This is a genomic window from Streptomyces sp. NPDC034103, from assembly GCF_055575395.1.
In genome coordinates this window covers 223040-280710 of record NZ_JBVISS010000011.1, presented here as the reverse complement: position 1 = coordinate 280710, position 57671 = coordinate 223040, and the positions used below count along the sequence as shown (strand labels likewise).

Here is a 57671-nt window from a genome sequence, read left to right as displayed (position 1 = left end):
GGGCCTCATCACCGTCAAGGACTTCGTCAAGGCGGAGAAGTACCCGAGCGCCGCCAAGGACGCCGAGGGCCGGCTGCTCGTCGGTGCCGCGGTCGGCGTCGCCGGTGACGCCTACGAGCGGGCCCAGGCGCTGATCGAGGTCGGCGTCGACTTCATCGTCGTGGACACCGCGCACGGCCACTCCCGGCTGGTCGGCGACATGGTCGCCAAGATCAAGTCGAACTCCTCGGACGTCGACGTCATCGGCGGCAACATCGCCACCCGGGACGGCGCGCAGGCGCTCATCGACGCCGGTGTGGACGGCATCAAGGTCGGCGTCGGCCCCGGCTCGATCTGCACGACCCGAGTCGTCGCCGGCATCGGCGTCCCGCAGGTCACCGCGATCTACGAGGCCGCGCTGGCCGCCAAGGAGGCCGGCATCCCGGTCATCGGCGACGGTGGCCTGCAGTACTCCGGCGACATCGCCAAGGCCCTGGTCGCGGGCGCCGACACCGTGATGCTGGGCTCGCTGCTCGCGGGCTGCGAGGAGTCCCCGGGCGAGCTGCTGTTCATCAACGGCAAGCAGTTCAAGTCGTACCGCGGCATGGGCTCGCTGGGCGCCATGCAGACCCGTGGCGACCGCAAGTCCTTCTCCAAGGACCGCTACTTCCAGGAGGGCGTCGCCTCCGACGAGCAGCTGGTCCCCGAGGGCATCGAGGGCCAGGTGCCGTACCGCGGCCCGCTGTCCTCGGTCGTCCACCAGCTGGTCGGCGGTCTGCGCCAGTCGATGTTCTACGTCGGCGGCCGCACCGTGCCCGACCTCCAGGCCAACGGCCGGTTCGTACGGATCACCTCGGCGGGCCTCAAGGAGAGCCACCCGCACGACATCCAGATGACGGTCGAGGCGCCGAACTACAGCCGTAAGTAGTCACCAGGCTTCCCCAGGGGCGGTCCCGGAGCATCCGGGGCCGCCCCTGCCGTACCCGTCGGGGATACTGGGAGGCGCTGCAACGCATCAGGGAAAGGCCACACACGTGACTGAGATCGAGATCGGGCGCGGCAAGCGCGGCCGCCGGGCGTACGCCTTCGACGACATCGCCGTCGTCCCCAGCCGTCGTACGCGCGACCCGAAGGAGGTCTCGATCGCCTGGCAGATCGACGCCTACCGCTTCGAGCTGCCGTTCCTGGCCGCCCCCATGGACTCGGTCGTCTCCCCGGCCACCGCGATCCGCATCGGTGAGCTCGGCGGCCTCGGCGTGCTCAACCTCGAGGGCCTGTGGACGCGGTACGAGGACCCGCAGTCGCTGCTCGACGAGATCGTCGGCCTGGACTCCGAGACGGCCACCCGGCGCCTCCAGGAGATCTACTCCGCCCCCATCAAGGAGGAGCTGATCGGCGCGCGCATCAAGGAGGTGCGCGACTCGGGCGTGGTCACCGCGGCCGCGCTCTCCCCGCAGCGCACGGCGCAGTTCTCCAAGGCCGTCGTGGACGCGGGCGTGGACATCTTCGTCATCCGCGGCACGACGGTGTCGGCCGAGCACGTCTCCGGCTCGCACGAGCCGCTGAACCTGAAGCAGTTCATCTACGAGCTCGACGTCCCGGTGATCGTCGGCGGCTGCGCCACGTACACCGCGGCCCTGCACCTGATGCGGACCGGCGCGGCCGGTGTCCTCGTCGGCTTCGGCGGCGGCGCGGCGCACACCACGCGCAACGTGCTGGGCATCCAGGTCCCGATGGCGACCGCGGTCGCGGACGTGGCGGCGGCCCGCCGTGACTACATGGACGAGTCCGGCGGCCGGTACGTGCACGTCATCGCGGACGGCGGCGTGGGCTGGTCCGGCGACATCCCCAAGGCCATCGCCTGTGGCGCGGACGCCGTCATGATGGGCTCCCCGCTGGCCCGTGCCACGGACGCGCCCGGCAAGGGCCACCACTGGGGCATGGAGGCGGTGAACGAGGAGCTGCCGCGCGGCAAGAAGGTCGACCTCGGCACCGTCGGCACCGTCGAGGAGGTCCTGGCGGGCCCGTCGCACACCCCCGACGGCTCGATGAACCTCTTCGGCGCGCTGAGGCGGGCCATGGCCACGACCGGTTACAGCGAGCTGAAGGAGTTCCAGCGCGTCGAGGTGACGGTCGCGGACTCTCAGCACAAGCGGTAGGGGCTTACGGCGACTGCAGGGCCGGCCACCCGGGTGGGGTGGCCGGCCTTTTGCGTGCCTGGGCCTGTCGTGCGTCACCCAGGAGCCTGCCGCAGTAGCCGCTGCGGTGGGCTCCACCTGTAACCGTAAGGACCCGCGGCGCACCCCGCATGCCACGGCTCCGGGGCCCGTCGCGCTCGCGCGCCCCCCTTCACAACCGGTGCGCCGCCCCGGTGGGTGTCGCCCCCCGCGTGTCCAGCAGCAGCTGCGCCTTCACCGACAGGCCTTGCAGGTCGTACGTCCGGTGCTGCTGGAGCAGGATCGTCAGGTCCGCGTCGGCCGCCGCCTCGTAGAGGGAGTCCGCGCGGGGGACCGGGCGGTCCAGGACGTTCCAGGAGGGGACGTGGGGGTCGTGGTAGCTGACCGCGGCGCCCAGCTCCATCAGGCGGATCGCGATCTCCCGTGCGGGTGTGGCCTGTTGATCGGCGAGGTCGGCCTTGTAGGTGACGCCGAGGAGCAGCACGCGCGCGCCCCGCGCGGACTTGCCGTGCTCGTTGAGGAGCGTGGCGGCGCGCTGGACGACGTAACGCGGCATCTGGTTGTTGACCTGCTGGGCCAGTTCGACCATGCGGAGTGTGCGGCCGCCGGGGCCGCCGGTCAGGTCCTGCGGGACCGCGTGGCCGCCGACGCCGGGGCCGGGGCGGAAGGTCTGGAAGCCGAAGGGCTTGGTCTCCGCGCAGCGGACCACGTCCCACAGATCGACGCCCAGCTCGTGGCAGAGCACCGCCATCTCGTTGACGAGGGCGATGTTGACGTGGCGGAAGTTGGTCTCCAGGAGCTGGACCGTCTCCGCCTCCCGGGGGCCACGCGCGCGTACCACCTTGTCGGTGAGGCGCGAGTAGAACGCGGCGGCCGACTCGGTGCACGCGGGGGTGAGGCCGCCGAGCACCTTGGGGGTGTTGGCGGGGGTGAAGTCGCGGTTGCCGGGATCCACCCGGCTGGGGGAGTACGCGAGGTGGAAGTCGCGGCCCGCGCACAGGCGTGAGCCCTCCTCCAGGAGGGGGCGCAGGAAGTCCTCCGTGGTGCCCGGCGGGACCGGCGACTCCAGGATGACCGTGGTGTGCGGGCGCAGATGGTCGGCCAGGGTGCGGGCCGCGGCCTCCACCTGGGTCAGATCGAGTCCGCCGTCCGCCCCGCGCGGGGTGGGCGCGCAGATGACCGCGGTGCGCACCCGGCCGAGCTCGGCGGGGGAGGTGGCCGGCCGGAAGCCCCCCGAGAGCATCCGGCGCAGTTCGGCGGGGCTGAGCGAGCCGGCCTCGGGGCCGGTGCGGTAACCGAGCGTGGGGATGCCCGCGGCGACGGCGGCCTGGGCCAGGGGCAGTCCGTACGGACCGAGTCCGATGACGGCGAGATCTGCGGGCATGGCGTGGACCGTCCTTCCCAATAACCGAAGCGGGACAGGCGCACAAGCCCGGTGGACAGAACGGGCGAGCGCAATGTCAGACTAAGAGTAAATCTGACCGAAATACGAGATTGATTCCTTGTGTCTTCCCGCAGGGTGTCTTCCCGCCGGGTTCTCGAGCTCTGGCACAGGTGATGTGGAAGTTGTCCACAGGCTGGGGGTGACTGGTGGCTGAAGTCGGGCAAGCCGGTCAGAATTTGGGCATGGGGGATACGGACCGGGTCACTCCTCACGGGTGACCGGCGCGACCGACAGCGGGAGGCAGCGGTGAGGACAGCGACACTGGGGCCGGTGCAGCGAGCCGAGGCGCTCGCCACCATGGCCGAGCGAGAGCTGGACCTACTGGTGGTGGGCGCCGGTGTGGTCGGTGCCGGGACCGCCCTCGACGCGGTCACGCGCGGGCTGTCCGTCGGCCTGGTCGAGGCGCGCGACTGGGCGTCGGGCACCTCCAGCCGGTCGAGCAAGCTCATCCACGGCGGCCTGCGCTACCTGGAGATGCTCGACTTCGCCCTCGTCCGGGAGGCACTGAAGGAGCGCGGCCTGCTGCTGGAGCGGCTCGCCCCGCATCTGGTGAAGCCCGTGCCGTTCCTGTACCCCTTGCAGCACAAGGGCTGGGAGCGCCTGTACGCCGGGTCCGGCGTCGCGCTCTACGACAGCATGTCGATGGCCCGCGGGCACGGCCGGGGCCTGCCCATGCACCGGCATCTGAGCCGCCGTCACGCCCTGCGCGTCGCGCCCGCCTTGAAGAAGGACGCCCTGGTCGGCGCCCTTCAGTACTACGACGCCCAGATGGACGACGCCCGCTTCGTGGCCACCCTCGTGCGCACGTCGGCGGCGTACGGCGCGCAGGTCGCCAACCGCGCGCGGGTGACCGGGTTCCTGCGCGAGGGCGAACGGGTCGTCGGCGCCCGGGTGCAGGACGTCGAGGCGGGCGGGGAGTACGAGGTCCGCGCCAAGCAGATCGTCAACGCCACGGGCGTGTGGACCGACGACACCCAGGCCCTGGTGGGCGAGCGCGGGCAGTTCCACGTCCGCGCCTCCAAGGGCATCCACCTCGTGGTGCCCAAGGACCGCATCCACTCCTCGACCGGGCTGATCCTGCGCACCGAGAAGTCCGTGCTGTTCGTCATCCCCTGGGGCCGGCACTGGATCATCGGCACCACGGACACCGACTGGGACCTCGACAAGGCCCATCCCGCCGCGTCCAGCGCCGACATCGACTACCTGCTGGAGCATGTGAACTCCGTGCTCGCCGTCCCGCTGACCCGGGACGACGTCGAGGGCGTGTACGCCGGACTGCGGCCGCTGCTCGCCGGGGAGTCGGACGCCACCAGCAAGCTGTCGCGCGAGCACACCGTGGCGCATCCGGTGCCCGGTCTCGTGGTCGTGGCGGGCGGCAAGTACACGACGTACCGGGTGATGGCCAAGGACGCGGTCGACGAGGCGGTGCACGGGCTCGACATGCGGGTCGCCGAGTGCGTCACCGAGGACGTGCCGCTGCTGGGCGCCGAGGGGTACCAGGCGCTGTGGAACGCGCGAGCGCGGATCGCCGCCCGGACGGGCCTGCACGTGGTGCGGGTGGAGCATCTGCTGAACCGATTCGGTTCGTTGGCGGAGGAGGTCCTCGACCTCATCGCCGCGAACCCCTCGCTCGGGGAGCCGCTGCCCGCGGCGGAGGACTATCTGCGCGCGGAGATCGTGTACGCCGCCTCGCACGAGGGGGCGCGGCACCTGGACGACGTGCTGACCCGGCGGACGCGGATCTCCATCGAGACCTTCGACCGCGGGACGCGCAGTGCGCGGGAGGCCGCCGAGCTGATGGCGCCGGTGCTGGGCTGGGACAAGGACCACATCGAACGGGAGGTCGAGCACTACGAGAAGCGGGTGGAGGCGGAGCGGGAGTCGCAGCGCCAGCCGGACGACCTGACGGCGGACGCGGCTCGGTTGGGGGCGCCGGACATCGCGCCGTTGTAGGGGGCGTGCGGGGGTGCCTGTCGGCGGGCGCTGTTGGGTGGGTGCCGGGTGCCGGGTGCCGGGTGCGGGGTGTGGGCGAAGGGCCCGTGGCGTCGGGCGGGTGTCGGGGGTGCCGACCGGTGCGTGCTGGGGTCGATCGGGGCCTGGTGCCGGTGGGCCGATCGGGGCCTGATGCCGGTGGGCCGGTGAAGCTCACTCGAACGAGTGTCGTTGGGTGGGATCTTCGTTCGGAACCCGGTCGTTCTACGAGGTGCGGGGGCAGAACTCGGCGGCGAGCAGGGCCGGTTCGAGGTCGGGGTCTGCGATCGCGGTCGTGTTCACCCGGAAGGTGAGGACACGACGGCCGTCGACGGTGGCCGCGGTGCGCACGTAACTGCCGGCGATCCGGCCGTTGTGCCCCCACACCGTCGTGCCGCACGGCAGCTTCACCGGAAACAGCCCCATGCCGTACAGGCCGTGTGCGGTGCGGGTGTCGCGCATCTCGCGCAGCCGGCGCGGGGGCAGCAGTTCACCGCCGAGCAGCGCCGCGTAGAAGCGGTCCAGGTCGGCGAGCGTGGTCACCAACTCGCCGGCGGCCCCGGCGACCCGCGGATCCAGAGCGGTGACATCGGATCCGTCGGTGTCGTAGGCGCGGCCGTGCGGGGCGGGGAGGGAGGTGCGGGAGCCAGGGAAGGAGGTGCCCGTCAGACCGAGTGGGGCGATGATGCGGCGCTGGGCCTCGGTCGCGTACGAGTGGCCGGTGACCTCGGCGACGACCATGCCGAGCAGGACGTAGTTGGTGTTCGAGTAGGTGTAGCGGCCGAGGCCGGCAGAAGGGTGGGTGAGCGCGGTACGCACGGCTTGACGAGGGGAGAGGGGGACCGCGCCCCGGGTGTAGGTGGTGAAGTCGACCAGGCCGCTGGTGTGGGTGAGCAGGGCGCGCAGGGTGATCGCGCGGCCGTCGTTCCCGGCGTCCCGCACCAGGCCGGGCAGATGCCGCTCCACGGTGTCGGACAGGGACAGCCGGTGCTCCTCGGCCAGTTGGAGGACGACGGTCGCGATGAAGGTCTTTGTGATGCTGCCGGCGCGGAAGTGATCGGCGCGTGCGATGCCGTGTCCGGCCCCGGCGTAACGGGAGTCGGTCCCCTCACGGGCCAGTAGCGCGGCGGCGGGTGCCTCGCCCTCGGTGACCAGCAGCGGGAGGAGCCCGTCCGTAGGGGGCGTCACGGGAGCGGAGGAGGCGGTCGGGGCGAGGGCGAGCAGCGCCAGGCACACCAGCAGGGCGAGCAGCGTCCGGAGCGGCGGCATCGGGGTCCCTTCGGTGGGGCGGGCCTGGTGGGTGGTCCATCGTGCGGGGCGGGGCTGGCGGGGGCGGTGGGGCGGGTGGGGCGGTTGTGTGGGCCGGCAGGGCGGTAGTTCGGGGGCTGGCAGGGCAGTTGTGAGGGGTGCCCTTTTGCAGCGGGCGGTGCCGGCAGGTGGGGCGAGCGCCTTTCGGGGCGGTCCCTCACGTGGGGCGAGCTCATCGTGAGGGGCGAGCTCATCGTGTGGGCCAGCGCCGTGTGGCGTGTTCGTGCGGTGCGGGCCGTGTGGTGCGGGTCGTGCGGGTCGTGCGGTGCGTGGCGTGTGCGGTGCGTGGCGTGTGCGGTGCGTGCGGGGCATGGCTTGTGCGGGGCGCGTGGCTTGTGGCCGTGTTCCTCGTGGGGGTGGGGCTTCGTGCGGGTGGGTCGTCGTGCGGGTGGGTCGTCGTGCGGGGTGGTCCGTCGTGCGGCCCATCATGCCGTGGGGCGGAATCTGGGGCTCCGGGGGGCTTTCGGTGGGTGCGGAGGGTGGGGTGGGGTGGGTGGTCGTCACCGTGGTGTGAGGGGTCGTGGCGCGGTGTGGTCATGGTGGCGCGGGTGAGCGGGTCTCGGGGCGGGCCGCTGGTCCACAGGGGCACCCTGGGCGTCGGGCACTTGTCGGGTGAGGGACAATGAAGGCTCTGTCAGGGCGGGTTGTATGAGGGGACGCATGTCGGAGGCGGAGCGGGCGGGGGCATCCCGTCAGGGCAAGAGCGAGCGTCTCCTCGCCGGGCGGTACCGGTTGGGGGCAGTGCTCGGCCGCGGCGGCATGGGCACGGTATGGCGCGCCGAGGACGAGACCCTGGGTCGGATCGTCGCGGTGAAGGAACTGCGGTTCCCCTCCAGCATCGACGAGGAGGAGAAGCGCCGGCTGATCACGCGTACGTTGCGTGAGGCCAAGGCGATCGCGCGGATCCGCAACAACAGCGCGGTGACGGTCTTCGACGTGGTCGACGAGGACGACCGGCCGTGGATCGTGATGGAGCTCGTCGAGGGCAAGTCGCTCGCCGAGGTCATCCGGGAGGACGGCCTGCTGGAGCCGAAGCGCGCGGCGGAGGTCGGGCTCGCGGTGCTCGACGTGCTGCGCTCGGCGCACCGCGAGGGCATCCTGCACCGGGACGTGAAGCCGTCCAACGTGCTGATCTCCGAGGACGGCCGGGTCGTGCTCACCGACTTCGGCATCGCCCAGGTCGAGGGCGACCCGTCGATCACCTCCACCGGCATGCTGGTCGGCGCCCCCTCCTACATCTCCCCGGAGCGGGCCCGCGGTCACAAGCCGGGACCGGCCGCGGACCTGTGGTCGCTGGGCGGGCTGTTGTACGCGTCGGTCGAGGGTCTGCCGCCCTACGACAAGGGCTCGGCGATCGCGACGCTGACCGCGGTGATGACCGAACCGCTGGAGGAGCCCAAGAACGCGGGCCCGCTGCGGGACGTCATCTACGGGCTGCTCACCAAGGACCCCGACAAGCGGCTCGACGACGCCGGTGCGCGCAAGATGCTCAACGCGGTCATCCACGCGCCCGAGCCGAAGGCGGACGAGCCGGATCCGGCGCCGGACGCGACGAAGGTCGTGCCCTTGCCTCCGCAGCCCGACCGGGGCGCGGGGGAGGGCGGGGAGCGGCTGCGCGGGGCGCTGCGTTCCGTGCGGAAGGCGGCCGTGGCCGCGGGGGCGGCGGGTACGGCGGCCGCGTCCCGGGCCAAGTCCGGCAGCGGTACGGCGAGTTCACCGGCGGCGCCGGCCTCGGGGGCGGCCGGGAACGCGGCGGCTTCGGGCCCCGCGGGCGGCGCGACGGCTTCCGGGCCGGGCGCGTCCGGGCCGGTGACGTCGGGTTCCGGCAGTGTGGGTGCGCCCGGTGCGGGTGCCGGCAGCGGTTCGGGGACGGCGTCGGGGGCCGACGCGGCCAGCGGTGGCCGGAGTTCCGGGTGGCCCGTGATGACGCCGCCGGCGGATCTGCCGCCGCGGCCGGTACCGAGGGCGCCGCTCACCGATGTGGTGCCCAGGCGGACGCTGGTGATCATCGCGGTGGTCGTGGTGCTCGCCCTGGTCGCGGTCGTGCTGGCTGTCGCGTTCAGCGGCGACGACGACCCTTCCGGCAACGCTGCGGGCAGCGGCGCCAAGTCCTCCGCGAGTGTGAGCGCGAGCGCCTCCCCCAAGGAGGACCCGGGCGGTGGCACCCAGCCGGACGGCAAGGCGACCGAGTCCGCGGGCTCCGGGTCGGCGACCGGGAAAACGCCGAGCAACAGCCCGTCCGCGACCCGGAGCAGCGAGGCCGGCGGCTCCTCCGACGGGGGCGGCGGCACGGCGAAGTCGACGTACAAGGGCGGTCAGGGCTACTCGATCGGGCTGCCCGCGGGGTGGAAGTTCCAGACGTCGGCCTCCGCGGGGGATCGTTTCACCGGCCCCGATGGGCAGAAGCTGCTGGTGGCCTGGACGTCCACGCCGAAGGGCGACCCGGTGGCGGACTGGAAGAGCCAGGAGCGGTACATGGTGCGCTCCCAGTACGACCGGGTGCGCATAGCCAAGGTGGACTACCGCGGCTGGTTGGCGGCCGACTGGGAGTTCACCTATGTCGAGGGCGGGACGAAGTACCGGACGATCGACCGGGGCTTCGTCGTCAACGACCATCTCGGATATGCGCTGATGTACACGGCGAAAGCCGCCAATTGGGGCAGCGAGTCGCGTAAGGACACCTGGCAGACCCTCACGAAGACGTTCGAACCGAAATCGTGAAGTGACCGCGCGGTGACCCGTTCCGCGTTTGGGGAGTGAGATGTCGCATCCTCTCTTTGCGGGTTGCCTCCGGCACGTATCGTGAGTGGTTGCGGACGGTACGCATCCAGGTCTGGGCGGAACGGCACGCGAGGCGAACGGAATTGACCGATCCGGAGGGGCCGGGGGAGGCAACGTGGACGACTATGCGGGACGGGTACTCGCCGACCGCTACCGCCTGCCGCTGCCGCCCTCCGACGAGTACGAACTGACCGAGAGCCGGGCCTTCGACACCTACAGCGGGCAGGAAGTCCTCGTCCGGCAGGTGCCGTTGCCCGAGGTTGTCGAGGCCGAGGTGCTCGACGCGGAGGGACTGCCCGACGGTTTCACCGCAAGGGACCCGCGGGAGCGGGGAGTTCGGCGGCCGGCCTCGCGGACGAGCACGCGGCGGCCCACCGAACCGGCGGTGCGACGGGCCGTGGAGGCCGCGCAGGCCGCCGCCCGGATACCCGACCATCCCCGGCTCGACCAGGTCTTCGACGTGTTCGCCGAGGGCGGGTCGCTGTGGGTCGTCAGCGAGCTGGTGGCCGCGCGGCCGCTGGCGGCGCTGCTCGCGGAGAAGCCGCTGACGCCGTACCGGGCGGCCGAGGTCGCCGCCGACGTCCTCATGGCCCTGCGGGTGCTGCACGCCCACGGCTGGGTCCACCGCAACATCACCGCCCGCACGGTCCTGGTCTGCGACGACGGCCGCATCATGCTGACCGGCCTCGCGGTCGGGGCGGCGGAGGAGGCGCTGTGCGGATACGACCCGGTACCGGCCGAGGACGGCGACGAGGGGTTCGGAGACCGTCGCGGGACGGGTGACGCGGGAAGTCTCGGCGGACCTGGAAGCGTCAACGGACCCGGGAGCGTCGGCGGAGGCGTCAGCGGACCACGTGGTGTCGGCGGGCCCGGAAGCGCGGGTGGGCCCGGAGGTGAGGGGCGCCCCGGAGGCGAGGGCCGTCCCGGAGGCGTCGGTGCGGAGGCCGGGGGCGTCGATCCCGAGGCCGCGCGGCGGGCCGCCATCGAGGCGCGGGAGGCCGGTGGGCTGCCGGGACTCGGCGAGGACGCCACGAACGGCGCCGGCACGTCGGCCGCGGTCGCGCGCGGGGCCGTGGAGACCGGCGGTGACGTCCGGGCCGCGCGGGCGGGGGCGATCGCCGCCTATCGCGCGGGCGCCCGGGCCGCGGCCCGGGTCCAGGAGGCCCAGCAGCACGGCCGGGCGGCCCTGCCGGGAGCCCGGCCGACACCCGAGGCCGACCCCGCGGGCAGGGCCGAGGGCAGGACCGCGGGCCCGACCTCGCCGTACGGCTCGGGCAGCGGTGTGCGGCAGGGACCGTACGCCCTGGGCAACGGGGGCGAGTCGCCGCCGGGTTCCGCGCCCCTGAGCGGTGCGGTGCAGCCCGGTCGTGGTGAGCGGCACGCCTCGGTGCCGCCGGGACAGATCGCCGAGCCCTACGGCGTACGGGCCGGTGCGGGGCGCCCGCCGGGCGGGCAGGACCGTACGGCCGCGCTGCCGCCCGTCCCCGGCCCCGCGCCCACGCCCGGCCGTTGGGACGAGCTCGCCGCCGCGGCCCCCGCTCCCCGTGGTCCCGCCACCGCGCTCGCCGCCGAGCGGGCGCGGCAGGCCAGGATGGCCGTGGTCGGGCCGGTCACCGAGCGATGGGCGCCGGAGCAGGCCGGGCCGGTGCACGAGAACTGGCAGCTGGCCGCGCCGATCGGGCCCGCCACCGACCTGTGGGGGCTCGGGGCGCTGCTCTTCAGGGCCGTGCAGGGGCACGCGCCGTACCCGGAGGAGTCGACGGCCGAGCTGGTGCAGATGGTGTGCGCCGAGCCGCCCGCCTTCGCCGAGGAGTGCGGTCCGCTGCGTCCGGTCGTGGAGTCGCTGCTGCGTCAGGACCCCACCGAGCGGCTGGACTTCGAGGAACTGCGGGGCTGGCTGCGCTCGCTGGTGCGGTCCGCGCCGGAGCCCGAGGCCGGCGCCCACGTCATCGCCGCCCCGCCGATCGACTCCAGCCGGCTGCCCGTCGTACGGCGGCGGGGCGAGCTGGTGCGCCGACGGCGTGCCGGGCTGCCCGCGACCAGCGCGCACGGACGGCACAAGCGGGCCAAGCAGGAGGCGACGGGGTCACCGCGCCGGCTCGGTCGTACGTTGCTGCTGCTGGTGCTGTTCCTGATGGCCGGGGCGATCGCGTACGCGATGCTTTTCATGCCCAAGTCCGGTGAGTCGACGAACGGTTCGGGAGACACCGACCGGACCGGCACCGCCGGTGAGGTCAGTGAGGCACCCGCGAGCAGCGAGCCGCGGCCCGACCAGACCTCGCCGAAGCCCGAGCCGAAGCCGAAGGACAGCTCCTCGGGTTCCACCGACACCCAGACCTCCGGCCCCGAGGTCGCCGACGGCTTCTCGTTGCGTTCGGACTCCGCCGGGTTCCGGGTGGCCGTCGCGAGCGGCTGGGAGCACACCCCGGAGAACGGCCGCGGCCAGGTCGTGTACTCGCACGGCGACTTCGACCTGATCGTCGTGGCCGGGAGGGACAGCGCGGACGAGTACGGCGAGGACCCGATGGCGTACCAGCGGGAGGACGAGCGCGAGCTCCAGCCGTACCGCGACTCCAGCTGGGCCAGCGCCTCGGGGCTGAAGACGATCCAGGTGGGCGGGCGGACCATGGCCGAGGGGCAGTTCACCTGGACCGACGACGCCGGGCGGGAGCTGTTCGTGCGCAACCTCGCGATGCTCGTCGCCGGCAAGTACCACGTGGTGCAGGTCCGCGGGCCCGAGGCCGAACGGGACGAGGTGACGCGGCTGTTCGAGCAGGCGGCGGCGACCTACACGGTCACCGGCTGACCCACGGCCTCGGTACGGGCGGGTCACGGCCGGGGACGACCGGTCACGGCTCGGTACGGACGGGTGATGGGGCGGTCCGACGGGTGGCGGGTCGGTTCGGTTCCCGGAGGCGAGAACTGTCACAACAGCGAAACCTTGGCACCCCCGTGGTTCCCAGCGTCCCGGCCGGTCCCTAATCTGACCTTGTCAAGACCATTGCGGGGCAACGTGAATCAGATGCAGGGCCTGCTCCTCGCGGGCCGCTACCGGCTGGCCGACACCCTCGGCAGCGGCGGCATGGGGCGGGTGTGGCGTGCGCATGATGAGGTGCTGCACCGGGCCGTCGCCATCAAAGAGCTGACCGCCGCGCTCTACGTCTCCGAGAGCGACCAGGAGCGGCTGCTCCACCGCACTCGTGCCGAGGCCCGCGCGGCCGCCCGGATCAACCACTCCGCCGTCGTCACCGTGCACGACGTCCTCGACCACGACGGGCGTCCGTGGATCGTGATGGAGCTGGTCGAGGGCCGCTCGCTGGCCGACGCCGTCAAGGCGCAGGGGCGCGTCGAGCCCACCGAGGCCGCCCGGATCGGGCTGTGGGTGCTGCGCGCCCTGCGCGCCGCGCACTCCGCCGGCGTCCTGCACCGCGACGTGAAGCCCGGCAACGTCCTGATCTCCCACGACGGCCGGGTCCTGCTCACCGACTTCGGCATCGCCCAGATCGAGGGCGACACGACGATCACCCGCACCGGAGAGGTCGTCGGCTCCGTCGACTACCTCGCCCCCGAGCGGGTCCGCGGCCACGACCCGGGCCCGGCCTCCGACCTGTGGGCGCTCGGCGCGACGCTGTACACGGCGGTCGAGGGCCGTTCGCCGTTCCGCCGCACCTCACCGATCGGCACCATGCAGGCGGTCGTCGAGGAGGAACCCGCCGAGCCCGCCCACGCGGGTGTGCTGGGGCCCGTCCTCGCCGCGCTGCTGCGCAAGGATCCGGCCGAGCGGCCGAGCGCGGCGGAGGCTGAGCGGATGCTGGCCGAGGCGGCGGAGGGGCGGCTGCCTACCCCGCTGCGGCCGTACGCCCCGACAGGGCAGCCGGGAGCGACGGGACAGTTCGGGCAACCGGGGCAGCCGGGGCAGCCGGGGCAACCGGGGTACGACACCGTGGGCACCGGCACAGGGACCCGCGCGCAGACGGCCGCCGCCACGCCGTATCCGCCGGGGACGGCCGTGCCCGGGCCCGCGCCCGCTTCGCCGAAGCGGCATCGCCTGCGTACGTTCGCCCTGGTCGTCGCCCTCGCGGCGATCGTCGGCGGGGGCGCGGCGGCGGCGTGGCAGCAGTTCGGCACGGGCAGCCCTGCCGTCGCCGCCTCGCAGTCCCCGAGCGCCACGCCCACCGAGCGGGGCAACGGCAACCAGGCGCCCGCGGGTTGGGAGAAGCGTGTCGACCCCTTCGGCTTCACCATCTATCTGCCCAAGGGCTGGCAGCGGCGGGTCTCCATCGACGCGGACGGCCTGCAACAGGTCGACTACTCGCCCGACAAGGGCAAGCACCTCGTGCGCGTCGCCGTCGACACGGCGCCGGACTTCGACAGCTCCGACAAGCACATGCGCGACCTGGAGAGGCAGATCTCCCCGTCCCTGGTGGCCTACGAGCGGCTGAGCATGAAGCAGGAGCTCTACCGCGACCTGCCGAGCACCCGCTGGGAGTACACCTGGACGGCGCTGGCGAAGGACGGGCCGCACTTCACCGCGGGCCCGTACCGGGCGATCGACGTCGGCTACATGGCGCGGGACGGCATCGAGTACGCCATCTACTCCGCCTCGCCGGTCGAGGACTGGGCCACCACGCGTGCGCAGTTCAACCGGATCCTGCAGAGCTGGCAGCCGAAAACCCGCTGACAACTTGGCCGGTCAGTGCCCCGGAAGGGGTCCGTCCGGCGCGGCATCATGGGGCGCATGGGGACCCCGGGGGACAACTTCCGTGTCATAGCGGGTCGTTACCGCCTGGAGGTGCGGATCGGGCGGGGCGGTATGGGGGTCGTGTGGCAGGCGACCGACCTGTTGCTGGGGCGGCGGGTGGCGGTCAAGGAACTGCCCCTCGACGAGCCGCTGTCCGAGGCCGGGGACCGGCGGCGGCGTGACCGCGTGCTGCGTGAGGCGCGGGCGGTCTCGCAGTTGCGGCATCCGCACATCGTCGTCGTCCATGACGTCGTGGAGCACGACGAACGGCCCTACCTGGTGCTGGAGTTGATCGACGGCAGCTCCCTCGCCGACCGGATCGCCGAGCACGGGCCGGTGGTGCCCGCCGAGGCCGCGCGGATCGGTGTGGACCTGCTCGGCGCGTTGCGGGCCGCGCACGCCGCCGGGGTCCTGCACCGCGACGTCAAGCCCGCGAACGTCCTGCTGGAGACCGGCACCGGCCGGGTCGTCCTCAGCGACTTCGGCGTCGCCCAGGTCGCGGGCACCCCCACGCTCACCGAACTGGACTCCTTCGTCGGCTCGCCCGAGTACACCGCGCCGGAGCGGGTGTCCGGGCTGCCGACCGGACCGGCCTCCGACCTGTGGTCCCTGGGCGTGCTGCTGTGCACGGCGGTGAGCGGCGAATCGCCGTTCCGCCGCGACTCGTTGAGCGGCGTCCTGCACGCCGTCCTCGCCGCGGAGATACGCCCGCCCGCGCAGGCCGCGCCGATCCTGCCCGTCGTACGGGGGCTGCTGGAACGCGATCCGGAGCGGCGGCTGGACGGGGAGCGGGCGGAGTGGATGCTGCGGGTGTTCCTGGAGACGGGCCGGATGCCGGACCGGGAGCCGCGGCGCTCCAGGCGAGGGGTGCTCGTCGCCGTGCTGCTGGTCGCCGCGATGGCCGGGGCGGGGGTGTCGGGGGCGGCGCTGATCATGCATCAGGAGGGGGGTGGGGGGACTCCGTCACCGCCACCGCCGTCCGTCAGCGGCTCGGTGAGCGGGTCGGCAAGCGGCTCGACCGGCGCCCCCACCAGTGCCTCGACCGGAGCTTCGACCGGCGCCCCCACCCACGCCTCGACCGGAGCTTCGACCGGCGCCCCCACCCACGCCTCGACCGGCGCCCCCACCAGTGTCTCCACCAGCGCCTCGACCGGCGCTTCGGTGAGCGCCTCGATGAGCACAAGGTCCCCGGTGACGCCCACTCCGACCCCCACCGGGCGCCCAAACGGGAGATAAGCGACCTCCTCGGTCACGGGTCTGTGACCGCGGCGCCTTCTGGGTGGATCCGGACGCGCCTGGCGCGATAGGAACGGACCCATGAGCAGCAACGGGGGAGCCCCTTATGGGTCCGACGAGCCCACCAGTTTTGGACTGCAACCGCCGAACCCGCCCGCGGCCGTGCCGCACCCTGACAACCCGTACGCGGCACCCACCCAGGTCGTGCCGCACCAGGCGGCGCCCGCGCAGGACCCGGGCACGGGTCGTCTGATCGCGGGTCGTTACCGGCTGCTGGCCAAGCTCGGACACGGCGGCATGGGCACGGTGTGGCGTGCCAAGGACGAGACGGTGGACCGGGAGGTCGCCGTCAAGGAGCCCCGCGTACCGGACCACCTTCCCGAACGTGAACGTGCCAACGCCTTCGAGCGCATGCGTCGCGAGGCCCGGGCCGCGGCCCGGCTGGATCATCCCTCCGTCGTCAACGTCCACGACGTCGCGGTCGTCGACGGCCAGCCCTGGATCGTCATGGAGCTGGTGCACGGCCGTTCGCTCGGCGACGCCCTGCAAGAGGGCACCCTCGGGGCGCGCGACGCGGCCAGGATCGGTCTGGAGGTGCTCGGCGCGCTGGAGGCCGCGCACGCGGCGGGCATCCTGCACCGGGACGTCAAGCCGGACAACGTGCTGCTCGGCCGCCACGACCGGGTCGTCCTCACCGACTTCGGGATCGCCCAGATCGAGGGCGAGACCAGTCTGACCGACACCGGCGGCTTCGTCGGCTCGCCCGAATACATCGCGCCCGAGCGGGTGCTGGGGCAGCGCCCCGGCCCGGCGTCGGACCTGTGGTCGCTGGGCGTGGTGCTCTACGCGGCGACCGAGGGCGTCTCGCCGTTCCGCCGCAGCAACACCCCGGCCACGCTCCAGTCGGTCCTCAACGCCGCGCCCGCCGCACCGGCCTCCGCCTCCGGTCCGCTGGCCGAGGTCATCACCGGTCTGCTGCACAAGGACCCCGTGAGCCGCCCGAACGCGGCCCAGGTGCGTGCCCTGCTGGAGGCGGCCGCCCACCCGCCGATGCCGGTGCCGACACAGGTCGTGCACCGTGAGGAGGGCGCCCCGAAGGGCGGCGTACGGCTGGGCCGCAAGACCCTGCTCGGCATCGGTGCCGCCGTCGTCGCGGCCGCGGTGGCGGCGTACCTGGTGATCGCCGACCCGTTCGCGGGCCCGCTCCCGGACGGCTGGACGACGAAGAAGGTGGAGGACGTCGCCGCGTCACTGGCGGTGCCCGGCCACTACAAGGAGCGGGTGCCCGACCGGGAGACGGACGAGGGGCACTGGGTCACGTACACCGACCCCAGCGGCGCCGTCTGGATCGGGCTGCGGCTCGACAGGAAGGCCGAGGACCCGGGCAACACCATCGCCAGTTCGGCCGCCGCGGAGATGTACGAGGACAACAAGACGTTCGAGGAGAGCGGCAAGTACGACTACGACATGCCGGAGAACCCGACGACGAAGACCGAGGACGAGACGACCTACCAGGGCAAGCCGGCCGCCAGGAACACGATCGTCTACGACACCGACGACACCGAGAACCCCCTCCCGCGCGAGATGCAGATCTTCTACTACAAGACCTCCAAGGGGGACATGTACAAGCTCACCGTCAGCTATCCGGGCGAGGGCGACTTCACGCACCGAGGGCAGGAGGTCGCCGAGACGGCGATCGCGAACCTGGACGTCGATGTCCTCTGACCCGCGTCGACAAGCGAGGCTCCCGCACGGTACTGATGGGACATGAGCAACGACGGGGACGGCGCCGGCCCCAAAGGACGGCTGATAGGCGGCCGTTACCGGCTGACCGAGCGCATCGGGTCGGGCGGCATGGGCACCGTCTGGCGGGCGCACGACGAACGCGTGGACCGCGAAGTCGCCGTGAAGCAGCCGCGGTTGCCCGGCGACCCGGAGGACGAGGTCCATCAGCGGGCCTCGCACCGGCTCTACCGCGAGGCCCGTGCCGCGGCCCGGGTCGACCATCCCGCCGCGGTCTCCATCCACGACGTGGTCGTCGAGGACGGACTTCCCTGGATCGTCATGGAGTTGGTGCGCGGGGAGTCCCTGCACGAGCTGCTCCGGCGCGGTCCCGTGGCCCCCGCCGAGACCGCCCGGATCGGTCTCGCCGTCCTCGGCGCGCTGCGCGCCGCGCACGCCGTGGGGATCGTGCACCGCGATGTGAAGCCCGCCAACGTGCTGCTCGGCCCCCATGGCCGGGTCGTCCTCACCGACTTCGGCATCGCCCATGTCCAGGGCGAGGAATCCCTCACCGTCAGCGGCGAGTTCGTCGGCTCCATCGAGTTCGTCGCCCCCGAGCGGATGTCGGGACGCGGCGCAGGGCCGGCCTCCGACCTGTGGTCCCTGGGCGTGCTGCTGTACGCCGCCGTGGAGGGCGAACCGCCCTTCCGCCGTACGACGTTGGAGTCCACCCTCGCCGCGATCCTCTCCTTCGACCCGCCCGAGCCCCGACGGGCCGGCCCGCTCACCCCCCTGATCACCGGGCTGCTGGGGAAGGACCCCGACCTGCGTCCGGGTGCCGAGGAGGCCGCAAAGGTCCTGGAGGCGGCGGCGGAGGGGTGGCCGGTGCCCCCGCTGTCCGAGACACCGGCCCCGCAGACCCCCGACCGCCTCAGCGAGTGGGGGGAGGACTCCGGCACCGTACGCCTGCGGGACAGCGGGCCCGCGCCCGTGCCGGAGGCGCACACCACCGTCGTACCGACGTCGAAGGCGAAGCCCCACCTCCTGCGCCGGCCGCTGCCCGCCGCCGTGCTCGGGGTCGTCCTCGCCAGCGGTGCGTGGCTCGGTGCGTCGTACGCCCTCGCCGAGCCCGAGGCGACCGGGGTCGCCACACCACAGGTGGCCTCGGTCCCCGCCGTCTCCGCCACGGACATCGCCGACGAGTCCTGGGACACGCACGAGGAGAAGGCCCTGAAGGCCACGCTGGCCGCCCCGAGCCGGTACCGGGAGACCCACCGGCAGGGCAGCGCCACCGACCAGCCGCGGATGGTGAGTTACGGAGACGGCGGCATCGATCTGCGTCTGAGCCTGTGGGACCGGACCGCCGCCACCCCCCTGGGCCGGGCGTACCAGCAGAAGAAGGCCTGGGCGACACACGAGGAGGCCGACACCCAGCTCACGCAGACCAGCCTCGGGGGTGACTACGCCGTCCAGGCCGACACCGCCTACGACGACAAGGGAGCCGCCCCGGCCCGGGTCATGCAGCTGTTCGTCAGGACCGACGACGGCCGTCTCTACGAGCTCCGGGTCGACATGCCGAAGGGGACGGCCGCGGAGAAGGAGGGCATGGGCCTGTTCAAGGCGGCGCGTGACCGGCTTGTGATCGGAAAAGAGTGAGCGGTGGGTGATCGTCCCCGCACAACGCGCTGATCAGCGGCTTTTGCGCCAGTGATCGCTGGCAGCGTGTGAGTACTCGGTGAATCACTATTACCGACGGGTACCCAAAGTCCCCGCCCCGGCATACTCTGCGCGTCATGACGGACACGAAGGCTTCGGAGCAGGCCACCAACCCCCTCGCCCCCGCGCCGGAGGGCGCGCGTACCGCCGCCGACGTGGTCACCCCGGAGCTGGTCGCCCAGCTCACCAAGGGTGTGGTCGGCTCCGGTCGTACCGCCAACCACACGCCGTTCACCGGCGAGAAGCTGGCCGACCTGCCCGAGTCGACGCCCGAGGACGTCGAGAAGGCCTTCCAGGCGGCCCGCAAGGCGCAGGCGGTGTGGGAGCGCACACCCGTACGGCAGCGCGCCGCCGTCCTGCTCCGCTTCCACGACCTCGTCCTCGAACGCCAGGCCGAGGTCCTCGACCTGATCCAGCTGGAGACCGGCAAGGCCCGCCTGCACGCGCACGAGGAGGTGCAGGCCGTCGCGGTCGCCGCCCGCCACTACGGCCGCAAGGCCCCCTCCTATCTGCGGCCCAAGCGGCACGCGGGCGCCATGCCGACCCTCACCAAGGTGACCGAACTGCGCCACCCGCGCGGTGTCGTCGGCCAGATCGCCCCCTGGAACTACCCGCTCGAGCTGTCCGTCGGCGACGCGCTGCCCGCCTTCGTCGCGGGCAACGCCGTGGTGATGAAGCCGGACACCGAGACCTGCCTCACTGCCCTGTGGGCGCGTGACCTGCTCGTGGAGGCCGGCCTGCCCGCCGACGTCTTTCAGGTCGTCCTCGGTGAAGGTCCCGTCGTCGGCCCCGAGGTCGTCCGGCACGCCGACTACGTCTCCTTCACCGGCTCCACCCGCACCGGCCGCGAGGTCGCCCAGGGCGCCGCCGCCCGCCTGGTCGGGGTGTCCCTCGAACTCGGCGGCAAGAACGCCATGCTGGTCCTGGAGGACGCCGACATCGAGAAGGCGGCCGCCGGCGCCGTTCGCGCCTGCTTCTCCTCCGCCGGTCAACTCTGCATCTCCATCGAGCGGTTGTACGTCCACGAGTCGATCGCCGACGCCTTCCTGGAGCGCTTCGCCGCCCGCACCAAGGCCATGCGGCTCGGCACGTCCCTCGCCTACGGCGCCGACATGGGCTCCCTGGTCGGCGAACGCCAGCTGGAGACCGTCACCCGGCACGTGGAGGAGGCCGTCGCCAAGGGCGCCACGGTCGTCGCCGGCGGTGTCGCGCGCCCGGACATCGGCCCGTACTTCTTCGAGCCCACCATCCTCGACGGCGTCACCGAGCCCATGGCGATCTGCACCGAGGAGACCTTCGGCCCGGTCGTCTCCCTGTACCGCTTCACGACCGACGACGAGGCCGTCGCGCAGGCCAACTCCACCGCGTACGGCCTCAATTCCTCGGTCTGGACGAAGGACGGCAAGCGCGGCCGCGAGATCGCCGCCCGGCTGCGCACCGGCACGGTCAACATCAACGAGGGTTACGCGCCCGCCTACGGCAGCGTCCAGTCCCCGATGGGCGGCATGAAGGACTCGGGCCTCGGCCGCCGGCACGGCTCCGAGGGCATCCTCAAGTACACCGAGGCCCAGACCGTCGCCCAGCAGCGGCTGCTGCCGATGGCGCCGTCGCTGGGGATGAGCGACGAGGCGTACGCCCAGTTCATGAGCCGCAGCCTGCGGCTGATGAAGGCGTTCCGGTTCCGGTAGGGAGAGCGCACGTGCCACAGGACGACTACGACTACGACGTCATCGTCGTGGGTTCCGGATTCGGCGGCTCGGTCAGCGCCCTTCGCCTCACGGAGAAGGGCTATCGCGTGGGTGTCCTGGAGGCGGGCCGCCGCTTCACCAGGCAGACCCTCCCGAAGAACTCCTGGGACATCAAGAACTACCTCTGGGCCCCCAGGCTCGGCATGTACGGCCTCCAGCGCATCCATCTGCTGGGCAACGTCATGGTCCTGGCGGGCGCGGGCGTGGGCGGCGGTTCGCTCAACTACGCCAACACCCTCTACGTACCGCCGACCCCGTTCTTCCAGGACCCGCAGTGGCGTGACATCACCGACTGGGAGGAGGAGTTGAAGCCGTACTACGACCAGGCCCAGCGCATGCTCGGCGTACGGCTCAACCCGACGATGACCCCGTCCGACGTCCATCTGAAGGCCGCCGCCCAGCGGATGGGCGTGGGCGACACCTTCCACATGGCGCCGGTCGGCGTGTTCTTCGGCGACGGCAAGGACGCCGACGGGACGACGAGGGCGAAGCCCGGCGAGACGGCCGGCGACCCCTACTTCGGTGGCGCCGGCCCCGCCCGCACGGCGTGCAGCGAGTGCGGCGAGTGCATGACCGGCTGCCGGCACGGCGCGAAGAACACCCTCAACGAGAACTACCTCTACCTCGCCGAGAAGGCGGGCGCGGTCGTGCACCCCCTGACGACGGTCGTGTCGGTCACCGACGACTCGCAGGGCGGGTACGCGGTCACCACCCTCCCCACGGACCAGCGGCGCAAGGCCAAGGGCCGGATCTTCCGTGCCCGTCGTGTCGTCCTCGCCGCCGGCACCTACGGCACCCAGACCCTGCTGCACCGGATGAAGGCCGGCGGCCAACTGCCGTACCTCTCCGGCCGGCTGGGCGAGCTGACCCGCACCAACTCCGAGGCGCTGGTCGGCGCGCAGACCGACAACCGGCGCTATCGCAAGGCAACGGGGGAGAAGCGGGTCGACTTCACGCGCGGGGTCGCCATCACGTCCTCCATCCACCCGGACCCCAACACCCATATCGAGCCGGTCCGTTACGGCAGGGGCTCCAACTCGATGGGCAGCCTGTCCATCCTCCAGGTCCCCTACGCCGAGGGCTCCTCACGCGTCCTCGGCTGGATGGCGAACGCGGCCCGGCACCCGGTGCAGGTCCTGCGGTCCCTGTCCAACCGGCGCTGGTCGGAGCGGACCATCATCGGCCTGGTGATGCAGTCGCTGGACAACTCCCTGACGACGTACCTGAAACCGGACGGCGTCGGCAAGGGCCTGCTCACCGCCCGGCAGGGCCACGGCAGCCCCAACCCCAAGCAGATCAGGGCCGCTTCGGAGGGCGCCGCCGCGATCGCGGCCGAGATCAACGGCTTCGCGGGCTCCAACGTCGGCGAGTTGATGGGCACCCCGCTCACCGCGCACTTCCTCGGCGGCTGCCCCATCGGCGCCGGCGCCGAGGACGGCGTGATCGACCCGTACCACCGCCTCTACGGCCACCCCGGCATCTCGGTCGTCGACGGCGCCGCGGTCTCGGCGAACCTCGGGGTGAACCCGTCCCTGACCATCACCGCGCAGGCCGAGCGGGCGATGTCGTTCTGGCCCAACAAGGGCGAGTCCGACCCGCGTCCGGCGCAGGGAGCGGCGTACGAGCGCCTGAAGCCGGTCGAGCCGCAGGCACCGGTGGTCCCGGCGGAGGCGTTCGGCGCGCTGCGGCTGCCGTTCCTCGGGATACCGGCCGTACCGCCGAAGAAGTAGCGCCCACCCGCAGGAGCGCGAAGTAGCGCACACAAGAAAGAAGGACCTGCGTCCCCCTCCGAACGCAGGTCCTTCTCTCTGATCAGCGGCAAGCTCCGGTGCTGGGCCTCAGCCCTGCGCACCGACCTTGCGGCGGCGCATCGCGAACACGGCACCGGCGCCGGCGACGATCGCGACACCGCCGACGAGACCGATGGTCGGCAGCGCCGAGCTGGAGCCGGTGTCGGCGAGGTTGCCCGTCGGCAGCTCGGAGACGTCACCCTGCGGCTTCTTCACCGAGTCCTTGGGGCCGTTGTCGCTCGGGCCCGCGTCGCCCGGGTTCGGGTTGGGCGTACCGGCCTTCAGGACCGTGAAGTCGTACTGGGCCCAGCCCTCGGCGATGCAGTCCTGGCCGTCGACGTTGTCCAGGTAGGCGCCGGAGCCGAAGGAGTAGGCGTCGCCGGCCGGGGCCTTGGCGTCGATGCTGACGCGCAGGGCGACCGACTTGCTCTTGCCGGCCTTCAGCGCGTCGGCATAGAAGAAGTAGTCACCGGCGTAGGTCTCGTCGCCGATGCGGTCCCAGGAACCCGTCTCGGGGTTCTTGAACTCCAGGTCGACGTAGGGGCTGAGGAACTTCGACTCGTCGAGCTCGTAGTTCTCGACCTCGGCGTAGAACGCGACGCCGTCGACCGTGGTGCCGGAGTCGTTGGTGACGGTCAGCTTGAAGTTGTGGAAGCCGTCACCCGCGACGATCTTGCCCGGCAGGCCCTTGATGTCCGCGGACACCTTGGGGTCCGCGTACTCCTTGTCGAGCTCCTCGCAGTACGGGACCTCCGGGTCGGTCGGCTCCTCGCTCGGCTCGGCGGAGTCGGTGGGCTCGGGCTCCTCCGGCTCGGTGGCCGTGGCGGTGGCCGTCGCGGTGTCGGTCGCCGTGGCGGTGGCCGTCGCCGTGTCGGTCGGGAGCGCGGTGTCCGTGGGCAGCGCGGTGTCGGTCGGCAGCGCGGTGTCCGTCGGGGTCGGCTCGGCCGTGTCGGTCGGCGTGCTGGTGACCGTGTCGGTGGGCGCCGGAGTCGTCTCGTCCGCGAACGCGACAGGCGCGGACAGCAGCGCGAGAGGGGCTATGACAGCCGTCGCGGCCGCTGCGGCCATGGCACGGCGAAGCTTCATGAAAGACCTCAGGAAGTCCGGTGTGCTGCTGCGCAGCACGCGAGTGGGGCGGGTTCCGCCCCGCGTGTGGGGCGCGGGTGTGGCCCTTGGTTCGCCTGGTTTGATTCGTGAAGCCTGTGAATGGTTGCCCCTGCATTCACACAAAACTTATGTGGCCTGAGTCACACCTCGATTTCGCTTGTGAAAGAGCTTTCTCTGCCCATAGAACTGCCGTCGTGTCTGACAAGCCCTCCGAGGACTCCTCCTCGTCACCCGACGCCCCCGACGACATCTGGGCCCAGTTCGCCCGCGCCAACGAGAAGGACGCCCCGAAGGAACCCTCCGCGCGCGCCCGCATGGTGACGGAGCGGCTCCGGCAGCAGGAGGCCCGGGGTGACGCGCCCGAGGGCTGGCGCACGGGGCCACCGGTGCTGGAGAGGAAGCGCGGCCGGGCTGTCTGGAAGATCCTCGGTGTACTCCTCGCCATAGCCGTGGCCGTCGTGGCGCTCAAGCCGTCCCTGATACCGGGCGACCCCTTCGGCAGTGGCGGCTCCGGCTCCGCCGCCGGGTCGCCGCTCCCCGACGAGACCGCGGCCCCGACCGCCCCGCCCGCCACCGCGGCACCCGCGACCCCCACCCTGGACGACCCCTTCGCCGGGTCCCCGGCCAAGCGCTGGGCCGACGGGCGGGCCGGCATCCTCGCGCCGAAGGCAAAGGCGGTCGGTGGCCGGTCCGAGGCGGAGGTCGCCGAGGCCCTGCGGATGACCCGTGAACTGCTGATCGACGCGAACCTGGACCCGGCGACCCTGCGCGGCGGGCGCCCCGAGAAGGCGCTGGCCGTCCTCGACCCGAAGCAGCCGGACGTCCTCTCCGGGCTGACGGCCGGTCTGAGCGAGCCGACCGAGAAGCACGACCCGCTGGCGATGTTCACCCGCTTCGACCCGGACGAGGTCCGAACCGTCGGCGACGTCGTGAAGACCCGCGGCCGGATCACCTTCGAGGCGGGCCGGGGCCGGGCCGTCGCCGTCCACGCCGACTACACCTTCGTCTACCCGGTGGTCCGCACCGACGGCTCGACCGAGGTGACCCGCACCATCGTCCGCCGCGTCCTCGACCTCGAACTGTCCGACCCGGCCACGTACGACGTCACCCCCGGAAAGCTCAGCGTCGTGCGGTACGACCGGGACGCCGGCAACTCGGCCTGCGACGTCCACGACGGCTGGTTCCACCCGCGGTTCCCCTCGGAGACCGACCCGAGCGCGCCCCCGTCCGGCCCGACCAGCGACCCGTACGACCGCAGCAAGGACATCCGCGGGGACCAGGACTGCGGGACGGTCACCCGCGTCTGACCGCGACCGGCCGGCACCCTGGGCGCGCGGCGAAGGGCCCCGCGGGACGGATCCGCGGGGCCCTTCTTTCGCCGGCACCGGCGTCAGGGCAGCGCCGGTGCCTCTGGGGAGCGGCGCCGGGGGTCGCGCCGCCTGCCTCGCATGCCCCGGGTCGGCGCCCCGGCGCGACCGGGGAGCACGGCCGGTCCCGACCTCTGGCAGTGCGGGAGGACAAAGGCAATGTGGTGGTCGACGAGGGGACTTGGGCTGTTAGGCATCGTGCTGGACGGGCCCGGCCACCGCAACCGTTTCGCCCAGCCTGGTACGTGTTCCTGTACTTTGCCCGATAGCTGTTGTGCATTTTCCGTCGGCCGGCCCCGGGCGTCCCCGGAGCCGACCGTTCTCTTGGGTGACCGGGCTAGCTGTCCCCTGCCGTCCGGTCACTTGTCTGGAGCGAGGTCCCACGACGCACGGCGATCCGTACGTCTCATCGCTCCAGCGAGCCACGCGTGGTTCTTTCGGGCCCGCCCCTGGCTGGCGCGGACACCCCACCAACGAAGCGGTTCCCGTCCCGGTCACGCGCCGTACGGGTGAGACGGGGACCGAACTCAGATGCGACCCCGGCACAGTTCGAGCAACGTCATCGCGACGGACGTGCCCGGCCTGCCCAGCGCGTCGCTGTAGTGGCCGAGGACCTGCATCTCGCGGGAGAGGTTCACCCGCCGGCCGCCGGAGGTGATCCGGGCCTCCTGGACGACGGCGGACACGGCCATCCGTTCCTGGATCAGACCGATGATCCGGTCGTCGAGCGCGTCGATGCGCTCACGGGCGCCGGCGATCACCTCGGCGGCCTCGGGGGTGCGGGCGCCGGTCACGTCGATGGCGGTCATGGAGGGCTCCTTCGTCGGATCTTGTGTCGGGCGGAGGCGCCCCGGAGCGGCAAGATCCGGAAGGAGACGACAGACGCCCCGGACCTTGTCGGCCCGGGGCGCCTGGGAAGTCGCTTGTCAGTAGCTCAAGCAGCACGACCATGGCAGCCGGCGGGCCGGGTGCCATAGGTAAACAGGAAGGTCGGGTGCGTGAGCATGGCAGCAGTATGCCGCGCCTCCCGGGGACGTCCAACCCGGTTCGCATCCTGAGACGAGGGCCGCGCGGGATCGCCCCGGGTACGGCACCGCCGGGCCCGGTAGACTCGGCAACACACACCCCTCGCTCACCGCCGGAAGGCAACCCGTGTCATCAGCGAACCCCGCCGCCGCTCCCGACACCGTCCTGGTCGTCGACTTCGGCGCGCAGTACGCCCAGCTCATCGCCCGTCGCGTCCGCGAGGCGCGGGTCTACAGCGAGATCGTGCCGAGCACCATGCCGGTCGCGGAGATGCTCGCCAAGAACCCGGCGGCGATCATCCTCTCCGGCGGCCCGTCGTCGGTGTACGCGGAGGGCGCCCCGCGCCTGGACCGCGAGATCTTCGAGGCCGGCGTCCCCGTCTTCGGCATGTGCTACGGCTTCCAGCTCATGGCCACCACCCTCGGCGGCACCGTCGACAACACCGGCGCCCGCGAGTACGGCCGTACGCCCCTGCACGTCTCGAAGTCCGGCTCGACCCTCTTCGAGGGCACCCCGGACGAGCAGTCGGTGTGGATGTCCCACGGCGACGCCTGCTCCGCCGCCCCCGAGGGCTTCACCGTGACCGCGTCCACGGACGTCGTCCCGGTCGCCGCCTTCGAGAACGACGACAAGAAGCTCTACGGCGTCCAGTACCACCCCGAGGTCATGCACTCCACGCACGGCCAGCTGGTCCTGGAGCACTTCCTGTACCGGGGCGCCGGTCTGAAGCCGGACTGGACCACGGGCAACGTGATCGAGGAGCAGGTCGCCGCGATCCGCGAGCAGGTCGGCGACAAGCGGGCCATCTGCGGTCTGTCCGGCGGCGTCGACTCGGCGGTGGCCGCGGCCCTCGTCGCGCGCGCCATCGGCGACCAGCTGACCTGCGTGTACGTCGACCACGGTCTGATGCGCAAGGGCGAGACCGAGCAGGTCGAGAAGGACTTCGTCGCCGCGACCGGCGTCAAGCTGGTCGTCGTCGACGCCGAGGAGCGCTTCCTCACCGCGCTCAAGGGTGTCTCGGACCCCGAGGAGAAGCGGAAGATCATCGGCCGGGAGTTCATCCGGGTCTTCGAGCAGGCCCAGGCCGAGATCATCGCGGACGAGGGCCCGGCGGTGGAGTTCCTCGTCCAGGGCACCCTCTACCCGGACGTGGTCGAGTCCGGTGGCGGCACCGGCACCGCCAACATCAAGTCCCACCACAACGTGGGCGGCCTGCCGGAGGACCTCGAGTTCCAGCTGATCGAGCCGCTGCGCAAGCTGTTCAAGGACGAGGTCCGGATGGTCGGCCAGGAGCTGGGCCTGCCGGAGGAGATCGTCCAGCGCCAGCCGTTCCCGGGCCCCGGCCTCGGCATCCGGATCGTCGGTGAGGTCACCAAGGAGCGGCTCGACCTCCTGCGCGACGCCGACGCCATCGCCCGCGAGGAGCTCACCGCGGCCGGCCTCGACCGGGACATCTGGCAGTGCCCGGTGGTCCTCCTCGCGGACGTCCGCAGCGTCGGCGTCCAGGGCGACGGCCGCACCTACGGCCACCCGATCGTGCTGCGCCCGGTGTCCTCCGAGGACGCCATGACCGCCGACTGGTCGCGCCTGCCGTACGAGGTGCTCGCGAAGATCTCGACGCGGATCACCAACGAGGTGGCTGACGTCAACCGCGTGGTCCTCGACGTGACGTCGAAGCCGCCGGGCACCATCGAGTGGGAGTAGGCCTGGTCCGAGGCTCCGCGGCTCAGGTGCGCTTGATCACGCGCACCGGCTCACCGGGCTTCCAGACCTGGACGACCAGGTACGTGTCGTCCTCGACGTAGGTCCGCACGACCTCCGTCAGCTCGGTGCGGAAGAGGTGGAACGGCTCCGGCGGTTTCACCTCTTCGACGTATCCGGCCTTCGTCGCGGCGTCATGGACCTCGATCGCCCGCCCGCTGATCCGCACATCGCCGCCGCCCAGCCCCTGTCCCTCCCCGGGGTTCGCCTGGAGGGCGAAACGGGGGTCCCGGGCCAGGTCGAGCGCCTTGAGGGAGCCCGGCATCATGCCGAGCCACAGCTCGCCGTTCAGGAAGCGGACCTCCAGGCCGCTCGTGCGGGGGGAGCCGTCCTTGCGGAGCGTCGCGAGGACATGGTGCCTGAAGGCACCGAAGCGCTCCTCCACGCGCTGGGCGAGCTCGGGCTCGGCGTCGGTGAAGGTCGACCAGTTCGCTGTCATACGACGAGTGTGGCGCCGATACCCGACAGCCGCTGTCCGCTATTGCGCGGGGTTCGGCACCGGACGCACATACCGCTCCCGGCCCGCGTCGTCCCGCACCTGCGCGCACCCGGCCGCCGTCAGCTGTGCGGCGAGCTTCGCGCGGCGGACCGTGTTGACGCGCAGGGCGCCGAGCAGGAACGCCGGCGTCAGCACGGCGAGCGGGAGCAGCACGGCGTACACGCCGGTCAGCAGCGCCAGCAGCAGGAACAGGACACCGGAACCCCAGCCGATGGTCAGCAACTGCCTGCGGTTGCCGGCCTCCAGCAAGGCGTCGTACTTGATGATCGCCACGATCAGATCGACGTCCGCCTGGGCCTCGGGCACCGGAGTGAGCGAGTTCAGATACATACCCGGCACCGGCCCGCCCGCGCCCACCTGCGGGAACGCGGCGATGTTCGCCGCGGCGCGCTGCTGGGCCCAGGGCTCGGGGGAGCGGACGAGGTGGACGTGCAGGAACTTGTGGCGGCCGACGAGGCGGACACCGGCGTAGCGGAAGCCGAAGCACTCGGCGACGTACACGAGCGCGCCGAAGGTCTTGTGCTCGGCGAAGGGATGGACCAGCTCGACATGGTCCTGGGTCGCGAGCTGCCGCATGAGGGAGCTGAGGTGACGTTCGGCGATGCTCAAGGAGGACTCCGGGATGGCTGAAAACAGGTGCTGAACTTCTCGTTCCGCATCACAGACCCCTGAGCGCCTGGGACGGTTGTGCACGGCATCGTTACCTCACACGCCTGTTTTCCCGCGCTGACCGACGGTAACTTCCGCCCCGTAGAGCAACCCCAGTGCTGGAGGACAGATGCACGGGACGTATGGGCCCAAGCCGCCGACACCCCTGCCCACCGACCGCCTCCAGTTCGCCATGCCGCCGATGCACGAATCGGTCGAGGACGAACGCCGGCACCGCAGGGAGCGGCTCGCCGGGGCGCTGCGGATCTTCGGGCGGATGGGCTTCGAGGACGGCGTGTCCGGGCACATCACCGCACGGGACCCGGAGTTCAGCGACTGTTTCTGGGTCAACCCGTTCGGTATCCCCTTCAAGCACGTGACGGTCAGCGACCTGGTCCTCGCCAACGCCGAGGGACAGGTGATCGAGGGCCGCTATCACGTCAACCAGGCCGCCTTCACCGTCCACGCCCAGGTCCACGCCGCCCGGCCCGACGTCGTCGCCGTCGCCCACTGCCACTCGGTGCACGGCCGCGCGCTCGCCGCGCTCGGCGACCTCCTGGACCCGATCACCCAGGAGAGCTGCGCCTTCTACGAGGACCACGCCCTCTACGACGCCTACACCGGGGTGGCCGTCGACGCCGCCGAAGGACGCCGGATCGCCGCCGCCCTCGACTGCCGCAAGGCCCTCATCCTGCGCAACCACGGCCTGCTGACCGTCGGGGACTCGGTCGACGCCGCCGCCTGGTGGTTCCTCTCCATGGAACGCTCCTCGCAGGTCCAGCTGACCGCCCGGGCAGCGGGACGACCGGTGCTGATCGAGCACAAGGCCGCCGTGGCCACGCGGGAACAGGCGGGCGGGGACCTGGTGGCGTGGATCAACTACCAGCCGTTGTGGCAGGACATCAGCCGCAGCGAGCCGGATCTGCTGAGTTAGCAAGCCGCGCCAGCCATCAGAAGCCGCGCAGTACCGCCGCCTTGGTCCTCGCGAACTCCTCGTCCGTGAGCACGCCGTCGCGATGCAGCTCGCCCAACTCGCGCAACCTGCGCAGGAGTACGTCGTGATGGTCCGGCCGGTCGGCCTGCGGGGTCCGCGTGGCCTGGGGCGGGACGGCCGCCGGAAGGTGGCGCGGGAACTCCTCCCGGTCGTTCCCGGTACGGGTCGAGGGGTGGGGGAGACGGGCGGTGACCGCGGTGGCGACCAGCGCCGTGAGCAGGTCGCGGCGGGCGCTGCCCCACAGGTCGAGGGCGTAGGGGTCCTTCTCCGGCGGCAGCTTGGAGAACACCGTCTCGCCGGTCACGAACCGCAGGAAGCCGTCCTCGTAACCGGAGTTGGGCAGCCACTCGACACCCACCAGGTCGCCCACCGCGATGATCCGCGGCCCGGTCGCCCGCTTGACCCGCTCCGAGGTGTCCGACCAGTCGATACGGACCGTCAGACCGTCGAAGGAGACCGTCCCGTCGGAGGACCGCACCGAGACCGGGACCGGCGGACCGGCCAGCAGATACGCCTGCGTCGGCTCCTTGGGGATCCCGTCCAGCAGCAGCGCCCGGCGGATCTCCTCCGCCATGTACTCGGCCACCCCGGACCGGTCTACGTCCACCAGCAGCCGATACGGATCCGCCGCGTCCGGCAACCGCCCGCCCGTCGCCTGGAGCAACGGGTCCGCGCCCTCGCGCAGCCGCATCCGCAACCGCCCCCGCTTGCGTTCGGGTTCGTAGACGACGCTCGAGACGGCCTCCAGAGGCACCGCGATCTCGCCGTACGTCTGCCGGAACAGCGGCACGGAACGATGGAGTCCCGGCGTGATCCTGACCGTCGTGCCGTCGAAGGCCCAGGTCCCGTCGCGCTGGATGATCTCGGCCATAGGGAAATTCTCGCAGCCGGGTCAACACGGCGGCCCGGGCTTCACCCGCCCTGACCAGACCTGCCGGACCGGCGCCCAGTGGCGTAGGGCACAATTCGCTGTCATCGCACGGGAGTTGCCGGGCGGCCGCCGAGGGCTCGGCAGGGGCCGCGACACATGGAGATCGCGGGGAAGGCGGGCGTCGGAGGTGGCGGTGCAGGAGGCGAGACAGAGCGCGGAGACAGGCGCGCACGGAGGCGGCTGCACCTGCGGGGACTGCCCGCACGGAGCGCGGGAAGGCCATCGGCGGGCCGTCGCCGCATTCCTCCTGAAGCGGGACGAGTTCGCCGCCGGACAGGGCCTCCCGGCCGCCGTGGCCCACTCCGCCTCCGCCTCCCGCCAGTGGGTCTCGGAGGAGCTGACCCAGTCCGCGGAGGTCGTCGCCGCACGCGGCCGCGCCGAGGGCGAGGCGTGGCTGGCCCGCCTGTGGCGCCGTACCGCGTACACCGTGTGGGCCGGCGTGGTCCTGCTGCTGCTCGTCCAGGCGCTGACGGCCATCGGCGCGGGCTGGAGCACCGCCCGCACGGCCGGACTGCTGGCCGGGCTGGTAACAGCGGGCGCGCTGACGGCCGCCTCCTGGTTCCACCGGGCCCGCGGCGGCGCGCTCGCGCCCGTGATCGGCGAGGACAACCGGCTCTCCACCTCGCGCGCGGTCGCCGTGTCCTGGGTGCTGTTCGTCGCCTACGCCGTGCTGGTCCTGGCCGGCCGCCTCGCCGCCACCTCCTCGCCCAAGGAACGCGACGCGCTGATCTCCGGGCTCGACCTCGCGCGCGGCGCCGGCGCGGTGACCGTCCTCGCCGTGGTGTGCGCGATCGCGGTCCTCGTACGGCGCGTGGTCGGCCTGCGCGTCCTGGGCCAACGGCTCCAGAAGGTACGCGCCGACCGGCCGCGCGCCGCGGACCTGCTGACGGACGACGCCGGCCGGGGCACCTTCGCCGACATCCAGTACGTCGTCATCAGCGCCGTCGCCCTGCTGTTCGCCGCGGTCCGGCTGGCCCGCCGCCCCGACCAGCTCCCCGATCTGCCCTGGGGCCTGGCCGTCGTGGTCCTGGTCTCCGCGGCGACCTACGTCGCCGGGAAGTACGCCGAGGGCGGCCGGCCGGTCATCCTCTCCGTCGTCCGCGCCCGTGAGGCGGGCGACCTCGACGGCCCCATCCGCACCGGCGACGACATCGAGATCCGCGGCGCCGGTTTCGTGCCCCCGGGCGCCCAGGGCGCCGACCGCCTCTCCCGCATGACGGTCCGCGTCGGCACCGTCCACGTCCACGTCCCGCTCGTCCCGGTCCCCGGAGGCTTCAGCAACCCGACGGACGCCGTCCTGACCGTGCCGGTCCCGGCCGACGTGGAACCGGGGCGGGTGGAGGTGCAGGTGATCACGGCCGCCGGGGTGGAGACGAACCGGTACGCGATCGATGTGACGGACTGAGGGGGCGTGAGGAACCCGGAGCCCGACCGGCTCACCGACGAACAGCTCGCCGCCGTCGCCAAGGCACTCGGGCACCCCGTACGCCAGATCCGGGCCTACATCTGACCCCGCGCCCGGGCCGGGAAAACGGTCGCGCCGGCATTGAGCGGCCCTTCCCACTCGTGCGTATCGTCTTTCGAGGGGCCACGGCACGCTGGGTTGAGAGGCGGCTCGAAGTGATGACGCACAGCTTCCGTACGGACACGCACACCCCCTACTACGACGGCGACCGGAGCCGACGGGACACCGCCGGCCGGTACGCCCTGCTTCCCCTGCGACTCTTCCTCGGCGTCACCTTCATCTACGCCGGCCTGGACAAGATCACCGACAGCGCCTTCATGAAGTCCTCCGGCGCGGGCTCCATCGGCGAGCAGATGCGCAACGTCCGGGACTCCGCGGCGATCCCCGACCTGATCGACATGGCCCTGAAGAGCCCGGTCGGCTTCGGTTACGCCATCGCCTTCGGTGAACTCGCCGTCGGCATCGGCACCCTCCTCGGCCTCCTCGCCCGCCTGGCCGCGCTCGGCGGAGCGCTGATCTCCCTGAGCCTGTGGCTGACGATGAGCTGGGCGTCGGACCCGTACTACTACGGAAACGACCTTGTCTACCTCATGGCCTGGCTCCCCCTGGTCCTGGCGGGCGCGCCCTACCTCTCGGTGGACGCGGCGCTGAAAGCCCGGCGGCGAGAACGAGCGGCGGGGTATTAGGCGTCGACGCGTCTGACCCGCCGGGCGGCTGGTCCGGGGGACGCCTGGTCCGGCGGGACGCCTGGTCCGGGTGGATGCTTGGTCCGCTCGATACGACGGCACCGCCGCCATCCACCTTGCCGGACTCCACATCGCCGCCGTCATCAGCTGGTCGGCGAGGTGATCCGAAACATGCGCTCCAGTGCTGTCGGTGGCCGTTGATAACGTGCTCCGTCCAGTCGTGGAGTTCATGAAGGGGCGGGGTACGTGCGGAATGTGACATGCCATCAGGTCGGCGAGCAGCGGTTGGCCGAGGCGCTCGACGACATCGACGGGCGGGCCTTCACACAGTGGCACTGGCTGCGGTACGGCAGCATCTCGCCGGCGCTGATCCGGGACATGGCGGACCAACTGCTCGACCATGTCGCCGCGCGAGCGGTGACGGAGCCGGGACTCGACGCTGCGGCAGGCATGGTCGCCGTCACCGCCGCGGAGTGTGTGCACGGAGTGCTGAGCATCATGTGCTTCCCGGGCGGGGACCAGGAACTCCGATTCCCCCTCCTCGGGCGGCGGATCAGCACGGACCCGGACGACGACGAGTTCGGGGACGGGCCCATCACCTTCCAGGACGTCGTCAAGGAGGCGCCCACCGCGCGGACCTGGCTCGACATGTTCGAGATGTGTGTCGTCAGCGGGCACGTGTGGGACTGGGAGCGGGTCACCGGGCTGCTGCTGCGCGGTGACTACGCGCCCGCCATCCGTGACGGCGTGCCCCACAACAGGTACACCGCCGTCTCCGACCCCGCCGACCTCGCCGCCATGGACGCCCTGTGCCTCTATCTCACCGAGGCGGCCGGGCATCTGCCCCGTGACTGGCCCACGGTTCCGCTGCGCAAGCCGGACGCCGGGGAGCGCACGGAGGCCGCCCGGCGGCTCGTCGAGGTCGGCGACGCGTTGAGCGCGGACCAGCGGCTGCTCCGCGTACTCCTGGACGACGACCAGCGCGCCTTCGAGGACGCCCTCGTCGCCCGGCTGGCCGCGTACCGGGAGAGCGTCGAGGCCGATGCCGGTGATCCCGCGCCCCGGTCCCTCCTCCCCCTCGGCCCCCTCGCCCTGGCCTGCCTCGCCGTCCAGGTCCACGGGTGGGAACTCGGTGTCCGCTCCGGGTATCTGCCGTACGGCCTGCTGGGCTCGCCGGACGCACTGCGCCGGGCGGCGGAGGGGCAACGGAACGCTTTGGGCTGCTGGGCCGCCAAGTAGGCCAGGCCACCCGGGGCGCCGGAGTGCGTCTGGCCCGACGACCAGGCCATCGGCGGGGAGATGGACTCGTCCCCAGGGTCGGCCCTGGTGGGTGCCGGGCCCGGGTATGACCTCGCGTGGTCGCGTGGTCGCGTGATCGCGTGATCGCGTGATCGCCTGAGGTTCGCCGTGTGAGGTTGGCCGGGTGAGCAGGGTGTGTGGGCCGCTCCCTGGCGGTGGCTCGCTGGAGATGGTCGCGAGCCTCCGGTCCGGCTTGGCCCAGGAGGGCTGAACCGGGCGGTCGCGAGCCGTGCGGCTCCGCTTGCCCCATTAGGGCCGAGCCGCTCCCTCGACCCGTGCCGACCGTCTGGCTCAGCTCGGTATCTCCGTCTCGCCCCCCGCTGCCGTGCCCGGAGCAGGCGGAGTGCGTCGGCGGATGGCCCGGGTCAGCAGGCCTGCGGTGGCCGCCAGGAAGAGGCCGCCCGTGACCAGGGGGATGACCGCGAACCACGGTGTCTCCCAGGCGTCCCCCGCGTCGCCGGCGTAGAGGATGCCGGTCAGGGCGAGGAAGAGGCCGGCGAGCAGTTTGCCGGGGCGGAACTCATGACGTAGCACGGCTCACCTCCGCCTGGCCGACGCCGACCTGGAGGTCGAGGTCGAAGGTGCCGGAGGACTTGGTGCCCTTGGGCGGTGTCAGGGTGACCTCCTTGTACTTGCCCGGTGCCACGTCCACGTCCTCCTGGTTGTCGCCCGGGAGCTGGATGTCGCCCACCCCGACGTCGATGGTGACCTTCACCGTCGCGTCGCGCGGCACGACCACCTTGAGCTTGCCCACACCCACCTCGGCCCTCGCGCTCACCGTCTGTCCCCGGGTGACCGCCAGCTTGGTCAGGTCCAGGGTCCCTACGCCGGTGCCGAGGTCGTACTTGTGCCGCACGTCAGCCACCGCGACCGGCCGCCAGGTCTCCTCGACCCAGTGCGTGCCGATGTCCTTGGGCAGCGCGGCCGAGCCGGCGAGCAGCCCTGCCGTGAGCACCGCCAGGAAGATCGACCCCGCTCCCGTGCGCCCGAGGAACGAGCTGAGCGCTATGCCGAGGCCGATGACCATGAGGGCACAGGCCAGGCCGGTCTGGAGGCTGGTGCCGAGCGGGTGCCCGTCCCACGTGAGGCTGGTGCCGAGACCGCCCGCGAGCAGGGCGAACAGGAACACCCAGCCGCCGATCCAGCGGGGGCCGCGGTTCCTGGGCGGCTGGGGGTGCGTGACGCGGGTGGGGACGCGGCCCTCACCGTACGTGCCGCGGGCGATGTTGACGGCCGCCATGACGTCCCGGTCGCGGGAGTCGCGGGGGCCCCACAGATAGCCGGTGCCACCCTCGTGCGTGCCGTCCTTGACGATGGGGTCGCGCCACCAGGACGGGTATCCGGCGGCGACGGGCGGCGCCTTGGCCTCCGGCGGGGCGTCCGCGGCGGCCTGTGCGGCCAGTGGGTCGGTGTCGGGGGCGCCGCGTCGGCGCGACCAGTACCCGGCGCCGGCCAGCAGGAGGGAGAGGACGACGGCGAAGGTGAGGACCCCGCCGTTGTTCAGCAGGGTCAGGAACACCCCGCAGCCGACCAGCGCGAACAACACGGCTGTCAGGGCCTGGCCGTCGACGCGGCCGGTCAGCAGCTTGCGGACCTCGTTCTCCTCCTCGTCGTCGTAGGGCACGAACAGCCAGGCGAAGCCGTAGAAGATGAGGCCGATGCCGCCGGTCGCGGAGAGCACGGCGAGCGTGATGCGGAAGATCACCGGGTCCATGTCGTACTGCCGCCCGAGCCCCGCGCACACCCCGGCGAGCACCTTGAACCGCCGGTCCCGCCGGAACCTCTCGGGAGGCGCGGAGGCTCCGGCCGGAACGGGTTCCTCGGCATCCGCGTCGGCCCGGGCGCCGGGGGCAGCGCCGGACGGGGTGCCGGGGGCAGCGTCGGCCGGGGTGCCGGGGGCAGCGTCGGCCGGGGTGCCGGGGGCAGCGCCGGACGGGGTGCCAGGGGTGCCAGGGGTGGCGGAGGTGTCTGGGGTGCCGGGTGCCGTGGCGGTCCAGTCGCCCGTCCCCGTTCCCGTCCCCGTTCCCGCTCCCGTCCCCGTTTCCGCCCGTGCGCCCGTCCCTGCGCCCGCCCGCGCATCCGCCCGCTCGTGCGCGCGCGGTTCCTCACCTGCGTCGGCCGCAGTGGGCACGGCGGACGAGGCACCCTCGTCGGGCGCCGGGTCCGCGGCGTGCTGGTGATCTGTCATGTGTCCATGGTGACGGGCGAGCCGCTCCGATGGGAGTCGGAACGACCCTGGCCGGACCCTGATATCGCCCCTGAGCCGGCGCCGGGGAAGCGTTCGACGGCCCGACGTTTCTGCACATGTCGAAGATCAGGGGCGTCTAGGGGACGGACCCTGATGCCCCGGCATCCGCGCCGTGTGACCATCGATGGCATGCCGGAAGCCGCAGCAGCGCCACTCGTCGAACCGCGGCCGCCGCGCAAGCTCTACCGCAGCAGTGACGGACGCTGGCTCGGTGGTGTGGCGCGGGGGCTCGCCGGGCATCTCGGGCTGCCTGTGATCTGGGTGCGGCTCGTCTTCGTGGGCCTGTTCATGGCGGACGGGCTCGGGGCCCTGCTGTATGCCGCGTTCTGGTTCTTCGTGCCGCTCGGGATCGGCGGGGTCGGGGTGGGTGGGGAGAAGCCGCCCTCCCTCGTCACCGCCGAGACCTCGCCGGACGGCCGCCGCAGACTCGTCGCGCGCAGGCCCGACAAGGGGCAGATGGTCGCCCTGCTGCTGATGGTCGTCGTGGCCATGGTCTTCGTGGGCAACGTCAATCTGGACGCCGGTGCCAAGGCCTACCTCTGGCCCGCCGTGCTCGTCGGCGCCGGTGTGGCCCTGGTCTGGCGGCAGGCCGACAACGCCCGCCGGGCCCGTTGGGTCGAGGTCGGCCGCCGCAAGCGCACCCTCAGCCTGTTGCGCGCCGCGGGTGGTGTCCTGCTGGTCACGGCCGGGGTCTCCGGCATCTTCGTCCTTCAGGGTTCCGCGGCCCACCTCGGCTCGGTCCTCCAGGCGGCCCTGGCGGTCCTGGTCGGCATAACGCTCCTCGCCGGCCCTTATCTCGTGCGCATGACCCAGGACCTCTCCGAGGAGCGCCTGATGCGTATCCGCGCCCAGGAGCGCGCCGAGGTCGCCGCCCATGTGCACGACTCCGTGCTGCACACCCTGACCCTGATACAGCGCAACGCGGAGAACGCGAGCGAGGTGCGGCGCCTGGCCCGGGCCCAGGAGCGCGACCTGCGGACCTGGCTCTACAAACCGGAGGGCACCGGCAAGGACGAGGCCGACGAACCCACCACCCTCGCCGAGGCGGTGCGGCGCAACGCCGCGGAGGTGGAGGACAAGCACGGCGTGCCCATAGAGGTCGTCATAGTCGGTGACTGCCCGCTCGACGAGAGGATCGGTCCGCAGATGCAGGCCGCGCGCGAGGCGATGGTGAACGCCGCCAAGTACGGTGGCGAGGGCGGCGCGGTTCAGGTCTTCGCCGAAGTCGAGGGGCGGACGGTCTTCGTGTCGGTCCGGGACCGCGGGCCCGGCTTCGACCTCGACTCGATACCCGCCGACCGCATGGGTGTCAGAGAATCGATCATCGGCCGCATGGAGCGCAACGGCGGCACGGCCCGGTTGCGGGCGGTGCCGGACGGCGGCACGGAGGTCGAGCTGGAGATGGAGAGGGCGGAGAAGACGTCATGAGCGACGAGGCGAACGATACGGCGGAGGCCACCACCGGCAGCGCGGGCGGGCGCAGGGTGCGCGTGGTCCTCGTCGACGACCACCGGATGTTCCGTACGGGCGTCCAGGCCGAGATCGGCCGGACCGAGGAGACCGGCGTCGAGGTCGTCGGCGAGGCGGCGGACGTCGACCAGGCGGTCACGGTCATCACCGCGACCCGGCCCGAGGTGGTCCTTCTCGACGTCCACCTCCCGGGCGGCGGTGGCGTCGAAGTCCTGCGCCGCTGCGCTCCGTTGATGGCCGACGCCGAGCAGCCGGTCCGTTTCCTCGCCCTGTCCGTCTCGGACGCGGCGGAGGATGTGATCGGCGTGATCCGGGGCGGTGCGCGGGGATACGTCACCAAGACGATCACCGGTAAGGATCTGGTCGACTCCGTCTTCCGGGTCCAGGACGGGGACGCGGTGTTCTCGCCGAGGCTGGCCGGCTTCGTGCTGGACGCGTTCGCCTCGACGGACGCCCCGCCGGTGGATGAGGACCTCGACCGGCTCACCCAGCGCGAGCGGGAGGTGCTGCGGCTGATCGCCCGTGGCTATGCCTACAAGGAGATCGCCAAGCAGCTGTTCATCTCGGTGAAGACGGTCGAGTCCCATGTCTCGGCGGTGCTGCGGAAGTTGCAGCTGTCGAACCGTCATGAGCTGACCCGGTGGGCCACGGCGCGACGGCTGGTGTGAGGCGCACGGGCCCGGTCGCCGAGGAGGCCGTTCACGCTCGCTGAGGGGACAGAGTGATCTCGTGGCGGCAGAACGGAACCGTCCCCTCCCTGCCAGGGGTCTCGGGTGAACGGCCTTACCGCTGCGTCGCGCCGGGTCACACCACCCGGGTCGCCCCCGCGAACGGCATCTCGTCGAGCGGCGCGACCCGTACCGGTGCCGAGGGGTTCGGGGCGTGGACCATCTGGCCGTTGCCGACGTAGATGCCGACGTGGCTGATGGCGGAGTAGAAGAACACCAGATCGCCCGGCTGGAGTTCGGAGCGGGAGACGCGGCGGCCGGCGTCGATCTGGGCGTAGGTGGTGCGGGGCAGGGAGATGCCGGCGGAGCGGTAGGCGGCCTGGATGAGGCCGGAGCAGTCGAAGGCGTCGGGTCCGGTGGCGCCCCAGACGTAGGGGCTGCCGAGCTTGGAGTAGGCGTACGAGACGGCGGCCGCGGCGCGGGAGTTGGGGGCCTGGACACCACCGGTCGCGTGTCCGGCCGCGGTCAGTCCGTCCCGTGTTCCGGTCCCCGCGCGGGACGCGTGCCGTACGTCGGTCGCCCGGTCCTCCTCCGGCAGCTGGGACAGCAGTTGCCGCGCCGCGTCCAGTTTCCCGGTGATCGTCTTCTTGTGCCGCTTCAGCTCCGCCTGCCGTGACTTGAGCGAAGCCAGCTCGACATGAGCGGCGCCGCGCAGTTGCTCGATCTCCCGCAGCTGTCTGCGCACGCTGGTGACGGAGGCCGCCTGTCGGGTGCCGGCCCGCTCGACGAACTCGGCGCCGTCGAGGTAGCGGTCGGGGTCGGCGGAGAGCGCCAGTTGCAGCGCGGGGTCGAGGCCGCCGTCGCGGTACTGTGCCGCCGCCATCGAACCCAGCGCGTCCCGCTCCGAGTTGAGCTTGTCCGTCTTGCGTGCCGCCTCGTCCCGCAGCGACTTCAGCCGCGTCTCGGCCGCGTCCGCCTTCTCCTTCGCGCCGTTGTACTTCTCGGTGGCGACCTCCGCCTCCTGATACAGCTTGTCCACCTTCGCCTTGACCTGCGCCGGTGTCAGGTTCGGCTCGGCGTGTCCGGTCCCGTCGAAACCGGTCGCGGTCGCCGCGCCCGCGAGGGCGATCGTCGCCGCGGTACGGGCCGTGGTGCCGCCGGCCGAGCGCTGCCTGGGCTTGCGGTGCGCTGCCACGTGGACTTGCACGTCCTTTCGTACGACCGCCTGGTTCGGGCGGGACCGCCCCGGACGTGCTGTGGGCCGTACGGGCGCCAGGGGAAGCGGACGCACGGCCCGCCCGGGGCGGTTCACGCGTCCGGCGGCGGCCCGCACAGGGGGAGCGGGCCGCCGCCGGATTTTCTCGGCGGTGGTGTCCGACTGCCGCCCCTGGCCCGGGCGGCGGTGGGGAGCCGGTCACCTGGGGAAGGACGCTAAACCTCACTGTGTCGCCGGGGTAACGGGATGCGCGGAAGTGGTCCGAGGGGATCGCCAGGTGACCGCATGCGACCGTGATTCCGTTCTCGGGCCGTCGACTTCACGCAGGGTGATGACCGAAGTGCGGATTCCGGAACGGATGGGGGTGCCGGGGTGCTATGGGGCGCATATATGCAAGATCGTGACGGAAACGACAGGGCGGTGTAGGGCGGCTCAAGCGCCTCTGACTAGGCTCCGGCCCCATGGACGTACTCATCCATCTCTTCGTGGGCCTGCACATCATCGGCATCGCCTCGCTGCTCGGCGGCTTCCTCACCCAGATGAAGGCCATGGGTCAGGGCACCGCCCGCTTCGTTCCGGCGATGCTGCACGGCGCGCTCACCATGCTGGTCACCGGGGTGATCCTGGTCGGCCTCAACCAGGCGGACGACCAGTCCGTCAACAACGTGAAGATCGGCATCAAGCTGGCCCTGCTGGTGGTGATCCTCGGCCTCGTCTATGTGAAGCGGGACGACGAGAAGGTGGAGAAGGGGCTGTTCGGGCTGGTGGGCGCGCTGACCATCGCGGACATCTTCATCGCGGTGCTCTGGACGTGAGTCTGGCGGTGCTCTGGACCTGAGTCTCGTGCTCTGGGCTTTCGTACTCGCGGTGCCCTGGACCTGAGTCTCGTGCTCTGGGCCTTCGTACTCGCGGTGCCCTGGACCTCAGGATGCCGGTCGCCATCACGGCCGCTCCGGCGGCAGGCGGCCGCTGGGCCCACCAGACGCGGAGGGGGGAGCGCGGGAGGTGAGCGGCGGGACCGGACATGGGGGCGATGCTAAGGAGCGCGGGAGGAGGCGAGGGCGGGGCACGCGCGCGTGCGCGGAGAAGTGCGCGCGGGCGCCGGGCAGGACTGGGGCGCGCGCCGCACGCAGAGGGTGCGGGCAGGGACCGCCCTCGGGGAAGCCCGGCCAGGAGGGCGGAGCAGCGGCGGGGATCTGAGTAGTTGCGCTCATGACACTCGGCCTCCGCCCCGCGAGACTCTGCCCATGTCCTTCGGAAGACCAGCCACAGCTGCCCCGGCCGCCACAGCCGCCGTAGTCGCCGCCCTCATCGCGCTCACGGTGACGGCGTGCGGAAGCCAGAAGGGTGGTGTGGGGGCGGAGTCGAGCCCCGGCGCGCGCTCGGGCAGCGCCTCGCCCTCCTATCCGCCCCCGCCCCGGTGCGCCCAGGCCGCGAAGACGCCCGTGGCGGTGCCCTCGTCGCCGAGCCCCCGTGCCGACACCGCCACGCCGGAGGAGAACATCGATCAGCCCCCGAACTACGCCGACAACCACGCGTACCGCATGCGGACCTCCCTCAGCGCGGAGCAGCAGGCCAGCGGGCAGGCGTCGGCGGAACTCATCCTCGCGGAGCTGGCGAAGGTCAGGAAGGAGGGCGGTTCGGGGGAGTACGGGAGCTTCAGTGATGAGCGCGTCGAGACCGCGCTGGCGCGCCTCGGCTGCGGCGAGGAGCACGGGGTCTCCGTGGGGAACGGCTACTACGCCGTCTACACGGGCGTCGTGTGCGTGTCGGGGCGGGTGACGAAGGACGAGCTGACCGGCGAGGTGCACGGCGTCTACGCCGAGCCGCAGCCCGGCGAGGGGCCCTGTGTCGAGAACCGGGGAGGTCACTGACGCCAGGGCCGCGCCGCGCGTCAGGCCGGCCGCACCACGCTTGTGGATCGCCGGCCGTGCCGCGCGTCAGGCCGGCCGCACCACGCTGTGGATCGCCGACTCACCGTCGTAGAAGAGGGACTCCTCGCGTACGTACGCCCCCGGCTTCGGCGCGTGGATCATCTTGCCGTTGCCGATGTAGATGCCGACGTGGGTGACATCGTCGTAGAAGAAGACGAGGTCGCCGGGCCGGGCGTTGGAGAGGGAGACCGTGGTGCCGGCGTTCACCTGGTCGTAGGTGGTGCGCGGCAGGGAGATGCCGGCGGCGTTCCAGGCGGCCTGGGTGAGGCCGGAGCAGTCGTAGGAGTCGGGGCCGGTGGCGCCCCAGACGTACGGCTTGCCGATCTGTGAGCGGGCGTAGGCGAGCGCCTTCTCGGCCTTGGTGGCGTACGAGGAGTCTGTGGTCTGCGAGGGGTCCGTGGTCTGCGAGGGGGAGGAGGACGACGAGCCGCTCGCCACCCCCTGGGCCGCGGCCTCCTCCTTCGCCGCCTTCTGCTCCGCCGCCTGCTGCTTCGCCAGCTCCGCGGCCTTGCGGGCGGCCTCCTCCCGCTTCTCCTTCTCGATCGCCGCGAGCCGCGCCTTCTCCTCGGCGGTCAGCCGCGACAGCAGCTCGCGCGCGTCGGAGAGCTTCTTCTGGACGGTCGCCTTGGCGGTCTTGAGGTCGCTCTGTGTGTCGGTGAGCGTCTCGAGGCTCTGGGTGGCCTCCTGACGCTTCTTCATCGTCGCGGCCTGCTCGGTGACGTAGTCGTCGACCGCGCCCTTCTGGCGGGACGTCATACGGCCCATCAGCTGCGTCTGGTCGAAGTAGTCCTGCGGGGAGTCCGCGAGCAGGAAGGTCGCCGTGTCGGGCGCGGAGGCGCCGGTGCGGTACTGGGCCGCGGCGAAGGTGCCGAGTTCCTCGCGGGCCTCGTTGAGCTTCTGGGTGCGCTTGGCGACGTCGTCGAGGAGGGTGTCGACCTCCTTGCGCTGCTTGGCGGTCTTCTCCTTGGTCGCGTTGTACTTCTCGGTCGCCGACTCCGCCTGGCGGTAGAGGTCGTCGACCTTCTTCTCGACCTCCTCGATGCTCGGCTTGTCGTCGGTCGAGGGGGCGGCGGTGGCCGTCTGGGAGAGCAGTGCCACGGAGGTGAGGGCGGCCGTGGCGAGAGCGGGGGTGCGTATGCCTCCCGCGGCGGACGACTTGCGGTGCGACGCCAAGGTCGGCGACTCCTTCCATGCTCCGCCTACCGAGTTAGCTGTCGGGTTCGGGCGGGTGCTTCGGAAGGTGTGCCCTACGGCCGTCCCCGGAGGGGAGTGGGGCCGATTCACCCCGGATCGGTGTGGGTCCCCGGCTCCGGCTGCCTGGAGAGGCGTACCGGACTCGGCGGAGGCCGCGCGGCCCGGCGACGTTCGCCGGTGGGGGTCGTACGGCCTGCCCGGCACGGTAGCCAACTCGCGTGGCCCCTGTGAAGGTTGATGGTCGATATGCCCGATACATTTTCGTGACCTTGGGGCGGGGCGCGGCAGGGCGCGGGCAATGCGGGCCGATCTGGCGGGGCTTGTTCGCATTTCTGGCGGAGTGGCCGTGCCCGGCCGCCGGCTTCCCGCCGCGCCGCGGTCGCCCGGGCGGCGTGACCGGCGCCTGTGCCCGCTCACGGCGAGCTGTGGGGCGTGCGCCGCCCCTGTCTTCCCCTGTCTTCGGGTCTTCCCCTGCCTTCGGGTCCGACGGCAAGATCTGCTGTCTTCGGGTCCGACGGCAAGATCTGCTGTCTTCGGGTCCGACGGCAAGATCTGCGCCTCGGCCTGCCTGGTCGCGAGCCGTGGCCGGACGGTCACGGAGGGCGAGGGGGCCTCGGGGCGGTCAGGTCCTGTGCGCGGGCCCGCGGGCTGTCTTTCCCGCGACTTCTCGGGGTGGCGGCGGGGTGTCAGTGGGGAGCCCTAGACTCGGAGAGCGATGAGCAGCCTCTTTGATGACAGCTTCCTGGCGGACCTCCAGGCCCCTAAGGGCCGCGAGGAGGAGCACCCGCCGCCGCCCGAGGACGAGCACGGACCGGAACCCGTTCCGGACGATCTGTTCGGCGGGAAGTTCGACGTGCCACCGGACCGGGACGGCTACTACCGCGACGGCGCCGCCCGCCCGGTCCTGGACGCGGCAGCCCTCGTCGAGGGGCTCAACGAGAACCAGCGCGCCGCCGTCGAGCACTCCGGCACCCCGCTGCTCATCGTGGCCGGCGCCGGCTCCGGCAAGACCCGTGTGCTCACGCACCGCATCGCGTATCTGCTGGCCGAGCGGGACGTCCACCCGGGCCAGATCCTCGCGATCACCTTCACCAACAAGGCCGCGGGCGAGATGAAGGAGCGGGTGGAGCAGCTCGTCGGCCCGCGCGCGAACGCGATGTGGGTGATGACCTTCCACAGCGCGTGCGTGCGCATCCTGCGGCGGGAGAGCAAGAAGCTCGGCTTCACGTCGTCGTTCTCGATCTACGACGCCGCCGACAGCAAGCGGCTGATGGCCCTGGTCTGCCGCGACCTGGACCTCGACCCCAAGCGGTTCCCGCCCAAGTCCTTCAGCGCCAAGATCAGCAACCTCAAGAACGAGCTGATCGACGAGGAGGACTTCGCCGCCCAGGCCACCGACGGCTTCGAGAAGACCCTCGCCCAGGCCTACGCCCTGTACCAGTCGCGGCTGCGCGAGGCCAACGCCCTCGACTTCGACGACCTGATCATGACGACGGTCAACCTGCTGCGCGCCTTCCCGGACGTCGCCGAGCACTACCGCCGCCGCTTCCGGCACGTCCTGGTCGACGAGTACCAGGACACCAACCACGCTCAGTACGCGCTGGTCAGGGAACTGGTCGGCACCTCCGAGCACCCCGTCGACGTACCGCCCGCCGAGTTCGACCTGCCGCCCGCCGAGCTGTGTGTCGTCGGTGACGCCGACCAGTCGATCTACGCCTTCCGCGGCGCGACGATCCGCAACATCCTCCAGTTCGAGGAGGACTACCCGCAGGCGACCACGATCCTGCTGGAGCAGAACTACCGCTCCACCCAGACGATCCTGTCCGCCGCCAACGCGGTCATCGAGCGCAACGAGTCCCGCCGCCCCAAGAACCTGTGGACCAACGCGGGCTCGGGCGCCCGCATCACCGGCTATGTCGCCGACACCGAGCATGACGAGGCGCAGTTCGTCGCCGACGAGATAGACCGACTGACGGACGCGGGCGAAGCGAAGGCCGGCGACGTCGCCGTCTTCTACCGGACCAACGCCCAGTCCCGGGTCTTCGAAGAGATCTTCATCCGCGTCGGCCTGCCCTACAAGGTCGTCGGCGGCGTCCGCTTCTACGAGCGCAAGGAGGTCCGGGACGTCCTGGCCTACCTGCGTGTGCTGGCCAACCCCGAGGACTCGGTGCCGCTGCGCCGGATCCTCAACGTCCCCAAGCGCGGCATCGGCGAGCGCGCCGAGGCGATGATCGACGCCCTGTCCCAGCGCGAGAAGATCAGCTTCCCGCAGGCGCTGAAGCGGGTCGACGAGGCGTACGGCATGGCCGCGCGGTCGACGAACGCCGTGAAGCGGTTCAACGTGCTGATGGAGGAGCTCCGTACCATCGTCGAGTCCGGCGCGGGCCCCGCGACCGTCCTGGAGGCGGTGCTCGAACGCACCGGCTACCTCGCCGAGTTGCAGGCCTCCACCGACCCGCAGGACGAGACCCGGATCGAGAACCTCCAGGAACTCGCCGCCGTGGCCCTGGAGTTCGAGCAGGAGACGGGCGAGGGCGAGGAGTCCGCCTCGCTCTCCGAGTTCCTGGAGCGGGTCGCACTCGTCGCCGACTCCGACCAGATCCCCGACGAGGACGAGGACGGCTCCGGCGTCATCACCCTCATGACCCTGCACACCGCCAAGGGTCTGGAGTTCCCGGTCGTCTTCCTGACCGGCATGGAGGACGGCGTCTTCCCGCACATGCGCTCCCTCGGCCAGACCAAGGAGCTGGAGGAGGAGCGGCGGCTGGCGTACGTCGGCATCACGCGCGCGCGGGAGCGGCTGTACCTGACGCGCTCCTCGCTGCGCAGTGCGTGGGGGCAGCCGTCGTACAACCCGCCCTCGCGCTTCCTGTCGGAGATCCCGGAGCAGCACCTGGAGTGGAAGCGCACCGGCGCCGTCTCGGCCCCGGCGGGCCCGACCTCCGGGATCGCCGCCTCGCTGTCGTCCTCCCGGTCCCGCTCCTCGGCGTCGGGCGCCTCCGGCTTCGCGACCCGCCGGGCCTCGGAGAAGCCGGTGGTCTCGCTGACGGTCGGCGACCGGGTCACGCACGACCAGTTCGGGCTCGGCACCGTGACGGCGGTGAAGGGCACGGGCGCGAACGCGGAGGCGACGATCGACTTCGGCGAGGCCAAGCCGAAGCGGCTGCTGCTGCGCTACGCGCCGGTGGAGAAGCTGTAGCGGGCTTGGCCAGGGGCCGTCGCATGACTGAGCCCCCGCCGCTGTGAAGCGCGGGGGCTCGCAAGGCGGTTGAGGCCTACGTCGGGTCGAGCCCGTGGCTGCGCAGCCACGGCAGCGGGTCGATCGCCGAGCCGCCCGCCGGACGCACCTCGAAGTGCAGATGCGGGCCGGTGGAGTTGCCGGAGTTCCCGGAGTACGCGATCGGGTCGCCGGCCTTCACGGTCGTACCGGAGGCGACGCGGTAGGTGGAGAGGTGGCAGTACCACGTCTCCGTGCCGTCCTTCGCGGTCACGATCATCATGTTGCCGTAGGCGCTGTTCCACTGCGTGCGCACCGTGCCGTCGGTCGCGGCCATCACGGTGGCGCCGTACGACACGGGGAAGTCGATGCCGGTGTGCACGGACATCCAGTTCACGCCGGCCTGGCCGTAGTAGGCGCTGAGGCCGTGCTGCGCGACCGGGAGGGCGAACTTGGGGCGCAGCCGCTCCTTGCGGGCCGCCTCCTCCGCCGCCTTCTTCTTCTCCGCCACCTGCTGGGCCTTGAGGTCGATGCGCTCCTGCGTACGGCTGGCCCGGTCGGCGAAGTCGTCGGCGCCCGCGGAGAGGCTCTCGAGCTGGGTGTCCAGCGTGTTGTTCGCGGCGGACGGCTGGACGGACTTGGTCGCCACGTCGGCCGCCGCCGCGGAGGTCTTCTGGTCGTCGCTCAGGCCACCGACGGAGGCGGCGGCGATCCCCGTCACGCCCATGACACACGCGGACGGCACGGCGATCTTCATCAGCGCGGAGCGCTTGGGGGGCGTACGGCGGCGGGAACGGCCGGCGTTGCGGGCGGCCATGCGCGAGCCCGGCACCGGGGCGGGGTCCTCCTGGCCGTCGAGGAGCGGGGCGTCGTCCTCGGTGAAGGCGTCCTCGGTGAAGGCGTCGTCGGCGAAGGTGTCCTCGGAGAGGGCCGGCAGCTCGCCGGTGGCGCTCAACTCGGTGTCGTGCGAGGCGGGTTCGTCGTAGTCGACCTGCTCGAACACCGCTGTCGACTGGTGGTCGACGGCCTCCTCGTGGACCGGCGCGGCGCCGTCGGAGTTCCACTGCGTGGCGTCGTAGGTGCCGGTGTCGAAGGTCTGCGTGCCCCATTCCCAGTGCTGGGTCTGGTCGGCGGCGTTGCCGCACTGGTCGGGCTGGAGCCAGGCGTTGGCGTCCCAGTGGCCGCTGACGTCTGCCGCACCGGCCTGCGGCGGGATCGCGGAGAGCTGCTGGTGCTCGCCGGTCCAGTTCGTCGTGTCGTACGCGCCGGTGTCATGGGCGGCGTGGTGCTGGGCCGCGTAGGCGTCGTAGTTGAGGGTCTGGTGGTTGCCCGTGGACCACTGACCGGCGTCGTACGACCCGGTGTTCTCGCCGGGGAGACTGCCGAAGAGGGGGTCCGTCTCGAAGTGCGTGGTGGTGTGGGCGCCCGTGTCGTAGCCGTAGTCGGCGAAGTCTCCGTACTGGGCTTCCTGGGCGCCGGGGGACGCGTAGTGCGTCGAGGCATCGGAAGCGGGGGTCGGGGTGGTCATGGTCCCCGACGGGTACGGGTCGTTCACCAACTTCTCTTTCGCCTCGACAACAGGGGCTGCCAGAGCAGTGCGGTGACTGTACCCGGCGGTACGCGGGCGCGACAATATTCGGCAGGTTTCAGCACTTCAGGAAACGGGCATCCGGGCGTGTTTCGGGGGACTGCGGGCGCGACCTTGGCTTTGTGTTCGAAGATTGTTCGATGTTGGACGGCTGTGGATCGCCTGTGACGTGTGGATCGCGTGTGCAGCGGGTCCAGTCGCGTCACGCCACGGTCAGGCCCCCGGCGCTCGCACCGGCCGCGGTCCCGGTTCCGGTCTCGGTTCCGGTCCGATCCGTGTCGAGGGCCTGCCGTATCCCGGTCGCGACCGCCGGGTGCACGGGGAGGGCGAGATGCCCGATCCCGCTCACCTGGACGTTCTGCGCCATCAGGTCGGGGTGGTCGATACAGGCGGTCTCCAACGGGTCCATCAGATGGTCCAGGTCGCTCCAGAAGCTCACGAAGTGCGTGCGGCAGCCCGGCGCGGGGAGGGTCAGCTCCGTCAGGACGTCCGAGTCGGGGCGCATCTGCCGCACGATCGGGTGCGCGTCCGCCAGCGGCACCACCCGGGTGCCGGAGTGCGGGGTGCCCAGCGTGACCAGCGTGCGCACCCGGAGGTCGCCGCCGAGACGCTGCACGTAGTACCGCGCGATCAGCCCGCCCAGACTGTGCCCGACGACGTCGACCCGGCTGCTTTCGGTGCGCTCGCAGATCTCCTCGATGTGCCGGCCCAACAGCTCGGCAGCGGTGCGGATGTCGCACGTCAGCGGTGAGTAGTTGAGCGACTCGACCCGCTGGTGGCCGTTCTGGAGGAGGCTGCGGCGCAACATGACGAAGACCGAGCGGTTGTCGATGAAGCCGTGCAGCAGGACGACCGGGGGCCTGGTCCCTGTCGGCAGCTGCGCGGGGCCGTCCTGGGAGGGGACCGGGACGGCCGGCGCACGGCGTTCCTGCAGGATGCCGGAGGGATAGAGGACGAGGTGGCCGGCGAGGATCGCGATCTCCAGGGCGGTCGCCTTCAGCAGCGCCACGGGCAGCCCCGCCAGCCTGCTCGGGAGCAGGCGCTCGCACAGGGGAAGAAACGGCGCCACTGCCCTGGTGACCTTCATGGCCGACCTCCTGTCGGCACACATGAGGAGAACGCCTCTGTCCCCCGTGTGCCCTCGTGGGAGGTCGCGGCGAAACTCTTCGGCGCGGCATGAGCAGGGCGCGTGGGGCGAGCGCGGCGTGTGGCGCGAGTGGAGCGTGGTGCGCCGATGACCTGACGAGGCTCCCTGCCGGTGTGGCGACGAGGCTCCCCGCTGTCGTGCCTTACCTGCCCTACGTGCCCTTCGTGCCACCGTCGACACGCCGTACCGCCACGGCGCGCGGCCCGCGGCGCGGTGGTGCGGCGACCTCGTTGCGGCTCCCGTTGCGCTTGCTCCCGCTGCGGTACGGGGGCCGCAGGGTGGTCCTGCGGTCCGGGTGCCGCAAAGACTCGGAACGGTGCGCGGCGAACGTGTCCCACCATGTGATTTCCCCCTCGGTCCGCACCGCGAAACTGCCGGTTGCGGGATGCTGGAGATAACGTTCGTTCACTTCCTCGCACAACGTGGTGTGAGGACGTCCGTGTCGTATCGACGCCGTCCAGGTGGCATACATGGCCTGTGTGGTACCTGTCGGTACGGATGGATGCAGTCGCTTCATGGAGGCAGTGATGGGTGTGGCAGCCGGTCCGATCCGCGTCGTGGTGGCCAAGCCGGGGCTCGACGGCCACGATCGCGGGGCCAAGGTGATCGCGCGGGCGCTGCGCGACGCCGGTATGGAGGTCATCTACACCGGGCTCCACCAGACTCCCGAGCAGATCGTCGGCACCGCGATCCAGGAGGACGCCGACGCGATCGGCCTCTCCATCCTCTCCGGCGCCCACAACACCCTCTTCGCCGCCGTGATCGACCTGCTCCAGGAGCGGGACGCGGCGGACATCCTGGTCTTCGGCGGCGGCATCATCCCCGAGGCGGACATCGCCCCGCTCAAGGAGAAGGGCGTCGCGGAGATCTTCACGCCCGGGGCCACGACACAGGAGATCGTGGACTGGGTGCGGGCGAACGTACAGACGCCGGCCGGGGCGTAGCCCGTCGCTGTACGGGGGTGGGGTGTGGATCGCGGGTCGATCGAGGCGGCCAGCGGGTGGGTCGAGGTGGCGTGCGGGTGGGCCGGGACGGCTCGTGGGTGGGCCGAGGTGGTGGCTCGCGGATGGGCCGAGGCGGCTCGCGGGTGGGCTGAGCAGGCCGAGACGACGGACTGCGGGCCCGGAGTGACCCGCGGGTGCGGGACCGAGGTGGCTCGCGGGTGCGGGCCCGAGGCGACCCGCGGGTGGGCCGGAGCGGCTGTTCGCGCGCGCCTTGGCGACGGTGGGTGGTGTGGTCAGGCGGCTCCCAGTTCCTCGGTCATGGCCGCCCGCAACCGCAGGGTCGTGACCAGCCGTTGGAACGCCTCCGCCCAGTACCCCCCGGCCCCCGGACTCGCGTCCTCCGACTCGTCCGGAACCGCCAGCAGCCCATCGAGCCGTCCCGCCTCCGACGGGTCGAGGCACCGCTCGGCCAGCCCCATCACACCACTGAAACTCCATGGGTAACTCCCCGCGTCCCGCGCGATGTTGAGCGCGTCGACCACAGCCCGCCCCAGCGGCGCGGCCCACGGCACCGCACACCCTCCGAGCAGCTGAAACGCCTCCGACAGACCATGCGTCGAGATGAAGCCGGCCACCCAGTCGGCCCGCTCGGCGGAGTCCAGCGTGCCCAGCAGCTTGGCGCGTTCGGCCAACGACACCGCGCCGGGCCCGCCCGCCTCGGGTGCCCCGGGCGCTCCCAGCAGCGCCCGCGCCCAGGCCGCGTCCCGCTGCCGTACCGCCGCCCGGCACCACGCGGCGTGCAGTTCGGACCGCCAGTCGTCCGTCACCGGCAGCGCCACGATCTCCTCGGGCGTACGCCCGCCGAGCCGCGCCGACCAGGTCCCGAGCGGCGCCGCCTCCACCAACTGGCCGAACCACCATGACCGTTCACCCCGTCCCGCCGGAGCCTTGGCCACCACACCGTCCCGCTCCATGCTCGCGTCGCACTCGAACGGCGCCTCCACGGTGATCGTCGGTGTCTGCCGCGTCCGGTCCAGGGCCACGCACGCCGTCGCCCTGACCGCCATCCTCGCGGCGAGCGCGGAGCCCGGCAGCGCCGAGAGCAACTCGGCCGCCGTCGCCCGGACGTTACGGCTGCGGTCGGTCAGGGCCTGCTCCAGGAAGGGCTCGTCGTCCGCGCCGAGTCCCGTCCGCAGCGAGTCGAGGAACATCAGCCGGTCCTCGGCCCGCTCCGTCGCCCACGTCGTCGTCAGCAGCTCCCGCGCGGCGCCGGGCTCACGGGCGCGTATCGAGGCGAGCAGGGCGACCCGTTCGGCGAAGAGCCCCTCCTGCCACAACCTCCGGACCCGGTCCGCGTCCTCCGGGTGCGGCAGGGAGGGGTCCCCGCCGGGTGCCGCGCGCAGGGCGAACCGCCAGTCCGGGTTCAGCCGCGCCAGCCACACGGCACGCGGTCCCGCGAACGCCAGTGCCGCCGGACGCAGGTCCGTACGCCCCCGGGCCGCGTCCAGCAGCGCCGGCAGCATCTCCGGGGGTGCCGCGAAACCCCGGGCGTTCGCCGCCGCGAGCCATTGCGGCAACAGCTCCATCAAATCCGGTGCGGTGCCGCGGCGACCGCTGCCGCCCGCGCCCGGACGGTCGGCCAGCAGCATCGAGAGCCTGCGGCCCGCCGCGGCGGGCAGGGCGGGGCGGGGGTCCTCAGGAGCCGGTTCCGGCCGCGCCGCCGCGGGGGCGGGCCGCAGCCCGGCCCGCCGCCTCACGGTCTCCGTCGCCGCCGCGTCCAGCAGGACGACGGGCGCGGGCGTCTCCCGGCCCGGCGCCGCGCCCGGCGGGGTACGCCGGTCCGTTCCGAGCAGGGCCGTGGTGACGAGCTCCTCCCAGGCGTCCGGCGCGGGCGAATCCACAGGTGTGGACGTGCTGTTCATGCGGGTCCCTTCCGTGGGGTGCGTCGGTGGGTGGGGCGGACGGGCCGGCGGCTGCTTGGCCCGGCGTGAGTCTGGGGGCGGGAGTCGGAGTGGGGCTCGGTCGGGGCAGGAGGCCGAGGCGGGTGACGTGGATGTCGTCGCCCGTGTGTGCCGTGCGCGCTGTGCGTGCCGTGCGTGCTGCGATGGCTGTGCGTGCTGTGAGTGCTGCGGGCGCCGTCTGTGTCGTGTGTGCTGTCGTACGGGTTCGTGTGGCGTGGACGTTGGTGTCCGTGTCTGCTCCCAGGTCGATGAGAGGGGGCTCGGCACGGGGCGCGGGTCGCCGCGAGGCCGTGCCGGTGGTGCGGGCACGCTGTGCGGGGCCGGGCCGGTCAGTACAGCGGTACCGGCTCTCCCGGTCCCTCCGGCCAGGCCGTCAGCGGGGTGAAGCCACGGTGGCCGCACTCGCCGAAGACCTTGACCGGGGCGCCGCCCGAGAGGGCGACCAGGCGCCACAGGCCCGGTCGGGAACGGGCCGTGGGGGTCAGGGGCAGGGCCGTGTCCCCGTCGGCGTCCGCGAGCTGCCAGGTGTCGCCGTGCGGCGTGGGGACGACCCGGTCGAGGGTGACCGGGACGGACTCCAGCCACGGGTCGTCGCGCAGCGCCTCGCCGTAACGCACCGCCGCCCGGGCCGTCGTGATGCCCGGCGGCCGTATGGGAGCGGGCGCGGGCGGTGCGAACTGTTCACCCAGGGCGGCCCGCACCTGTCCGGCGCCCGGGTAGGCGGACACCTCCGCCTCCAGGACCAGCCCCACGGGCAGGGCCAGTTCGGGGGCGCGGCCGGCGGCGCCGTAGGAGAGGAGCAGGGCCGCGCGGCCGGAGTCGGCGCCGTGCAGCCAGATCCGGCGGGTCGTCAGGCGGGTGTCCGCCGTGTCGTACTGGGCGAGCACCAGCCAGCGGTCGCGCACCGCGGGCCCGTCCGGCGAGGCGGGCAGACCGATGCGGGAACGGACGGTCGCCGCCAGCCCGTCCGGCAGCGACTCGCGGCGCAGCCACCCCTGGTCGAGAAGGTGGAGCAGGGCGCACTCCTCCAGCAGCCGTACCGGCCAGCCCGGGCCGGACGCCGGTATGGACCCCAACTCCCGCACCCGCGCCGCCAGTCCGGGGGCCTGGGCGTCGACCATGCGGGCCGCCGTCTCCTCCCACAGCGCGTACCCGGTCTGTTCCGCGCCGGCCAGGCCGCCACGCAGCAGGTCCGCGAGGCGCTGCTCCAGCTCCGTCACCCCCGCCGTGACCAGCGCGGCCCGGCGCTCCGACCTGCGTCGCGCCGCTTCCGGGTCACCGGCGCCGGTGCCGGACGGTGCCGTGGCCCTCTCCTGCGCGCGCTTCCTCCTCCCCTCCATCCACTGCTCCGCCCAGTCCGGCGCCTGTCCCCGCGGCACCGCGCCGTCCTCCCCCGCCCAGAGCAACAGCAGCCCGAGGGCGTGCTTGCACGGGAATTTCCGGCTCGGGCAACTGCACTTGTACGCCGGCCCGGACACGTCCGCGATGTCCACGACCGTCTGATACGGCTTGCCGCCACTGCCCTTGCACAGCCCCCACACCGCCCCCTCGTCGGAACTCCCCGCCTCGGACCACGGCCCCGCCGCCCCGAGTTTGCTTCCCGCTTTGCGTGACGCGGCGTCAGGCGCCAGCGCCAGCACCTGGTCCGCGCTCCAGCGCACCCCCTGCTGAGTCATGTCATCGAAGGTAGATCCCCCCACTGACAATCGGGTCGGCAGCGGCCCTGGCGAGTGCGTTTGCGCAGGTCAGATCGGATTGTCAGTGGCATGGTGCAACGTGGTCCCCAGATCCGAACCGGCCGAGCTGGAGGGGGACTCAGCCATGCCTGTGTCCGTAGAACCGACGACCGTCGACCCGAGCCAGAACGGGTCCGCGCCCGCGAACACGCCCGCGTCAGAAGCCGAGGCGCTGCGACCGCACGCCGAGCACGCCTTCGCCGCCGAACTCGCCGCGCTGGCCGCCCAGGACGACCGTCCGCGCCCGGCCCGCTGGAAGCTGTCGCCCTGGGCGGTGGCCACCTATCTGCTCGGCGGCACGCTGCCCGACGGCACGGTGATCACACCGAAGTACGTGGGACCGCGCCGCATCGTCGAGGTCGCCGTCACCACGCTCGCCACCGACCGCGCCCTGCTCCTGCTCGGTGTGCCCGGCACCGCGAAGACCTGGGTGTCCGAGCATCTGGCGGCGGCCGTCAGCGGCGACTCGACGCTGCTGGTGCAGGGCACGGCCGGCACGCCGGAGGAGGCGATCCGGTACGGCTGGAACTACGCGCAACTGCTGGCGAACGGGCCGAGCCGGGACGCCCTCGTCCCCAGCCCCGTCATGCGGGCCATGGCGGAGGGGATGACGGCGCGGGTGGAGGAGCTGACCCGTATCCCCGCCGACGTCCAGGACACCCTCATCACGATCCTGTCCGAGAAGACGTTGCCGATACCGGAGTTGGGCCAAGAGGTGCAGGCCGTCCGCGGCTTCAACCTCATCGCCACCGCCAACGACCGCGACCGCGGGGTCAACGACCTCTCCAGCGCTCTGCGCCGCCGGTTCAACACCGTCGTGCTGCCGCTGCCGGCGAGCGTCGAGGCCGAGGTCGACATCGTCTCGCGGCGCGTCGACCAGCTCGGCCGCTCCCTCGACCTGCCCGCGGTGCCGGAGGGGATCGACGAGATCCGCCGGGTCGTGACCGTCTTCCGCGAGCTGCGCGACGGCGTCACCGCGGACGGCCGTACGAAGGTCAAGTCGCCCAGCGGCACGCTGTCGACGGCGGAGGCCATCTCCGTCGTCACCAACGGTCTCGCCCTGGCCGCCCACTTCGGCGACGGAGTGCTGCGGGCCGGCGATGTGGCCGCGGGCATTCTCGGCGCGGTGGTCCGTGATCCGGCGGCCGACCGCGTGATCTGGCAGGAGTACCTGGAGGCGGTCGTCCGTGAACGCGACGAGTGGAAGGACTTCTACCGCGCCTGCCGGGAGGTGAGCGTGTGAGCGGGGACGACCTGGGGTGGGGGCGGCCCGGCGGGTGCCAGGGCGCGAGCGGCTCCGGGGGTTCGGGGGGCTCGGACACCTCCGGTGACGGCCGGGCGGCGGGCGGCTCGTCGCTCGTACGGGGCGCGGGCGGGGCCGCCGGCAGCGGTGGTCGGTGGTTCTGGAGGGGAGGGGGACGGCGTGACGGGACATGAGGGGGACGAGGGGATCGTGACCGTGGGGGACGGGAACGGGGTGACCGGGCGTGCCGTCGGCGGGACGGCCGGGTCGGTCATCGGCAGGGAGCCTCTGCTGCTCGGGGTGCGGCACCACGGGCCCGGTTCGGCGCGGGCCGTGCGGGCGGCGCTGGACGCGGCCCGGCCCCGGGTCGTCCTGATCGAGGGCCCGCCCGAGGCGGACGCGCTGATCCCGCTGGCCGCCGACGAGGACATGCGACCCCCGGTCGCGCTCCTCGCCCACGCCGTCGACGAGCCGGGCCGCTCGGCGTTCTGGCCGCTCGCCGAGTTCTCCCCGGAATGGGTGGCCATCCGCTGGGCGCTGGCGAACGAGGTCCCGGCGAGGTTCATCGACCTGCCGGCCACGCATTCGCTGGCGTGGGGGAGGGAGGCGACGGCTGACGGGATCACCGGGACTGAGGGGACTGACGGGACTGACGGGACTGACGGGACTGAAAGTTCGGGTGAGGCCGACGGGATCGACGGGACCGACGGGACTGAGCAGTCCGGCAAGCCCGATGTCCGTATCGACCCCCTCGCGGTGCTCGCCGAGGCCGCCGGTTACGACGACCCCGAGCGGTGGTGGGAGGACGTCGTCGAGCATCGGGGCGCCGGGACCGGGGACGTGTTCGCGCCGTTCGCCGCGCTGGAGGAGGCGATGGGGGCGCTGCGGGAGGAGTTCGGCAGTGGTGGGCACGAGCGGGATCTCGTGCGCGAGGCGTACATGCGGCTCCAGGTGCGGTCGGCTCGGCGGGAGTTCGAGTCCGGTGTGGCCGTGGTGTGCGGGGCGTGGCATGTGCCCGCGCTGCGGGAGAGGACCGCTGTCGCCGCCGACCGAGCCCTGGTGAAGGGGCTGCCCAAGGTCAAGGCGGACATGACCTGGGTGCCGTGGACGTATCGGCGGCTGGCCCGGACCAGCGGGTACGGGGCCGGGATCGACTCGCCGGGTTGGTACGGGCATCTGTTCGGCGCACCGGACCGGCCCGTCGAACGGTGGCTGACCAAGGTGGCGGGGCTGCTGCGGGAGGAGGACCGGCTGGTCTCCTCGGCCCATGTCATCGAGGCGGTACGGCTGGCCGAGACGCTGGCGGCGATGCGGGGGCGCCCGCTGGCGGGGCTCGGCGAGACGACCGACGCGGTGCGCGCGGTGATGTGCGAGGGCTCGGACGTACCGCTGTCGCTGGTGCACGACCGGCTCGTCGTCGGGGACGTGCTGGGGGAGGTGCCGCAGGGGGCGCCCGCGGTGCCGTTGCAGCGGGACCTCGACCGGACGCAGCGGCGCTTGCGGCTCAAACCGGAGGCGCTGGAGCGGGAGTTGGAGCTCGACCTGCGCAAGGAGACCGACGCGGGCCGCGGCAGGCTGCTGCACCGGCTGCGGCTGCTGGGCGTCGGATGGGGCGAGCCCGCGGTGTCACGGGGGAGCACCGGGACGTTCCGGGAGACGTGGCGGCTGCGGTGGGAGCCCGAGTTGTCCGTGCGGGTCGCGGAGGCCGGGGTGTGGGGGACGACGGTGCTCGCCGCGGCGACCGCCAAGGCGGCGGCGGACGCCGTCAGCGCGCCGGGCCTCGCCGACGTCACCGCGCTGGCCGAGCGCTGTCTCCTGGCCGAACTGCCCGAGGCGCTGCCGGTGGTGATGCGGGTCCTCGCCGACCGCGCCGCCCTCGACGCCGACGTCGGCCACCTCGCCCAGGCCCTGCCCGCCCTGGTCCGTGCCCTGCGCTACGGCGACGTGCGCGGCACGGACACCCACGCCCTGACCGAGGTCGCCGCGGGCCTCGCCGAGCGGGTCTTCGTCGGCCTGCCCCCGGCCTGCGCCGCGCTCGACACGGACGCGGCGGAGGAGATGCGACGCCATGTGGACGCGGTCCACGGGGCGGTGGGGCTGCTCGCGGACGCGGTGGCGGCGGGGCCGTCGGTCGGACATGCCGATTCCCCCTCTCCCCACGGTGACCTACGGCTGCGCTGGCGGTCGGTGCTTCGGGTGCTGTCGGGACGGGACAGCGTGCCCGGGGTCATCCGGGGGCGTGCCGTGCGCTTGCTGCTGGACGAGGGGGAGTTGGGGCAGGACGAGGCGGCTCGGCTCATGGGGCTCGTGCTGTCACCGGGGACGCCACCGGCGGACGCGGCCGCGTGGATCGAGGGGTTCGTCGGCGGCGGCGCCGGGGGCGGGATGCTGCTCGTGCACGACGAGCGGTTGCTCGGGCTGGTCGACGCCTGGCTGACCGGGGTGCCGGCGGAGGCGTTCACGGACGTGCTGCCGTTGCTGCGGCGGACCTTCTCGGCGTACGAGCCGGGGGTGCGGCGGACGCTCGGCGAGCTGGTCCGGCGGGGGCCGGGCGAGCGGGGTGGCGTGGTGGGCGGGGGGTCCGGCATACCCGGCTTCGGGGCGGACCTCGACCTGGAACGTGCGGATGCGGTGCTGCCGGTGATCCGGCTGCTGCTGGGACTGGACGGCGACCCTGCGGGCGCCGCGGACAACGACCTTGTGGGGGTG

General features: G+C 72.3%; 39 protein-coding genes, 1 pseudogene and 1 riboswitch (2 of these 41 running past the window's edge). Of the genes and pseudogenes, 25 read left to right on the top strand and 15 right to left on the bottom strand.

Annotated elements, in window-relative coordinates; genetic code table 11:
- Positions 1 to 907, top strand: the 3' portion of a protein-coding gene (guaB, locus tag ACZ56U_RS25725) for an IMP dehydrogenase (protein WP_469086348.1). It extends 599 nt beyond the left edge of the window; the window shows 907 of its 1506 coding nt (coding positions 600-1506); its start codon lies off the left edge, out of view; the stop codon is at positions 905 to 907.
- A 106-nt stretch (positions 908 to 1013) separates the two neighbouring features.
- Positions 1014 to 2138: a GuaB3 family IMP dehydrogenase-related protein gene (locus tag ACZ56U_RS25720; RefSeq protein ID WP_469086347.1), complete on the top strand. Its 1125-nt coding sequence runs from the start codon at positions 1014 to 1016 to the stop codon at positions 2136 to 2138.
- A gap of 190 nt (positions 2139 to 2328) precedes the next feature.
- Here ACZ56U_RS25720 and ACZ56U_RS25715 read toward each other — a convergent pair whose 3' ends face one another.
- Positions 2329 to 3540, bottom strand: a complete 1212-nt coding sequence (locus tag ACZ56U_RS25715; protein WP_469086346.1) for a nucleotide sugar dehydrogenase — start codon at positions 3538 to 3540, stop codon at positions 2329 to 2331.
- A gap of 306 nt (positions 3541 to 3846) precedes the next feature.
- Here ACZ56U_RS25715 and ACZ56U_RS25710 point away from each other — a divergent pair, with 306 nt between their 5' ends.
- On the top strand, positions 3847 to 5553 hold the full coding sequence (locus tag ACZ56U_RS25710; protein ID WP_469086345.1) for a glycerol-3-phosphate dehydrogenase/oxidase: 1707 nt from the start codon (positions 3847 to 3849) through the stop codon (positions 5551 to 5553).
- 243 nt (positions 5554 to 5796) lie between these two features.
- Here the strand turns inward: ACZ56U_RS25710 and ACZ56U_RS25705 are convergent, their stop codons facing one another.
- Complete coding sequence (locus tag ACZ56U_RS25705) at positions 5797 to 6840, bottom strand: serine hydrolase domain-containing protein (RefSeq protein ID WP_469086344.1); 1044 nt, start codon at positions 6838 to 6840, stop codon at positions 5797 to 5799.
- 699 nt (positions 6841 to 7539) lie between these two features.
- Here ACZ56U_RS25705 and ACZ56U_RS25700 point away from each other — a divergent pair.
- The 8 genes and pseudogenes from ACZ56U_RS25700 (at position 7540) to ACZ56U_RS25665 (ending at position 22553) form a co-directional block, all read left to right on the top strand.
- A complete protein-coding gene (locus ACZ56U_RS25700) occupies positions 7540 to 9600 on the top strand; it encodes a serine/threonine-protein kinase (protein WP_469086343.1) in 2061 nt (686 codons plus the stop codon).
- Between the two features lie 175 nt (positions 9601 to 9775).
- Positions 9776 to 12466: a protein kinase gene (locus tag ACZ56U_RS25695; protein WP_469086342.1), complete on the top strand. Its 2691-nt coding sequence runs from the start codon at positions 9776 to 9778 to the stop codon at positions 12464 to 12466.
- 216 nt (positions 12467 to 12682) lie between these two features.
- The gene (locus tag ACZ56U_RS25690) at positions 12683 to 14341 is read left to right on the top strand and encodes a serine/threonine-protein kinase (RefSeq protein ID WP_469086341.1); all 1659 of its coding nucleotides are present in this window, start codon (positions 12683 to 12685) and stop codon (positions 14339 to 14341) included.
- A 57-nt stretch (positions 14342 to 14398) separates the two neighbouring features.
- Positions 14399 to 15565, top strand: a pseudogene (locus ACZ56U_RS25685) (protein kinase domain-containing protein); the annotation flags it as partial.
- Between the two features lie 153 nt (positions 15566 to 15718).
- Positions 15719 to 17362, top strand: a complete 1644-nt coding sequence (locus ACZ56U_RS25680; RefSeq protein ID WP_469086340.1) for a serine/threonine-protein kinase — start codon at positions 15719 to 15721, stop codon at positions 17360 to 17362.
- A gap of 42 nt (positions 17363 to 17404) precedes the next feature.
- Positions 17405 to 19015, top strand: a complete 1611-nt coding sequence (locus ACZ56U_RS25675; protein ID WP_469086339.1) for a serine/threonine-protein kinase — start codon at positions 17405 to 17407, stop codon at positions 19013 to 19015.
- Between the two features lie 137 nt (positions 19016 to 19152).
- Positions 19153 to 20763, top strand: coding sequence for a succinic semialdehyde dehydrogenase (locus ACZ56U_RS25670; RefSeq protein ID WP_469086338.1), 1611 nt, complete (start codon positions 19153 to 19155; stop codon positions 20761 to 20763).
- 11 nt (positions 20764 to 20774) lie between these two features.
- Positions 20775 to 22553 carry a GMC family oxidoreductase N-terminal domain-containing protein gene (locus tag ACZ56U_RS25665; protein WP_469086337.1) on the top strand — a complete coding sequence of 593 codons (1779 nt, stop codon included), beginning with the start codon at positions 20775 to 20777 and terminating at the stop codon, positions 22551 to 22553.
- A 108-nt stretch (positions 22554 to 22661) separates the two neighbouring features.
- Here ACZ56U_RS25665 and ACZ56U_RS25660 read toward each other — a convergent pair whose 3' ends face one another.
- Positions 22662 to 23699, bottom strand: coding sequence for an LPXTG cell wall anchor domain-containing protein (locus tag ACZ56U_RS25660; RefSeq protein ID WP_469086336.1), 1038 nt, complete (start codon positions 23697 to 23699; stop codon positions 22662 to 22664).
- Positions 23700 to 23914: 215 nt separating this feature from the next.
- Here ACZ56U_RS25660 and ACZ56U_RS25655 point away from each other — a divergent pair, with 215 nt between their 5' ends.
- Positions 23915 to 25027: a hypothetical protein gene (locus ACZ56U_RS25655; protein ID WP_469086335.1), complete on the top strand. Its 1113-nt coding sequence runs from the start codon at positions 23915 to 23917 to the stop codon at positions 25025 to 25027.
- Between the two features lie 587 nt (positions 25028 to 25614).
- Here the strand turns inward: ACZ56U_RS25655 and ACZ56U_RS25650 are convergent.
- Positions 25615 to 25896 carry a chorismate mutase gene (locus ACZ56U_RS25650; RefSeq protein ID WP_469086334.1) on the bottom strand — a complete coding sequence of 94 codons (282 nt, stop codon included), beginning with the start codon at positions 25894 to 25896 and terminating at the stop codon, positions 25615 to 25617.
- Between the two features lie 343 nt (positions 25897 to 26239).
- Here ACZ56U_RS25650 and guaA point away from each other — a divergent pair, with 343 nt between their 5' ends.
- Positions 26240 to 27817, top strand: a complete 1578-nt coding sequence (gene guaA / locus ACZ56U_RS25645; protein ID WP_469086333.1) for a glutamine-hydrolyzing GMP synthase — start codon at positions 26240 to 26242, stop codon at positions 27815 to 27817.
- Positions 27818 to 27839: 22 nt separating this feature from the next.
- On the opposite strand, the gene ACZ56U_RS25640 is transcribed toward guaA, so the two are convergent.
- Together ACZ56U_RS25640 and ACZ56U_RS25635 are read right to left on the bottom strand one after the other, a co-directional pair.
- The gene (locus ACZ56U_RS25640; protein WP_469086332.1) at positions 27840 to 28313 is read right to left on the bottom strand and encodes a pyridoxamine 5'-phosphate oxidase family protein; all 474 of its coding nucleotides are present in this window, start codon (positions 28311 to 28313) and stop codon (positions 27840 to 27842) included.
- Positions 28314 to 28352: 39 nt separating this feature from the next.
- A complete protein-coding gene (locus tag ACZ56U_RS25635; protein ID WP_469086331.1) occupies positions 28353 to 28982 on the bottom strand; it encodes a hypothetical protein in 630 nt (209 codons plus the stop codon).
- 169 nt (positions 28983 to 29151) lie between these two features.
- Between ACZ56U_RS25635 and ACZ56U_RS25630 the strand changes: the two genes are divergently transcribed.
- Complete coding sequence (locus ACZ56U_RS25630; protein WP_391234548.1) at positions 29152 to 29955, top strand: class II aldolase/adducin family protein; 804 nt, start codon at positions 29152 to 29154, stop codon at positions 29953 to 29955.
- A gap of 16 nt (positions 29956 to 29971) precedes the next feature.
- Here the strand turns inward: ACZ56U_RS25630 and ACZ56U_RS25625 are convergent, their stop codons facing one another.
- Positions 29972 to 30886 carry a DUF4429 domain-containing protein gene (locus tag ACZ56U_RS25625; protein WP_469086330.1) on the bottom strand — a complete coding sequence of 305 codons (915 nt, stop codon included), beginning with the start codon at positions 30884 to 30886 and terminating at the stop codon, positions 29972 to 29974.
- Positions 30887 to 31073: 187 nt separating this feature from the next.
- On the opposite strand from ACZ56U_RS25625, the gene ACZ56U_RS25620 reads away from it, so the two are divergent.
- From ACZ56U_RS25620 to ACZ56U_RS25610, 3 genes are all read left to right on the top strand, one after another.
- Positions 31074 to 32351: a hypothetical protein gene (locus ACZ56U_RS25620; RefSeq protein WP_469086329.1), complete on the top strand. Its 1278-nt coding sequence runs from the start codon at positions 31074 to 31076 to the stop codon at positions 32349 to 32351.
- A 218-nt stretch (positions 32352 to 32569) separates the two neighbouring features.
- The gene (locus ACZ56U_RS25615) at positions 32570 to 33097 is read left to right on the top strand and encodes a TQO small subunit DoxD (protein WP_469086328.1); all 528 of its coding nucleotides are present in this window, start codon (positions 32570 to 32572) and stop codon (positions 33095 to 33097) included.
- A gap of 246 nt (positions 33098 to 33343) precedes the next feature.
- On the top strand, positions 33344 to 34336 hold the full coding sequence (locus ACZ56U_RS25610) for an immunity 49 family protein (RefSeq protein WP_469086327.1): 993 nt from the start codon (positions 33344 to 33346) through the stop codon (positions 34334 to 34336).
- Between the two features lie 351 nt (positions 34337 to 34687).
- Here ACZ56U_RS25610 and ACZ56U_RS25605 read toward each other — a convergent pair whose 3' ends face one another.
- Positions 34688 to 34930, bottom strand: a complete 243-nt coding sequence (locus ACZ56U_RS25605; protein ID WP_469086326.1) for a hypothetical protein — start codon at positions 34928 to 34930, stop codon at positions 34688 to 34690.
- Positions 34917 to 36584, bottom strand: a complete 1668-nt coding sequence (locus tag ACZ56U_RS25600; protein ID WP_469086325.1) for a PspC domain-containing protein — start codon at positions 36582 to 36584, stop codon at positions 34917 to 34919. Before ACZ56U_RS25600 ends, ACZ56U_RS25605 begins: the two co-directional genes overlap by 14 nt.
- 189 nt (positions 36585 to 36773) lie before the next feature.
- Between ACZ56U_RS25600 and ACZ56U_RS25595 the strand changes: the two genes are divergently transcribed.
- Positions 36774 to 38072, top strand: coding sequence for an ATP-binding protein (locus tag ACZ56U_RS25595; protein ID WP_469086324.1), 1299 nt, complete (start codon positions 36774 to 36776; stop codon positions 38070 to 38072).
- On the top strand, positions 38069 to 38782 hold the full coding sequence (locus ACZ56U_RS25590) for a LuxR C-terminal-related transcriptional regulator (RefSeq protein ID WP_469086323.1): 714 nt from the start codon (positions 38069 to 38071) through the stop codon (positions 38780 to 38782). Before ACZ56U_RS25595 ends, ACZ56U_RS25590 begins: the two co-directional genes overlap by 4 nt.
- Positions 38783 to 38918: 136 nt before the next feature.
- Here the strand turns inward: ACZ56U_RS25590 and ACZ56U_RS25585 are convergent, their stop codons facing one another.
- On the bottom strand, positions 38919 to 39977 hold the full coding sequence (locus ACZ56U_RS25585) for a C40 family peptidase (protein WP_469086322.1): 1059 nt from the start codon (positions 39975 to 39977) through the stop codon (positions 38919 to 38921).
- 482 nt (positions 39978 to 40459) lie between these two features.
- Between ACZ56U_RS25585 and ACZ56U_RS25580 the strand changes: the two genes are divergently transcribed.
- Together ACZ56U_RS25580 and ACZ56U_RS25575 are read left to right on the top strand one after the other, a co-directional pair.
- The gene (locus ACZ56U_RS25580) at positions 40460 to 40813 is read left to right on the top strand and encodes a hypothetical protein (protein WP_391234569.1); all 354 of its coding nucleotides are present in this window, start codon (positions 40460 to 40462) and stop codon (positions 40811 to 40813) included.
- A 432-nt stretch (positions 40814 to 41245) separates the two neighbouring features.
- Positions 41246 to 41872, top strand: coding sequence for a hypothetical protein (locus tag ACZ56U_RS25575; RefSeq protein WP_469086321.1), 627 nt, complete (start codon positions 41246 to 41248; stop codon positions 41870 to 41872).
- A gap of 66 nt (positions 41873 to 41938) precedes the next feature.
- On the opposite strand, the gene ACZ56U_RS25570 is transcribed toward ACZ56U_RS25575, so the two are convergent.
- Positions 41939 to 43105 (bottom strand): C40 family peptidase, encoded by a 1167-nt coding sequence (locus ACZ56U_RS25570; protein ID WP_469086320.1) that lies wholly within the window; start codon positions 43103 to 43105, stop codon positions 41939 to 41941.
- An 8-nt stretch (positions 43106 to 43113) separates the two neighbouring features.
- Positions 43114 to 43270, bottom strand: a riboswitch (cyclic di-AMP (ydaO/yuaA leader).
- A 571-nt stretch (positions 43271 to 43841) separates the two neighbouring features.
- Between ACZ56U_RS25570 and pcrA the strand changes: the two genes are divergently transcribed.
- Positions 43842 to 46325: a DNA helicase PcrA gene (pcrA, locus tag ACZ56U_RS25565; protein WP_469086319.1), complete on the top strand. Its 2484-nt coding sequence runs from the start codon at positions 43842 to 43844 to the stop codon at positions 46323 to 46325.
- Positions 46326 to 46401: 76 nt separating this feature from the next.
- Here the strand turns inward: pcrA and ACZ56U_RS25560 are convergent, their stop codons facing one another.
- Positions 46402 to 47871, bottom strand: a complete 1470-nt coding sequence (locus tag ACZ56U_RS25560; RefSeq protein ID WP_469086432.1) for a M23 family metallopeptidase — start codon at positions 47869 to 47871, stop codon at positions 46402 to 46404.
- A gap of 262 nt (positions 47872 to 48133) precedes the next feature.
- Positions 48134 to 49018, bottom strand: coding sequence for a lipase family alpha/beta hydrolase (locus tag ACZ56U_RS25555; RefSeq protein ID WP_469086318.1), 885 nt, complete (start codon positions 49016 to 49018; stop codon positions 48134 to 48136).
- A gap of 587 nt (positions 49019 to 49605) precedes the next feature.
- Between ACZ56U_RS25555 and ACZ56U_RS25550 the strand changes: the two genes are divergently transcribed.
- On the top strand, positions 49606 to 50022 hold the full coding sequence (locus ACZ56U_RS25550) for a cobalamin B12-binding domain-containing protein (RefSeq protein WP_469086317.1): 417 nt from the start codon (positions 49606 to 49608) through the stop codon (positions 50020 to 50022).
- 293 nt (positions 50023 to 50315) lie between these two features.
- Here ACZ56U_RS25550 and ACZ56U_RS25545 read toward each other — a convergent pair whose 3' ends face one another.
- Together ACZ56U_RS25545 and ACZ56U_RS25540 are read right to left on the bottom strand one after the other, a co-directional pair.
- Complete coding sequence (locus tag ACZ56U_RS25545; protein WP_469086316.1) at positions 50316 to 51944, bottom strand: DUF5691 domain-containing protein; 1629 nt, start codon at positions 51942 to 51944, stop codon at positions 50316 to 50318.
- Between the two features lie 368 nt (positions 51945 to 52312).
- Positions 52313 to 53659 carry an SWIM zinc finger family protein gene (locus ACZ56U_RS25540; protein ID WP_469086315.1) on the bottom strand — a complete coding sequence of 449 codons (1347 nt, stop codon included), beginning with the start codon at positions 53657 to 53659 and terminating at the stop codon, positions 52313 to 52315.
- A gap of 145 nt (positions 53660 to 53804) precedes the next feature.
- Between ACZ56U_RS25540 and ACZ56U_RS25535 the strand changes: the two genes are divergently transcribed.
- Positions 53805 to 54962: an ATP-binding protein gene (locus ACZ56U_RS25535; protein WP_469086314.1), complete on the top strand. Its 1158-nt coding sequence runs from the start codon at positions 53805 to 53807 to the stop codon at positions 54960 to 54962.
- Positions 54963 to 55196: 234 nt separating this feature from the next.
- Positions 55197 to 57671: the 5' portion of a DUF5682 family protein gene (locus ACZ56U_RS25530; RefSeq protein WP_469086431.1), read on the top strand. 9 nt of this gene lie beyond the right edge of the window; only the first 2475 of its 2484 coding nucleotides appear in the window; the start codon lies at positions 55197 to 55199; its stop codon lies beyond the right edge, outside the window.

Bases quoted from the DNA above. Each gene is read 5' to 3' on its own strand.
- ACZ56U_RS25545 (WP_469086316.1), bottom strand. From the start codon at position 51,944: ATGAACAGCACGTCCACACCTGTGGATTCGCCCGCGCCGGACGCCTGG.
- ACZ56U_RS25580 (WP_391234569.1), top strand. From the start codon at position 40,460: ATGGACGTACTCATCCATCTCTTCGTGGGCCTGCACATCATCGGCATC.
- ACZ56U_RS25690 (WP_469086341.1), top strand. From the start codon at position 12,683: ATGCAGGGCCTGCTCCTCGCGGGCCGCTACCGGCTGGCCGACACCCTC.
- ACZ56U_RS25705 (WP_469086344.1), bottom strand. From the start codon at position 6,840: ATGCCGCCGCTCCGGACGCTGCTCGCCCTGCTGGTGTGCCTGGCGCTG.
- ACZ56U_RS25715 (WP_469086346.1), bottom strand. From the start codon at position 3,540: ATGCCCGCAGATCTCGCCGTCATCGGACTCGGTCCGTACGGACTGCCC.
- ACZ56U_RS25660 (WP_469086336.1), bottom strand. From the start codon at position 23,699: ATGAAGCTTCGCCGTGCCATGGCCGCAGCGGCCGCGACGGCTGTCATA.
- ACZ56U_RS25575 (WP_469086321.1), top strand. From the start codon at position 41,246: ATGTCCTTCGGAAGACCAGCCACAGCTGCCCCGGCCGCCACAGCCGCC.
- ACZ56U_RS25640 (WP_469086332.1), bottom strand. From the start codon at position 28,313: ATGACAGCGAACTGGTCGACCTTCACCGACGCCGAGCCCGAGCTCGCC.
- ACZ56U_RS25675 (WP_469086339.1), top strand. From the start codon at position 17,405: ATGAGCAACGACGGGGACGGCGCCGGCCCCAAAGGACGGCTGATAGGC.
- ACZ56U_RS25625 (WP_469086330.1), bottom strand. From the start codon at position 30,886: ATGGCCGAGATCATCCAGCGCGACGGGACCTGGGCCTTCGACGGCACG.
- ACZ56U_RS25535 (WP_469086314.1), top strand. From the start codon at position 53,805: ATGCCTGTGTCCGTAGAACCGACGACCGTCGACCCGAGCCAGAACGGG.
- ACZ56U_RS25670 (WP_469086338.1), top strand. From the start codon at position 19,153: ATGACGGACACGAAGGCTTCGGAGCAGGCCACCAACCCCCTCGCCCCC.
- ACZ56U_RS25600 (WP_469086325.1), bottom strand. From the start codon at position 36,584: ATGACAGATCACCAGCACGCCGCGGACCCGGCGCCCGACGAGGGTGCC.
- ACZ56U_RS25680 (WP_469086340.1), top strand. From the start codon at position 15,719: ATGAGCAGCAACGGGGGAGCCCCTTATGGGTCCGACGAGCCCACCAGT.
- ACZ56U_RS25650 (WP_469086334.1), bottom strand. From the start codon at position 25,896: ATGACCGCCATCGACGTGACCGGCGCCCGCACCCCCGAGGCCGCCGAG.
- ACZ56U_RS25555 (WP_469086318.1), bottom strand. From the start codon at position 49,018: ATGAAGGTCACCAGGGCAGTGGCGCCGTTTCTTCCCCTGTGCGAGCGC.
- ACZ56U_RS25540 (WP_469086315.1), bottom strand. From the start codon at position 53,659: ATGACTCAGCAGGGGGTGCGCTGGAGCGCGGACCAGGTGCTGGCGCTG.
- ACZ56U_RS25595 (WP_469086324.1), top strand. From the start codon at position 36,774: ATGCCGGAAGCCGCAGCAGCGCCACTCGTCGAACCGCGGCCGCCGCGC.
- ACZ56U_RS25630 (WP_391234548.1), top strand. From the start codon at position 29,152: ATGCACGGGACGTATGGGCCCAAGCCGCCGACACCCCTGCCCACCGAC.
- ACZ56U_RS25560 (WP_469086432.1), bottom strand. From the start codon at position 47,871: ATGACCACCCCGACCCCCGCTTCCGATGCCTCGACGCACTACGCGTCC.
- ACZ56U_RS25550 (WP_469086317.1), top strand. From the start codon at position 49,606: ATGGGTGTGGCAGCCGGTCCGATCCGCGTCGTGGTGGCCAAGCCGGGG.
- ACZ56U_RS25615 (WP_469086328.1), top strand. From the start codon at position 32,570: ATGACGCACAGCTTCCGTACGGACACGCACACCCCCTACTACGACGGC.
- pcrA (WP_469086319.1), top strand. From the start codon at position 43,842: ATGAGCAGCCTCTTTGATGACAGCTTCCTGGCGGACCTCCAGGCCCCT.
- ACZ56U_RS25700 (WP_469086343.1), top strand. From the start codon at position 7,540: ATGTCGGAGGCGGAGCGGGCGGGGGCATCCCGTCAGGGCAAGAGCGAG.
- ACZ56U_RS25590 (WP_469086323.1), top strand. From the start codon at position 38,069: ATGAGCGACGAGGCGAACGATACGGCGGAGGCCACCACCGGCAGCGCG.